The 50,345-nt window shown below is 72.3% G+C and carries 48 protein-coding genes and 1 riboswitch; of the genes, 18 read left to right on the top strand and 30 right to left on the bottom strand.

What is annotated here, in order from left to right; genetic code table 11:
• From ACIO92_RS31805 to ACIO92_RS31750, 12 genes are all read right to left on the bottom strand, one after another.
• Positions 1–1,559: homocysteine S-methyltransferase family protein (locus ACIO92_RS31805; protein ID WP_366445521.1), on the bottom strand; the 1,559-nt coding region annotated here is incomplete at its 3' end.
• A gap of 62 nt (positions 1,560–1,621) precedes the next feature.
• Positions 1,622–2,605: a carbohydrate kinase family protein gene (locus ACIO92_RS31800; protein WP_366445468.1), complete on the bottom strand. Its 984-nt coding sequence runs from the start codon at positions 2,603–2,605 to the stop codon at positions 1,622–1,624.
• A 3-nt stretch (positions 2,606–2,608) separates the two neighbouring features.
• Complete coding sequence (gene metK / locus ACIO92_RS31795) at positions 2,609–3,817, bottom strand: methionine adenosyltransferase (RefSeq protein ID WP_366445469.1); 1,209 nt, start codon at positions 3,815–3,817, stop codon at positions 2,609–2,611.
• Positions 3,814–4,065, bottom strand: a complete 252-nt coding sequence (locus ACIO92_RS31790; protein WP_366445470.1) for an acyl carrier protein — start codon at positions 4,063–4,065, stop codon at positions 3,814–3,816. Before ACIO92_RS31790 ends, metK begins: the two co-directional genes overlap by 4 nt.
• A gap of 12 nt (positions 4,066–4,077) precedes the next feature.
• Complete coding sequence (gene acpS, locus ACIO92_RS31785) at positions 4,078–4,470, bottom strand: holo-ACP synthase (protein WP_366445471.1); 393 nt, start codon at positions 4,468–4,470, stop codon at positions 4,078–4,080.
• A 58-nt stretch (positions 4,471–4,528) separates the two neighbouring features.
• Positions 4,529–5,470, bottom strand: a complete 942-nt coding sequence (locus ACIO92_RS31780; RefSeq protein ID WP_366445472.1) for a hypothetical protein — start codon at positions 5,468–5,470, stop codon at positions 4,529–4,531.
• A 39-nt stretch (positions 5,471–5,509) separates the two neighbouring features.
• Entirely contained in the window at positions 5,510–6,403 is an 894-nt protein-coding gene (locus ACIO92_RS31775) for a diiron oxygenase (protein WP_366445473.1), read from the bottom strand.
• Positions 6,404–6,424: 21 nt separating this feature from the next.
• Positions 6,425–7,468, bottom strand: coding sequence for a class I SAM-dependent methyltransferase (locus tag ACIO92_RS31770; RefSeq protein WP_366445474.1), 1,044 nt, complete (start codon positions 7,466–7,468; stop codon positions 6,425–6,427).
• Positions 7,465–8,307, bottom strand: coding sequence for an SAM-dependent methyltransferase (locus ACIO92_RS31765; protein WP_366445475.1), 843 nt, complete (start codon positions 8,305–8,307; stop codon positions 7,465–7,467). Before ACIO92_RS31765 ends, ACIO92_RS31770 begins: the two co-directional genes overlap by 4 nt.
• Before the next feature lie 132 nt (positions 8,308–8,439).
• Entirely contained in the window at positions 8,440–8,979 is a 540-nt protein-coding gene (locus ACIO92_RS31760) for a MaoC family dehydratase (protein ID WP_351794405.1), read from the bottom strand.
• Positions 8,980–9,100: 121 nt separating this feature from the next.
• On the bottom strand, positions 9,101–10,273 hold the full coding sequence (locus ACIO92_RS31755) for a trans-sulfuration enzyme family protein (protein ID WP_402283805.1): 1,173 nt from the start codon (positions 10,271–10,273) through the stop codon (positions 9,101–9,103).
• Between the two features lie 205 nt (positions 10,274–10,478).
• Positions 10,479–11,912, bottom strand: a complete 1,434-nt coding sequence (locus ACIO92_RS31750) for an MFS transporter (RefSeq protein WP_401240353.1) — start codon at positions 11,910–11,912, stop codon at positions 10,479–10,481.
• Between the two features lie 683 nt (positions 11,913–12,595).
• On the opposite strand from ACIO92_RS31750, the gene ACIO92_RS31745 reads away from it, so the two are divergent.
• Positions 12,596–13,276, top strand: a complete 681-nt coding sequence (locus ACIO92_RS31745; RefSeq protein ID WP_402283807.1) for a hypothetical protein — start codon at positions 12,596–12,598, stop codon at positions 13,274–13,276.
• A 46-nt stretch (positions 13,277–13,322) separates the two neighbouring features.
• Here the strand turns inward: ACIO92_RS31745 and ACIO92_RS31740 are convergent, their stop codons facing one another.
• Entirely contained in the window at positions 13,323–14,420 is a 1,098-nt protein-coding gene (locus ACIO92_RS31740; protein ID WP_402283809.1) for a hypothetical protein, read from the bottom strand.
• Between the two features lie 372 nt (positions 14,421–14,792).
• Positions 14,793–15,371 (bottom strand): HD domain-containing protein, encoded by a 579-nt coding sequence (locus ACIO92_RS31735; protein WP_366445480.1) that lies wholly within the window; start codon positions 15,369–15,371, stop codon positions 14,793–14,795.
• A gap of 241 nt (positions 15,372–15,612) precedes the next feature.
• On the opposite strand from ACIO92_RS31735, the gene ACIO92_RS31730 reads away from it, so the two are divergent.
• The gene (locus ACIO92_RS31730) at positions 15,613–16,824 is read left to right on the top strand and encodes a Cmx/CmrA family chloramphenicol efflux MFS transporter (RefSeq protein ID WP_402283874.1); all 1,212 of its coding nucleotides are present in this window, start codon (positions 15,613–15,615) and stop codon (positions 16,822–16,824) included.
• Positions 16,825–16,904: 80 nt separating this feature from the next.
• Positions 16,905–17,429: a chloramphenicol phosphotransferase CPT gene (gene cpt, locus ACIO92_RS31725; RefSeq protein ID WP_366445523.1), complete on the top strand. Its 525-nt coding sequence runs from the start codon at positions 16,905–16,907 to the stop codon at positions 17,427–17,429.
• Between the two features lie 258 nt (positions 17,430–17,687).
• Here cpt and ACIO92_RS31720 read toward each other — a convergent pair whose 3' ends face one another.
• Together ACIO92_RS31720 and ACIO92_RS31715 are read right to left on the bottom strand one after the other, a co-directional pair.
• On the bottom strand, positions 17,688–17,957 hold the full coding sequence (locus tag ACIO92_RS31720) for a DUF4031 domain-containing protein (RefSeq protein WP_366445482.1): 270 nt from the start codon (positions 17,955–17,957) through the stop codon (positions 17,688–17,690).
• A gap of 97 nt (positions 17,958–18,054) precedes the next feature.
• Positions 18,055–18,411: a hypothetical protein gene (locus tag ACIO92_RS31715; protein WP_366445483.1), complete on the bottom strand. Its 357-nt coding sequence runs from the start codon at positions 18,409–18,411 to the stop codon at positions 18,055–18,057.
• Positions 18,412–18,547: 136 nt separating this feature from the next.
• Here ACIO92_RS31715 and ACIO92_RS31710 point away from each other — a divergent pair, with 136 nt between their 5' ends.
• From ACIO92_RS31710 to ACIO92_RS31700, 3 genes are all read left to right on the top strand, one after another.
• Positions 18,548–19,465, top strand: a complete 918-nt coding sequence (locus ACIO92_RS31710) for a MurR/RpiR family transcriptional regulator (protein ID WP_366445484.1) — start codon at positions 18,548–18,550, stop codon at positions 19,463–19,465.
• A gap of 19 nt (positions 19,466–19,484) precedes the next feature.
• Positions 19,485–20,423, top strand: a complete 939-nt coding sequence (murQ, locus tag ACIO92_RS31705; RefSeq protein ID WP_402283812.1) for an N-acetylmuramic acid 6-phosphate etherase — start codon at positions 19,485–19,487, stop codon at positions 20,421–20,423.
• Positions 20,424–20,547: 124 nt separating this feature from the next.
• A complete protein-coding gene (locus tag ACIO92_RS31700; RefSeq protein ID WP_402283814.1) occupies positions 20,548–22,077 on the top strand; it encodes a PTS transporter subunit EIIC in 1,530 nt (509 codons plus the stop codon).
• Between the two features lie 204 nt (positions 22,078–22,281).
• Here ACIO92_RS31700 and ACIO92_RS31695 read toward each other — a convergent pair whose 3' ends face one another.
• The gene (locus tag ACIO92_RS31695) at positions 22,282–23,781 is read right to left on the bottom strand and encodes an alpha/beta hydrolase (protein ID WP_366445487.1); all 1,500 of its coding nucleotides are present in this window, start codon (positions 23,779–23,781) and stop codon (positions 22,282–22,284) included.
• A 187-nt stretch (positions 23,782–23,968) separates the two neighbouring features.
• Between ACIO92_RS31695 and ACIO92_RS31690 the strand changes: the two genes are divergently transcribed.
• The 4 genes from ACIO92_RS31690 (at position 23,969) to ACIO92_RS31675 (ending at position 28,730) form a co-directional block, all read left to right on the top strand.
• Positions 23,969–24,733: a transporter substrate-binding domain-containing protein gene (locus ACIO92_RS31690; RefSeq protein ID WP_366445488.1), complete on the top strand. Its 765-nt coding sequence runs from the start codon at positions 23,969–23,971 to the stop codon at positions 24,731–24,733.
• Between the two features lie 161 nt (positions 24,734–24,894).
• On the top strand, positions 24,895–25,218 hold the full coding sequence (locus tag ACIO92_RS31685) for a deoxyxylulose-5-phosphate synthase (RefSeq protein WP_401240335.1): 324 nt from the start codon (positions 24,895–24,897) through the stop codon (positions 25,216–25,218).
• Between the two features lie 193 nt (positions 25,219–25,411).
• Positions 25,412–27,064, top strand: a complete 1,653-nt coding sequence (locus tag ACIO92_RS31680; protein WP_402596814.1) for a hypothetical protein — start codon at positions 25,412–25,414, stop codon at positions 27,062–27,064.
• Positions 27,054–28,730, top strand: a complete 1,677-nt coding sequence (locus tag ACIO92_RS31675) for a hypothetical protein (protein ID WP_402060658.1) — start codon at positions 27,054–27,056, stop codon at positions 28,728–28,730. The genes ACIO92_RS31680 and ACIO92_RS31675 overlap by 11 nt, the downstream gene beginning before the upstream one ends.
• Positions 28,731–28,856: 126 nt before the next feature.
• Here the strand turns inward: ACIO92_RS31675 and groL are convergent, their stop codons facing one another.
• The 4 genes from groL to thrC form a co-directional block, all read right to left on the bottom strand.
• Positions 28,857–30,485, bottom strand: coding sequence for a chaperonin GroEL (gene groL / locus ACIO92_RS31670; protein ID WP_366445494.1), 1,629 nt, complete (start codon positions 30,483–30,485; stop codon positions 28,857–28,859).
• Between the two features lie 591 nt (positions 30,486–31,076).
• Positions 31,077–31,280 (bottom strand): cold-shock protein, encoded by a 204-nt coding sequence (locus ACIO92_RS31665; RefSeq protein WP_015035246.1) that lies wholly within the window; start codon positions 31,278–31,280, stop codon positions 31,077–31,079.
• A 385-nt stretch (positions 31,281–31,665) separates the two neighbouring features.
• A complete protein-coding gene (locus tag ACIO92_RS31660) occupies positions 31,666–31,944 on the bottom strand; it encodes a MoaD/ThiS family protein (protein ID WP_351794353.1) in 279 nt (92 codons plus the stop codon).
• A gap of 14 nt (positions 31,945–31,958) precedes the next feature.
• The gene (thrC, locus tag ACIO92_RS31655; RefSeq protein WP_366445495.1) at positions 31,959–33,269 is read right to left on the bottom strand and encodes a threonine synthase; all 1,311 of its coding nucleotides are present in this window, start codon (positions 33,267–33,269) and stop codon (positions 31,959–31,961) included.
• Positions 33,263–33,409: riboswitch (SAM riboswitch) on the bottom strand. (Overlaps the previous gene by 7 nt.)
• 149 nt (positions 33,410–33,558) lie before the next feature.
• On the opposite strand from thrC, the gene ACIO92_RS31650 reads away from it, so the two are divergent.
• The 3 genes from ACIO92_RS31650 (at position 33,559) to ACIO92_RS31640 (ending at position 38,115) form a co-directional block, all read left to right on the top strand.
• Positions 33,559–34,500, top strand: a complete 942-nt coding sequence (locus tag ACIO92_RS31650; RefSeq protein ID WP_402060661.1) for a glucosyl-3-phosphoglycerate synthase — start codon at positions 33,559–33,561, stop codon at positions 34,498–34,500.
• A gap of 506 nt (positions 34,501–35,006) precedes the next feature.
• Entirely contained in the window at positions 35,007–36,539 is a 1,533-nt protein-coding gene (locus tag ACIO92_RS31645; protein WP_402283820.1) for a hypothetical protein, read from the top strand.
• A gap of 136 nt (positions 36,540–36,675) precedes the next feature.
• Positions 36,676–38,115, top strand: a complete 1,440-nt coding sequence (locus tag ACIO92_RS31640; protein ID WP_401240323.1) for a trehalose-6-phosphate synthase — start codon at positions 36,676–36,678, stop codon at positions 38,113–38,115.
• Here ACIO92_RS31640 and ACIO92_RS31635 read toward each other — a convergent pair.
• From ACIO92_RS31635 to ACIO92_RS31610, 6 genes are all read right to left on the bottom strand, one after another.
• On the bottom strand, positions 38,102–38,668 hold the full coding sequence (locus ACIO92_RS31635; RefSeq protein WP_402283876.1) for a GNAT family N-acetyltransferase: 567 nt from the start codon (positions 38,666–38,668) through the stop codon (positions 38,102–38,104). The genes ACIO92_RS31640 and ACIO92_RS31635 overlap by 14 nt on opposite strands.
• 7 nt (positions 38,669–38,675) lie before the next feature.
• Positions 38,676–39,227, bottom strand: coding sequence for a lasso peptide biosynthesis B2 protein (locus ACIO92_RS31630; RefSeq protein ID WP_402283822.1), 552 nt, complete (start codon positions 39,225–39,227; stop codon positions 38,676–38,678).
• Positions 39,228–39,238: 11 nt separating this feature from the next.
• A complete protein-coding gene (locus ACIO92_RS31625) occupies positions 39,239–41,059 on the bottom strand; it encodes an albusnodin/ikarugamycin family macrolactam cyclase (protein ID WP_402596812.1) in 1,821 nt (606 codons plus the stop codon).
• A gap of 80 nt (positions 41,060–41,139) precedes the next feature.
• Positions 41,140–41,274 (bottom strand): albusnodin family lasso peptide, encoded by a 135-nt coding sequence (locus ACIO92_RS31620; protein WP_402283826.1) that lies wholly within the window; start codon positions 41,272–41,274, stop codon positions 41,140–41,142.
• 176 nt (positions 41,275–41,450) lie between these two features.
• Entirely contained in the window at positions 41,451–41,657 is a 207-nt protein-coding gene (locus ACIO92_RS31615) for a hypothetical protein (protein ID WP_402283828.1), read from the bottom strand.
• Positions 41,654–41,827 carry a hypothetical protein gene (locus ACIO92_RS31610; protein WP_402283830.1) on the bottom strand — a complete coding sequence of 58 codons (174 nt, stop codon included), beginning with the start codon at positions 41,825–41,827 and terminating at the stop codon, positions 41,654–41,656. The genes ACIO92_RS31615 and ACIO92_RS31610 overlap by 4 nt, the downstream gene beginning before the upstream one ends.
• 220 nt (positions 41,828–42,047) lie before the next feature.
• Here ACIO92_RS31610 and ACIO92_RS31605 point away from each other — a divergent pair, with 220 nt between their 5' ends.
• A complete protein-coding gene (locus ACIO92_RS31605) occupies positions 42,048–43,307 on the top strand; it encodes a helix-turn-helix domain-containing protein (RefSeq protein ID WP_402283832.1) in 1,260 nt (419 codons plus the stop codon).
• A complete protein-coding gene (locus tag ACIO92_RS31600; RefSeq protein ID WP_401240321.1) occupies positions 43,304–43,873 on the top strand; it encodes a GNAT family N-acetyltransferase in 570 nt (189 codons plus the stop codon). The genes ACIO92_RS31605 and ACIO92_RS31600 overlap by 4 nt, the downstream gene beginning before the upstream one ends.
• Positions 43,874–44,028: 155 nt before the next feature.
• On the opposite strand, the gene otsB is transcribed toward ACIO92_RS31600, so the two are convergent.
• The 3 genes from otsB to ACIO92_RS31585 form a co-directional block, all read right to left on the bottom strand.
• Positions 44,029–44,874 carry a trehalose-phosphatase gene (gene otsB, locus ACIO92_RS31595; protein ID WP_366445500.1) on the bottom strand — a complete coding sequence of 282 codons (846 nt, stop codon included), beginning with the start codon at positions 44,872–44,874 and terminating at the stop codon, positions 44,029–44,031.
• 73 nt (positions 44,875–44,947) lie between these two features.
• Entirely contained in the window at positions 44,948–45,349 is a 402-nt protein-coding gene (locus ACIO92_RS31590; protein ID WP_401240396.1) for a DUF3263 domain-containing protein, read from the bottom strand.
• A 213-nt stretch (positions 45,350–45,562) separates the two neighbouring features.
• A complete protein-coding gene (locus ACIO92_RS31585; RefSeq protein ID WP_366445501.1) occupies positions 45,563–46,870 on the bottom strand; it encodes an extracellular solute-binding protein in 1,308 nt (435 codons plus the stop codon).
• 195 nt (positions 46,871–47,065) lie between these two features.
• On the opposite strand from ACIO92_RS31585, the gene ACIO92_RS31580 reads away from it, so the two are divergent.
• From ACIO92_RS31580 to ACIO92_RS31570, 3 genes are all read left to right on the top strand, one after another.
• A complete protein-coding gene (locus ACIO92_RS31580) occupies positions 47,066–48,016 on the top strand; it encodes an ROK family protein (protein ID WP_366445502.1) in 951 nt (316 codons plus the stop codon).
• The gene (nagA, locus tag ACIO92_RS31575) at positions 48,016–49,170 is read left to right on the top strand and encodes an N-acetylglucosamine-6-phosphate deacetylase (RefSeq protein WP_401240315.1); all 1,155 of its coding nucleotides are present in this window, start codon (positions 48,016–48,018) and stop codon (positions 49,168–49,170) included. Before ACIO92_RS31580 ends, nagA begins: the two co-directional genes overlap by 1 nt.
• Before the next feature lie 123 nt (positions 49,171–49,293).
• Positions 49,294–50,220 carry a 1-phosphofructokinase family hexose kinase gene (locus ACIO92_RS31570; RefSeq protein WP_366445504.1) on the top strand — a complete coding sequence of 309 codons (927 nt, stop codon included), beginning with the start codon at positions 49,294–49,296 and terminating at the stop codon, positions 50,218–50,220.
• Positions 50,221–50,345: the final 125 nt, after the last annotated feature.

Genomic DNA, 50,345 nt, shown 5'->3' with positions numbered 1-50,345 from the left:
GTGGTCTGCACGTCCGGATGGCGCCGCTTCAGCTCGCGGATCGACTCGATCGTGGCGATGCCGTCCTTGCGGGACTCCTCCTGACCCGTGCAGATCGTGAACGTCAGGGTGTCGATGAGGATGTCCGACTCGCGGACGCCCCAGTTGCCCGTCAGGTCGTCGATCAGCCGCTCGGCGATGGCGACCTTGTGCTCGACGCTGCGGGCCTGGCCCTCCTCGTCGATCGTCAGGGCGATCAGGGCGGCGCCGTGCTCCCGCGCCAGCCGGGTGACCTGCGCGAACCGGGACTCCGGGCCGTCGCCGTCCTCGTAGTTCACCGAGTTGATGACCGCCCGGCCACCCAGCTTCTCCAGACCCGCCCGCAGCACCCCGATCTCCGTGGAGTCCAGGACGATCGGCAGCGTCGACGCCGTCGCGAACCGGCCGGCCAGCTCCGCCATGTCGGCCACGCCGTCCCGGCCGACGTAGTCCACGCACAGGTCCAGCATGTGCGCGCCCTCATGGATCTGGTCCCGTGCCATCTCGACGCAGTCGTCCCAGCGCCCGTCGAGCATCGCCTCACGGAACTTCTTCGAACCGTTCGCGTTCGTCCGCTCACCGATCGCCATGTACGCCGTGTCCTGCCGGAACGGCACATGGCTGTACAGCGACGACGCGCCCGGCTCCGACACCGGCCGCCGGTCCAGGACCGCCGCGCCCCGCACCCGGTCCACGATCTCCCGCAGGTGCTCCGGGGTCGTACCGCAGCAGCCGCCGACCAGCGCCGGACCGTACTCGCGGACGAACGCCTCCTGCGCGTCCGCCAGTTCGGCGGGCGACAGCGGATAGTGCGCGCCGTCGGAGGTCAGCACCGGCAGGCCCGCGTTCGGCATGACGGAGATCGGGACGCGGGCGTGCCGGGACAGGTGCCGCAGGTGCTCGGTCATCTCCGCCGGGCCCGTGGCGCAGTTCAGGCCGATCATGTCGATGCCCAGCGGCTCCAGGGCCGTCAGCGCGGCCCCGATCTCCGAGCCGAGCAGCATCGTGCCGGTGGTCTCCACCGTGACCTGCACGATGACCGGCAGGTCCACGCCCGCCCGGTCCAGGGCCCGGCGGGCGCCGATGACGGCCGCCTTCGTCTGGAGCAGGTCCTGCGAGGTCTCGATGAGCAGGGCGTCCGAGCCGCCCCGGATCAGGCCCTCCGCGTTCTGCTGGAAGGCGTCCCGCAGCGGCTCGTACGTGACGTGCCCGAGCGTCGGCAGCTTCGTGCCGGGGCCCATCGAGCCGAGGACCCAGCGGGGCCGCCCGTCGACCGCCGTGTGCGCGTCGGCCGTGGTGCGGGCGATCCGGGCGCCCGCCTCGGACAGCTCGTACACCTGGTGCTCGATGCCGTACTCGGCGAGCGCGGCCAGGTTCGCCCCGAAGGTGTTGGTCTCGACGCAGTCCACGCCCACCGAGAAGTAGGCGTCGTGGACGGAGGCCACGATGTCCGGGCGGGTCAGGTTGAGGATCTCGTTGCAGCCCTCCAGGTCCCGGAAGTCCTCCATCGTCGGGTCGGCTTCCTGGAGCATCGTGCCCATCGCCCCGTCGGCGACCACGACCCTGGTGGCGAACTCCTCCCGCAGCGAGCGTCGCGCGGTGCTCACGTCAGCCCCCTGAGATGTGTGACGAGGGTGGCCGTGCAGCCGGTCCCGTACGTCGTCCTGATCCGGTCGAGCAGCGGCTCCCGGTGCAGCCGGTACTCCTGCGTCCCCACGTAGTCGAGGACGGTCGCGGCCACCGCGCAGCCCAGCTGCGCCGCGCACCGCTCCGGCACGCCCCACAGCGTCCCGGCGAGGAACCCGGCGCGGAACGCGTCCCCGACCCCGGTCGGATCGACGACGCCGGAGACCTCCACCGCGGGCACCGCCAGCGGTTCCCGGCCGACGCCCCGGATGCGGACGCCCGCCTCGCCGTGGGTGGTCACCCAGGTGCCGACCCGGCGCAGCACCTCGTCCTCGGTCCAGCCCGACTTCTCCAGGAGGAGCGCCGTCTCGTACTCGTTGGTGAACAGGAACCGGGCTCCGTCCACCAGCTCCCGCACCTGCCCGCCGTCGAGCCTCGCCAGTTGCTGCGAGGGGTCGGCGGCGAAGGGGATCCCCAGGTCACGGCAGGTGCGGGTGTGCCGCAGCATGGCCTCGGGGTCGTCCGGTGAGACCAGGACCAGCTCCAGGCGGCCGGTGCGCGCCACGACCTCCCGCAGGTCGATCTCGCGTGCCTCGGACATCGCCCCCGCGTAGAAGGTGGCGATCTGGTTCTGCGCCCGGTCGGTCGTACAGACGAACCGGGCGGTGTGGAGCGACTCGCTGACGCGTACCGAGTCGGTGTCCACACCGTGGTCCTTCAGCCATACCCGGTAGGGCTCGAAGTCGGCTCCGACCGCGCCCACGAGGGTGGGGCGCAGGCCGAGCACGCCGAGTCCGAAGGAGATGTTCGCTGCCACTCCACCGCGCCTGACCTCCAGGTTGTCGGCGAGGAACGACAGGGAGACCCGGTCGAGCCGGTCGGCGAGCAGCTGCTCGCTGAACCAGCCGGGGAAGGTCATCAGATGGTCGGTCGCGATGGATCCCGTGACAGCGATGCGCATGGACTACTCCTCCGTCGCCTTCTTGAGGGCCGCCACGCGGTCCGTGCGCTCCCAGGTGAACTCGGGGAGCTCGCGGCCGAAGTGGCCGTACGCCGAGGTCTTGGCGTAGATGGGCCGCTTGAGGTCGAGGTCGCGGATGATGGCGGCCGGGCGCAGGTCGAAGACCTCGCTGACGGCTTCCTGGATCCGCTCGTCGGGCAGGGTGCCGGTGCCGAAGGTCTCGACGAAGAGACCGACGGGCTCGGCCTTGCCGATCGCGTACGCCACCTGCACCTCGCAGCGGCGGGCGAGTCCGGCGGCGACGACGTTCTTGGCGACCCAGCGCATGGCGTAGGCGGCGGAGCGGTCGACCTTCGAGGGGTCCTTGCCGGAGAAGGCGCCGCCGCCGTGCCGGGCCATGCCGCCGTACGTGTCGATGATGATCTTGCGGCCGGTGAGTCCGGCGTCGCCCATCGGGCCGCCGACCTCGAAGCGTCCGGTCGGGTTGACCAGGAGGCGGTAGCCGTCGGACTCCAGGCTGACGCCCTCCTCCACCAGCTCCTTCAGGACGTGCTCGACGACGTACTCGCGCACGTCCGGGGCGAGCAGGCCCTCGACGGAGATGTCGGCGGCGTGCTGCGAGGAGACGACGACGGTGTCCAGGCGCACCGGGCGGTCGCCGTCGTACTCGATGGTGACCTGGGTCTTGCCGTCGGGCCGCAGGTAGGGCACGGTCCCGTTCTTGCGGACCTCGGTGAGGCGGCGGGCGAGCCGGTGGGCGAGCGCGATCGGCAGCGGCATCAGTTCGGCCGTGTCGTCGCAGGCGTACCCGAACATCAGGCCCTGGTCGCCGGCGCCCTGCGCGGCCAGTTCGTCGCCGGTGCCCTCGACGCGGGACTCGTAGGCGGTGTCGACGCCCTGCGCGATGTCCGGGGACTGCGCGCCGATGGACACCGACACGCCGCAGGAGGCGCCGTCGAAGCCCTTCGCGGAGGAGTCGTAGCCGATGTCGAGGACGGCCTCGCGGACCAGCTTCGCTATCGGCGCGTACGCGGTGGTGGTGACCTCGCCCGCGATGTGCACGAGGCCCGTGGTGATGAGGGTCTCCACGGCGACGCGGGAGCCCGGGTCCTCGGAGAGGAGGGCGTCGAGGATGGTGTCGCTGATCCGGTCGGCGATCTTGTCGGGGTGTCCCTCGGTCACGGACTCCGAGGTGAACAGGCGGCGGCTCATGCCTGGACCTCCACCGGGGCCTTGAAGAAGTGCTGCGCGATGGCGCCGAGGGTGCGGATGGACTCGACCTCCAGGGTCTCCATCTGGATGGCGGTGCCGCTCTCCTGCTCCAGCAGGAAGACGAACTCGACGAAGGACAGGGAGTCGATGAGCCGGTTCTCGATCAGGTCCAGGTCGGACGCGATGTCGTCGCGCTCGGGGTGGCGCTCCAGGATCCAGTTCTTCACCGTCTGCAGGCCGTCGGCCATGGTTGCTCTCCTTTAGCTGCTGCTGCTGGACACGTAAGGGGTGGGGGCGATGATCGGAGCGGCCACCGCCACCGCGTAGTCCACGTCGTGGCTGATGGACACGGTGATCTCGGTGATGCCGGACTCGGCGGCCATCTCGGCCGCCGAGGCGTGCAGTTCCACGAGCGGCCAGCCGCCCTCGGAACGCCGCACGACGATTTCCGGCCAGGGCAGGAACCTGCCCCTGACCCGTAAGGTCTTGAAGGCCGCTTCCTTGGCCGCGATCCGCCCGCACAGGCTCAGTACGTCGAGCCCGGAGGAGGTGCGGCAGTCGGCGAGCTCGCCGGGGGTGAGCATCCGCTCGAAGAACTGCTCGCCGTACTGGGCGAGGAGCCTGCGGACACGGTTGACGGACACGATGTCCATGCCGAGGTTCGCCCACCCCAGGCCGCCCGCCGGCGGGGCGGCGGGACGGGCCGGCACGTCAGATCACCGGCCCGGCCGCGCCACTCGCACCGGCCCGCAGGCGGGCGTTCGCGTCGAGGACCGCCCCGCGGGCGGCCTCCCAGCTGCCGTGGCGCCGGGTGAGTGCGGACAGCCAGCGTTCCAGGCCGAAGGCGACACAGCTGGTGAAGGCCGGTCCGCCGGTGGACGCCAGGGTGATGTCGCACCGGTCTCCGAAGAAGTTCCGGTGCGTGTTGACCGAGGCGATGGCCAGGTCCTCGTACAGGAACTCGTACTTCACCGGGGTCAGCCGCTGGAGGAGCGCCTTCGAGCTGCCCTTGTCGAAGAAGGGGTCGCAGGCGGCCTCCTTGCGCAGCGGCAGGTCGAGCGCCGCGGCGAAGGCCTGTATGCGGGTGGTGAAGTCCGCGAGGTGGGACTCGGCGTGGTCGCGCGCGCCGATGGCGACGATCTCCCTCATGCGGAAGCCGAGCTGGCGCCGCATCCCCTCGTAGTGGGTCTCCTTGCGGAAGCACCAGGAGCAGATCGTGACGAGGGTGTCGTCGGCGACCCGGGCGCCCTGGTGGTCGAGGTAGACGGCGTAGCAGGACGCCGAGGGCAGTCCCAGCGAGGCCGGCTGGAGCGCCGCGCTGGGGAAGTGCCCGGTGTCGGCGGAGAAGGGTTCGGTGGCCCGCCGGTCCAGGTCGAGCGGGGTGGCGACGACGGCCTGGTGCGGGAAGTTGTCGTAGTAGTCGAGTCGGGCCAGGTCGGAGGCCGGGAGCAGCGGGGGCATGGTCATCGGGCGGGCGCCCGCGGTCACCCCCCAGCTCTCGAAGGTGTCGTCGAGGAGCCGCAGCAGGCGGGTCCCCTCCGGGCCGAGCGAGGGCAGGCCGCGGCTGGTGCCGGGCCGCTCACCCCTCGTCTCGGCCTTGGTCTCCCCGCCGGTCACGGGGGCCCCGACGGGTGCGGGGGTCGTCACGGTCATGATCTCTTCACCTCTCGGGTGGGAGGTCTCGCGGTTGCCTCAGACGACGGGCAGCGTGTCGTCGGAGAAGATCCCGGTCTTCAGGAAGAAGGCGAGCGGCTTGCGGATCGCCTTGCGCTCGTGGGGTCGGCGGTTCCCGTCGGCGACCAGCGCGTTGCGCAGGGCCAGCGGGTCGGAGATCCCGGCGTCGCGGTAGACGTGCGGGTTGTAGAGGGAGTTGATGCTGTAGACGACGTACCGCTTGAGGTACGCCTCCACCTCGCGGACCCGCTCGGCGCCGACGGACTGACACATCCGGCCGTACAGGAGGGAGACCAGCTCGCGCCCGAAGGCGATGTGGCGGGACTCGTCCTGGTGGTGGATGCGGTTGACCTCGCGGATGGTGTGGCAGAGCGAGGTGTCCTTCGCCATGCGGGAGTTGTAGTGGTCGACCAGCTCCTCGAAGAAGAGGATGCGGGTGAAGACCAGGAAGTTCTCGACCTCGGGCTCCCAGGCGGCGTCGGCGCGCATCCCGGTGGAACCGTAGATCTTGTGGCCGTAGCGGCGGCAGAACTCGGAGAAGAACCACATGTGTTCGTTCTCCTCACCGATGAAGTGGTGGAAGAAGTCCGAGGGGACCTCGAAGCCCGGCATGTGGATGCGGCCGACGACCTCGATGAGCAGCTCGCGGATGCCGTGCACGTTGAGGCTGTAGAAGTTGATGGACTCCCACTTCGACAGGCGCTGAAGCGTTTCCTCACCGAGGGTGTCGTAGTGCTCGGTGCCGTAGACGGTGAGCAGCTCCGGTGTCATCCAGAAACGGTTCTCCTCCAGCGTCTCGGGCCACTGGAAGGTCTGGTACGGGTTGTAGTAGTCCTCCACGGAGCGCTCGCTGAGCCGCTCCAGGACCTCCATGAACCGGTCGGTGACCGGCAGGGGGGCGGTGACGCCCATGACATCGCTCCTCGGGATCGGTTACGGCCGGACTTCGTAGACCGCGTTGACGGGGGTCTCCGTCGCGCGGCGCCAGCGGGTGAAGCCGGCCTCCTCCGCGATGCCCCGGAACGCCTTCTCCCCGGAGTGGTTGCCGAGCGCGTGCGGGCCGCGCTGGGCGACCGCGACGGGCAGGCACATGACGGCGGACAGGGCCATGAACATGCGGGCGGCGGGGGTCTGGGCGTCCACGTCCTGCGGGGACACGTTCGACTCGACGAGCATCCAGGTGCCGTCCGCGTCCAGGGACTTGTGGACGTGCTGGGCGGCGGCGACCGGGTCGCCCATGTCGTGCAGGGCGTTGAAGAAGCACACCAGGTCGTAGCCGGAGCCGGGGTAGTCGTCGGCGGAGGCCACCTCGAAGACGACCCGGTCGGAGAGCCCGGCCTCCTCGGCGAGCTCCCGCGCGATGGCGATGGCCTCCTCCGAGTAGTCGAAGCCGTGGACGGTGGCGTTGGGGAAGGCCCGTGCGATGAGGAGGGTGGTGTGTCCGACGCCGCAGCCGACGTCGACGACCGTGCCGCCCGCGTCGAGCTTGCCGGTGACCTCGTGCAGGGCGGGCAGCCACTCGGAGACGAGCTTGTGCTCGTACGTCGGCTGGAAGAAGGAGCCCATGCCGGTGTCGAGGGCCGCGTCGTGCTCGGCCCAGCCGACGCCGTCGCCGGTGCGGTACGCGTCGACGAGCAGGTCCTCGGTGGCGTACAGCGCCTTGAGGGCGGTGAAGAACCCGGCGGCGTAGGTGACGGCCTTCGGGTCGGCGAGGACCTCGACGTGGTCGGCGGGCAGGGTGTACGTGAGGGAGCTGGGGTGCCGTTCGACGTATCCGGCGGACAGCTGCGCGTGCAGCCACTCCTCGATGTACCGCCCGTCCGTGCCGGTGACCTCGGCGAGCCGGGGCGCGGTGAGCGGGCCCTGCTCGGCGAGCGCCCGGTAGAGCCCGAGGCGCTGGCCGAGGGAGACCGTCAGTCCGCGCACGGCGGCACCGGCGTCGCCGATGACCCTCTGGTGGAAGTCGTGGGCGCTCATGCGGCCTTCTCCTCCTCGTACGTGGGGAGATCGCAGGTGAACAGGAAGGAGCGGGGCACGCGGGGGACGGTGCGGGCCGGGACCGGGTAGGGCCAGCGGCCGAAGTCGGCGCCGTCCTCACCGGGCTGCCGGACCTCCCGCACGGCCCAGCCGCAGTCGTCGAGCAGCGCCTCGGGCTCCTCGGTGCCGAAGAGCCACGGGTTGCCGTCCTCCTCCAGCGCGTTCATGAAGGAGCGGGCCAGCGGATTGTCCAGGGCGGCCTTGGAGATGACGTCGCCGAGCAGCACGGAGCCGGGTGCGGCGTGCGCGGAGAGCGTGGAGATGAGAGTCCGTACGGCCTGCTCCGGCAGGAAGAACAGCAGCCCCTCGACCACCCACAGGACGGGCTCCTCGCTCTTCCAGCCCGCCTCCTTGAGGGGGCCGGTCCAGTCCTGGGTCAGGTCGACCGGGACGGTGATCCGGGTGCGTCCGGCGGGCTGCGGCTCGTCCTTGAGCATCTCCGCCTTGGCCTCCAGGAGGGCGGGGCGGTCGAGCTCGTAGACGGTGACGCCGTCGGGCCAGGGCAGCCGGAAGAAGCGGGTGTCCATGCCGGCGGCGAGGAACACCACCTGGCGGATGCCGCGCTCCCGCACGGTCCGGACGACGGCCCGGTCGAGGTAGGTGGTGCGGATGGCGAGGAACGGTACGGTGCCGCCGCCTGCGTAGCGATCGAGCAGTTCGAAGCCGATCCGGTCGGCGACGGTGCGCGCGTAGGGATCGGCGAACAGCCGGTCCTCGCGCTCGGTCTCCAGGGCGCGCGCGGCGGCGGTCCACTGGGCGGTGCGGGATACGGCCTCCACAGGAGGTCTCCCTTCACTTGGGCGGGTGTACGGGGAGGTGCGGAGCCACGCCGGGGCACGGGGGTGCCCCGGCGTGGTGCGGAGACGGGGATAACGGACGGCCGTGTTCAGGGGCCTGCCGGACGGGGTCCGTCAGGCACTCATGACCGGGACACAGGTCTTGGCCGGTCGCACGCAGCCGACGGGGTCCTGGGCCGAGGGCATCGACGACAGATGGTCGGCGTCGGACTCGGCGGGGCGCCGGCGGAAGATGCTGTGCAGGATCATGCTGAACACGGCCGTCCCGTCGGAGGCCACCAGGGTGCACCGCGGTTTGACGGTGCCGGTGGCGGGATTGAACGGCGACGGGGTGATGCCGAGGATCTCGACGCGCGCGGTGAGGGTGTCACCCGGGCGGACGGGCCGCAGGTAGCGGACCTCGTCGATGCCGGGCGAGCCCATACAGGCGCTGTAGGCGAGCATCCCGTCGACATAGCGGCGCATGAACATCGCCTGGGTGTGGAACCCGCTGGCGATCAGACCGCGGAACTGCGAGTCCGCGGCGCGCTCGGGGTCCGTGTGGAAGGGCTGCGGGTCGAAGCGCCTGCCGAACTCCAGCACCTCCTCCGCCGTGACGGTGACGGTGCCCAGCTCGTGGACATCGCCGGGCCGGAAGTCCTCGAAGTAGCGCATCTCGCGCCCCCCTTGACCTAGGAGTGGTATTTCCCTGGCACACCCCAATATACGAATCGACCATTTATTTTGTCAACCCAAAAGAAGGACTCCGGGGCGCGGAAACCCGCACGAAGATCCCTCATCCGAGGGCCTGTTCGATGTCCGCCCACAGGTCCTCGACGTCCTCGATGCCGACCGACATCCGGACGAGTCCGGGGCCGATTCCGGCCGCCGCGAGGGAGGCCGCGTCCAGCTCCCGGTGCGAGGTGGACGCCGGGTGCGTCACGAGGGTCTCCACCCCGCCGAGGGAGAGCGCCAGCTTCGCGAGCCGTACGCACTCGATGAACGCCCGGCCCGCCTCGCGGCCCCCCGCCAGCTCGAACGACAGCAGCCCGCCGCCGCCGCCGGACAGCAGCTTCCCGGCCCGCTCGTACGAGGGATGGCCGGGCAGCCCCGGATAGTGCACGGCGGTGACCCCGGGGCGCCCTTCGAGACGCTCCGCGAGGACCGCCGCCCCGGCGCAGTGGGCGCGCATCCGCAGCGGCAGGGTGGGTATCCCGCGCAGGGTCAGCCAGGCCGCGAACGGGTCGGCGCAGGCCCCGAGTTCGACCGTCCGGGGCCAGACCGCGCGGCGCAGGGCGTCGTCGGCGAAGACGGCGGCGCCGCCGAGGACGTCGGAATGGCCGGAGAGGTACTTGGTCGTGGAGTGCACGACGATGTCGGCGCCGTGCTCCAGGGGCCTGCACAGCACCGGTGAGGCCAGCGAGTTGTCGACGACGCTCGTCACCCCGAGCGCGCGGGCCGCCGTGAGCAGCCCCGGCAGGTCGGGCACCCGGCCCGTGGGGTTGGCGATCGTCTCCAGGACGAGCAGCCGGGTCGCGGGGTGCACGGCGGCGGCCTCCAGCTCGGCCGGGTCGTCGCCGGATATCCGTACGGTCTCGATGCCGTACCGCTCGGCGAGGTCGCCGAGGACGGCGTGCGTCCCGCCGTACAGGGTGCGCTGGGCGACCACCCGGTCGCCCGGCCGCAGCAGCGCGAGCAGCACCCCGCTGATCGCCCCCATCCCGGAGGCGAAGGCGAGGGCCCCGGCGCCGCCCTCCAGTCCGGCGAGGGTCTTCTCCAGGGACCGCACGGTCGGATTGCCCCGGCGGCCGTAGACGTACGGACCGTCCGGGCCGGCCATGGCCCCGGCCAGCTCGTCGGCCGACTCGAAGGCGAAGGCGGAGGACTGCACCAGCGGCACGGAGAGCGGCCGACTGCCCTCCGGGAAAGGCTCGTTGACGACGTGGACGGCCCGGGTGTTCAGCTCCATGACGTGCTCCTTCTCGCGAGGGACCGGATACGGGGTGGGGGTGTGCGGGAGGTGTACGGGAGGGGGTACGGGAGGCTTACGGGCGGGGGCGCCGAGCGCCGGGTGCGGGGAGCGGCGCGGGGTACGGGAAAGGGGCCGCCCGACGTCCTGGGGTGGACGTCGGGCGACCCCTGCGGGCGACACGCGGTCACGCGCGCCCGGTGTGTCAAGCGGAGACCTTCTCGCCCTCGGGAGCGGGGGCGGGAGCACCGGCGGCGGCCTTGTCGCTCTTCATCACGAGGAGGGTGATCACACCGCCGACGGCGGCGATGATCGCGGCTCCGATGAAGGCGGAGGAGAACCCGTCGGTGAGGGCGGGCAGGTCACCGAGCTTGTCGGCGCCCTGGGACATGGCGACGGCGGTCAGCGCGGCGAGACCGAGGGCGGAGCCCACGTTGTAGGTGGTGTTGACGATGCCGGAGGCGAGACCGGCCTGCTCCTGCGGGGCGCCGGACATCGCGGCGATCATCGCCGGGATGTAGGCGAGGGACATGCCGAGCGCGGCGACCAGCGAGGCGGGCAGGACGTCGACCAGGAAGGTGCCGGTGGGCGGGACGGCCGCGAGCCAGACCAGACCGGCGGCGAGGACCAGCAGACCGATGCCGATGAGCGGCTTGGCCCCGAACTTGCCCATGAGCCGGGCGGTGATGGCCGTCATGAAGATCATGAGGAGCACGGTCATCGGGAGCAGGGCGGCGCCGGACGCGAAGGCGCCGTAGCCCAGGACCTGCTGGAGGTAGAGGTTGAGGAAGTACCACATGGGGATCCAGGCGGCACCGAGCAGCGTCATCGCCAGGTTGGCGGAGCCGAGGCGCGGGACGCGCCAGACGCTGAGCGGCATGAGCGGCTCGCGGATGCTCTTCTGGATGAGGAAGAAGACGATCAGCAGGGCGACGGCACCGATGAGCTGCAGGACGGTGCCCGTGGAACCCCAGCCGACCTCGGGGGCGCGGACGACGGCGAAGACGGCCAGGGCGAGACCGGCGGTGACGGCGACGGCACCGAGGACGTCGACGGAGCCCCGGCGGGACGCGACGCTCGGGAGGATCTTGGTGGCGGCGAGGGTCGCGAGACCGATCGGGATGTAGATGATGAAGACCCACTGCCAGGCGGCCCACTCGGTGAAGACGCCGCCGAGGAAGACACCCGCGGTGCCACCGGCGGGGGCGGCGGCACCGTAGAGCGCCATCGCCTTGCCGAGCTCCTTCGGGTCGTGCATGAAGAGCATCATCAGCAGGGTCATCGCGGCGGGCGCGATGAGGGCGCCGCCGACGCCCTGGACGGCGCGGCCCGCGATCTCGACCCAGGCGGTCTGGGCGGCCGCGGCGAGGATCGAGCCCACGATCATGATCGCCCAGCCGGTGACGAAGATCTTGCGGGCTCCGATGAGGTCGGAGAGGCGTCCGCCGAGGAGCAGGAGGCCGCCGAAGACGATCACGTACGCGTTGAAGACCCACTGGAGCTCGCCCTGTGAGAAGCCCAGGTCCTTCTGCATCTCGGGGAGCGCGACCCCGATGATCGACGTGTCCATGATGACCATGAACTGTGCGGCGGCGAGCACGACAAGTGCCCACCAGCGCCGGGGATTGACGGTTGACATTGCCCTGACCCTTCACTCGCGACGACCCCCGGACACCGCCCGGGGCATACCCCTAGGGGGTACCTTCGCGGAGCACCGTAGCATACCCATGGGGGGTATGTAAGAGTGAGGTGAGGAGGTGCCAGGAGGCGTACGGGAGAGCACGACCGGGCCGCGCCGAAGGCGCGACGGCACCCCGGGGAACCACCCGCTCCGCCCGCCCCGACGGCCGACGGAGCCCCACCGGGAACACCCGCCCCAGGCCCCCCGACGGGCCCCTTGGGCGGGGGGCGGGCGGATGGGACCCCTCGGCTTGGGCGGGGGGCGGGCGGATGGGACCCCTCGGCGGGGCCAGGGCCGGTCGGGGAACGACCCTCCGCGGACACGGACCCGGGTGGGACCCTCGGCGGTCACAGGACCCGTCCGGGGAGCCCGCTCGGCGGGGACGGCGCCGGGCGGGGACCGGCGCCGGGCGGGGACGGCGCCGGGTGGGGACGCTTTCGCGCCAGGCCTCCCGGCGGGGCGCGGCGGCCCGGCGGGGGACACGCGGCGGCTCGGCGAAGCATCGCCCTCGGCGGGCGCGGCGCGCGAGCGGGGACCCGTCCGCCCCACACCCCCGGCGGGCACGGCGGTGGCCCGGTGCGGCGCCGCCCCCGGCGGGGACGGCGCGCGAGCGGGGACGGCCCGGCGGGCACAATGCCCCCATGACCGCAGACCAGGACCCCGCGCTCCTCCGGCGCTGGAACGCCACCCTGCTCGCCGCCCGCGCGGGGCGCGAGGGCCCCGACCCGACCCCGTACGGGCTCGACCTCCTCGCCCGCTGGGCCGAACCGCAGCGCCGCTACCACACGGCCGACCACCTCCGCGCGGTCCTCGACCGGGTGGACGAACTCGCCGACCAGGGCGGCGAGGGAGGCGAGTTGGAGCTGGTGCGGCTCGCCGCCTGGTTCCACGACGTGGTCTACCGCCCCGACCGTTCGGAGAACGAGGAGCGCTCGGCGGCGCTCGCCGAACGGGCCCTCGCCGAGGCGGGGCTCACCCCGCGCGAGGTGACGGAGGTCGCCCGTCTGGTCCGCCTGACGACCACCCACGACCCGGCCGAGGGCGATCTGAACGGCGAGACCCTGTGCGACGCGGACCTCGCGGTCCTCGCGGGCGACCCGGACGCGTACGGGGGGTACGCGGTGGCGATCCGCGAGGAGTACGCCTTCGTCCCCCCGGACGCCTACCGGGAGGGCCGCACGGCTGTCCTCCGCCAACTCCTGTCCCTCCCCCGCCTCTTCCGCACCCCGTACGGGGCGGCGGTGTGGGAGGCACGGGCACGGGAGAACGTGGCGCGGGAGATCGCGGAACTCTCCGGGCAAGCGGCGGGGACGGACGGCTGAGATCCATCGGCCCGACGGGACGCCGGGCGGGGTGGACCACCGCCCGTCAGGCGGCGCTCCAGTCGTCGGCGCCACCGCGCGCGGCACCTCCGGCGCTCCCGCCCCCGGCTCTTCGGCAGTCGGCGCAGACCGCTTCGGGATCGTGGCTCCGGAAGGCGCGTTCGCAGCCGTCGCAGGTGATCAGGGGCAGGAGCGCGGGGGATTCCCCGGGCCCCGCCACCTCCGGCAGGGGCGGCGGGAGGAAGACCCGGAGGCGGTACGCGAGGAACGCGGCGGGGTGGTGCACGGGCACGGAGGCGGGCGGCAGTCCGGCGGTGAGGGCCCGGGTGACCTGGGCGCCGGACAGCGCGCGATCCAGCCACACGTCCACCAGGGGCGCGAGGCGGTGGACGTCCCGCGCGGACAGCAGCAGCCGGGGATCGACGGCCCGCAGCCCGGCGAGCACCCCGAGCGCGACGACGGACGCCCTGACGGGGCCGGGTGGCGCGTCGGGGGCGGGCGGCGCGTCGGGGCCGGGCGGCGCATCGGGGGCGGGCGGCGCATCGGGGCCGGGCGGCGCATCGGAATCCGGCGCACCCCCGCCCACGAACCCCCGCGAGGCTCGGACCCGGGGCGCCGGTACGGGCCCGAGGACCGGTCCGGGCACAGGCGCCGACGCGGGCCCGAAGACCGGTTCAGACACAGCCACGGACGCGGTCACCGGCGCGGGCGACGACTCGGGTACGGGGGCTGGTTCGGGCTCCGGTTCGGGCTCGGGCACACCCTTGCCCTGGCGCTTCGCCCCTCGCCGGGGCTCGGGGCGGGCCTCGTGGAGGAAGTGCTCCCCGTCGGGCCCGAAGGTCACCGTGCCGCAGCCGGGCTTGCTGTACGAGATGATCCTCGTGGCGAACCGGCCACCCCCGAGCGGCACCCGCCTGCGCTCCAGGTACCCGGTGGCGACGAGCTCGTTGAGGGCCCGCCGGATGGTGATCTCACCTTCGCGGAACCGCCCGGCGAGCGCCTTGACGCTGACGTCGTCACCGGCCTTGAGCGACTGGATGTACACGCCGAGCCCGATGGCGGTGGCGGAGAGGTCGGGATGCTGGGCGAGGTGGTTGCCCACCACGGTGAAGCGTTCCTCGTGCCCGTACGACAGATTGATCACTCCTGAGCCTGACCTCGCGGCGGTAATCCCGGAGAGAAGGAAAGTGAGAGAAGAGGTCGCGTTAAGCTGCGGACAAGCCATTTGGGAAGCGCTGCGCTTTCTTCCTGAGCGGTAGCCGATCGGAAGCTTTTTCTTCCTGATCGGTCAGGCCCTCGTCGGGATGCCAGTCCCGACGGGGGCCGACTTGCATATGCCAGTCGGACGAGCCGACCGTACCCCACCCGTCCGCTGAGCGGACAATCTGTCACCCGTTCGTGTGAGTACGGCAGTTGGGGAGGGAGGGGTGGGCAGGAAGGGTTCTTTCCCAGGTCTTTTGAAGGGGGTCGTGCCCCACCGGAACGCGCCGGGCCGCGCCCCGGAGAGACCGATGGCTCAGCTCAGGAACGTCTTGCGCCACTGGAGCGGGGACATGGTCAGCGCGGCCTCGGCGAGCGCCCGCGCGGAGTCGGTCCTGAGACTGCTCAGGGAGGTGTCGATCCAGTCCTGGACGAGGGTGTTCCCCTGCGCCCGGTACTCCACCGCCTGGACGAGGCACTCCAGCTTGTCGGCGTCGCGGGCGACGACCGCCTCCGGCGTCTCCTTGGCCTCGTACTCCTCGACGACCCCCCGCACGCCGTCCCGCACGGCGGGGTGCGCGGCGGAGACCTGGTCCGCGGTGACCGTCTGGTTCGTGGCCGCGTCGAGGTACCGGCGGCCGATGTGGGGGATGTCCCCGATACGGGTCTCCTGGGTGTCGTGGAACAGACACATCAGCGCGACCCTGGCGGGGTCCACCCCCTCCATCATCGCCAGCACCGCGCCGATGACGCCCACCCGGAACGAGTGCTCCGCGATCGACTCGGGCTGGTTGTTCCCGGTGAACCACCACCCGGTGCGCCTGGCGTTCTTCAGCACCCCCATCTCGAAGATGAACCCGGCCGTACCCTCGGCCTCCGCCGTCCCGTCCGCCATACCGCGACCTTCCGTCATGCCGTGACCTCCGGTGTCAGATGCGATCACGCGCACCGTAGCGAACGGCGGGAGGCGCGGGCGGGTCCCTCCGCAGGGCCCTCGCCTCCTGGCGGGCCGAGCCTCCGTCTCGTATCCCGAGAAGTTCCGCGTTCGTGGAATGACAGGGACAAAACACAGGTTGACGCATGTCATGCCGTCAACCTCCGCCGGGTCCTCGACGTCCTCGTCGGCCGCTGCCCGTATGCCCCTCGCCGTCTACGTCCTCGGGCTGTCCGTCTTCGCGCTCGGGACGAGCGAGTTCATGCTCTCCGGGCTCCTCCCGCCCATCGCGGAGGACATGGACGTCTCCATCCCCCGCGCCGGACTCCTCATATCGGCCTTCGCGATCGGCATGGTCGTCGGCGCTCCGCTGCTCGCCGTCGCCACCCTCCGGCTCCCCCGCAAGGCCACCCTGATCGCCCTCATCGCGGTCTTCGGGCTCGGCCAGGTCGCGGGCGCGCTCGCCCCCAACTACGCCGTCCTCTTCGCCTCGCGGATCGTGAGCGCCCTCGCCTGCGCCGGATTCTGGGCGCTCGGCGCCGCCGTCGCCATCGCGATGGTGCCGGTCGGCTCCCGCGCCCGCGCCATGGCCGTCATGATCGGCGGACTCTCCATCGCGAACGTCCTCGGCGTCCCCGCCGGTGCCTTCCTCGGCGAGCACCTCGGCTGGCGCTCCGCCTTCTGGGCCGTCGGTCTGGCCTCCGCCGTCGCCCTCGTCGGCGTGGCCACCCGCATCCCGCACATCCCGCTCCCCGCGACCAGGCCCCGCCTCAAGCAGGAGGTCGCCATCTACCGCGACCGGCAGGTCCTGCTCTCGATCGTGATCACCGCACTCGCCGCGGGCGGCGTCTTCTGCGCCTTCTCCTACCTCGCCCCGCTGCTCACCGACGTCTCCGGGCTCGACGACGGCTGGGTCTCCGGGGTCCTCGGCCTCTTCGGCATCGGCGCCGTCATCGGCACCACGATCGGCGGCCGGGTCGCCGACGCCCATCTCTTCGGCGTCCTCCTCACCGGCATCACCGCCTCCACCGTCTTCCTGGCCGCGCTGGCCCTCCTCGCGTCCAGCCCGGTCGCCACCGTCGTGCTGACCTTCCTCCTCGGCGTCTCCGCCTTCTACACCGCGCCCGCCCTCAACGCCCGCATGTTCAACGTCGCCGGGGCCGCCCCCACCCTCGCGGGCGCCACCACCACCGCCGCCTTCAACCTCGGCAACACCGGCGGCCCCTGGCTCGGCGGCACGGTCATCGACGCGGACCTCGGCTACGCCTCCACCGCCTGGGCGGGCGCCGCGATGACCGCCGTGGGCCTGGGCGCCGTCATCCTCTCGCTGCGGCTGAACCGCCCGGCGGCCCCCGGCCGGGTGATCGCCCGGAGCGAGAGCCGCACCACCGACGAGACCTCCCCGGCCCACTGACCGCCCCGGCCCGCCGATCCTCCCGGAACCGGCTGTCCGCCCCCCGGCCGTACGTCTAAGGTGGCCCGGTGGCGACGCGGATGATCATCCTCAACGGCGGTTCCAGCTCCGGGAAGTCCGGGATCGCACGGTGCCTCCAGACCGTGCTCCCCGAGCCGTGGCTGGTGTTCGGGATCGACGCGTTCGTCGACTCCCTGCCCCCGTCGATACGGAACGCCGACGACTCCGGGATCGTCTTCGGCGCGGACGGCGGGATCGCGGTCGGGGCGGCCTTCCAGGAGCTCGAAGCCGCCTGGGCGCACGGGATCGCCTCGACCGTCCGCGCCGGAGCCCGGGTCGTCGTCGACGACGTGTTCCTCGGCGCCGCCGACTCCCAGAAGCGGTGGCGGGCCGTCCTCGGCGACCTGGACGTCCTCTGGGCCGGGGTCCGCTGCGACCCCGCCGTCGCCACCGGACGCGAGACCGCCCGGGGCGACCGGGTCCCGGGCATGGCCGCCCAGCAGGCCGATCTCGTCCACCGGGGCGTCCACTACGACGTCGAGGTCGACACCACCCGCACCGAAGCCCTCACCTGCGCCCGCGCCATCGCCGCCCGCCTCGGCTGACCCGTACGGGGCCGAAGCCGTCGGGCATCGGCCCCGTAAGGGACAGGAACCGCGAGAGGCCGGACCCGTAAGGGGCAGCGCGCTTACGGCCCTGACTCGTACGGCCCCGACCCGTACGGGCGGATCCCTACAGGTCGATCCCTACGGGTCGATCCCTACGGCATGACTCTTACGGGTGAACCTGTACGGGCCATGCCTCGGCCCGTCCCCCCACCGCCGGACCCTCACATCCCCGGCCCCCCGGCACCGGTCACGGGCTCAGCCCGCCGGGCGTCCCTTCGGCCGGCGCAGGCCCGCCGTCGTCAGGCGGTGGAGCAGTTCCTTGGAGCCGACCTCCACCGCGCCCGCCGTCACCGCGTCCGCGTACCGGTCGGACGGGATGTCGTAGTGGTCCCGCTCGAAGGCGCGGGGCGGGGCGCCGATCAGGGCGGCGAAGGCGTGCAGCTCCTCGAAGGAGACGTCGCTGACCAGGTGCGACCACATGCGTCCGTGGCCCGGCCAGGTCGGTGGGTCGATGTAGAGGGTCATACGGAGCCGCCTTCCGTGCCGCTCGTCGTTCCGGTCCGCCTCCGGCCCCGGCCGTCGCGCCGGACCGCCTTCGTCCCCGGTCCGGCCCCGCCCGCCGTCACCTCAGGCCGCCCACCGGGGCCACCACCACGCCCTGCTTCGCGCAGACCCAGTGCGGGTCCGGACCCAGTTCGGGTTCCACGTCCAGGGCGTGCGGGTCGCCGGAGGCGCAGACCGGGCAGAGCGGCCAGCGTCCGTACCGTTCGAGGAGGGCGTCCTGGACGTCCTGCGCGACCAGCCCGGCGACGTACTCGACCCCTTCCGGCCACTGCTCGACCCACCAGCGCCGATGGGTCACGGCGTCCTCCACCATCGACACCACCTCGGCCGCGGCGACGTCCCGGGCCGCCAGATCGGCCAGTACCAGTGCGCGGGCGGCGTGGAGCGCCTGCTCCACGGTGTCGATGTCGTCCATGGGTTCATTGTCACCCGCCGCCGGGAATCCGTACGGGGAAGGACCGGGGAGGGGCCGGGAAGGGACCTAGGTCCCCCCTTCATCCGGGACCGTCGGGGTCTTGTCCGCGCCACCCGGCCGAAAGTATCTTTCAGATGTGACCAATGACGTGAAGGAAAGTTTCACGAGCGACGCGCCGCCCGCTCCCGCCGCCCTCGCGGCCAAGGTGCGGACCCTCGCGCCCTCCATGACCCGCTCCATGCAGCGGGTGGCCGAGGCCGTCGCCGGAGACCCGGCGGGCTGCGCCGCGCTCACGGTCACCGGCCTCGCCGAACTGACCGGCACCAGCGAGGCGACCGTCGTCCGCACCGCCCGCCTCCTCGGCTACCCCGGCTACCGCGACCTGCGGCTCGCCCTCGCCGGACTCGCCGCCCAGCAGCAGTCCGGCCGCGCGCCCGCCGTCACCGCCGACATCGCCGTGGACGACCCGATCGCCGACGTCGTCGCCAAACTCGCCTACGACGAGCAGCAGACCCTCGCCGACACCGCCGCCGGACTCGACACCGTCCAGCTCGGCGCCGCCGTCACCGCCCTCGCCGCCGCCCGCCGCGTCGACATCTACGGCGTCGGCGCCTCCGGCCTCGTCGCCCAGGACCTCGCCCAGAAGCTCCTGCGCATCGGCCTCGTCGCCCACGCCCACAGCGACCCCCACCTCGCCGTCACCAACGCCGTGCAGCTGCGCTCCGGGGACGTCGCCATCGCCATCACCCACTCCGGCTCGACCGGCGACGTCATAGAACCGCTCCGGGTCGCCTTCGACCACGGCGCCACCACCGTCGCCGTCACCGGCCGCCCCGACGGCCCCGTCACCCAGTACGCCGACCACGTACTGACCACCTCGACCGCCCGCGAGAGCGAACTCCGCCCCGCGGCCATGTCGTCCCGCACCAGCCAACTCCTGGTCGTGGACTGCCTGTTCACCTGTGTCACCCAGCGTACGTACGAGACGGCGGCCCCTGCCCTCGCCGCCTCGTACGAAGCCCTCGCCCACCGGCACTCACCCCGCACCCGCTGAAACCCGAAAGAGCCGCCCCATGTCCACCACGTACTCCGAACTGCGCGCCCAGCTCGCCACCCTGACCACCGAGGCCTTCCGCCCCGAACTCGCCGAGATCGACCAGCTGCCCACCGCCGACATCGCCGCGATCATGAACGGCGAGGACGCCACCGTCCCCGCCGCCGTCGCCCGGCAGCTGCCCGCCATCGCCGCCGCGATCGACGCCACCGCCGAGCGCATGGCCCGGGGCGGCCGGCTCGTCTACATGGGCGCGGGCACCGCGGGCCGCCTCGGCGTCCTCGACGCCAGCGAATGCCCGCCCACCTTCAACACCGACCCCGCCCAGGTCGTCGGCCTCATCGCGGGCGGCCCGTCCGCCATGGTCAAGGCCGTCGAAGGCGCCGAGGACTCCAAGGAGCTCGCCGCCGCCGACCTCACCGCGCTCGGCATCACCCCCGACGACACCGTCGTCGGCATCTCCGCCTCCGGCCGCACCCCGTACGCCATCGGCGCCGTCGAGCACGCCCGCGCCGCCGGGGCGCTCACCATCGGCCTCTCCTGCAACGCGGACAGCGCGCTCGCCGCCGCCGCCGAGCACGGCATCGAGGTCGTCCCCGGTCCCGAGCTGCTCACCGGCTCCACCCGGCTGAAGGCGGGCACCGCCCAGAAGCTCGTCCTCAACATGATCTCGACGATCACCATGATCCGGCTCGGCAAGACCTACGGGAACCTCATGGTCGACGTCCGCGCCTCCAACGAGAAGCTCCGGGCCCGCTCGCGGCGGATCGTCGCCCTGGCCACCGGCGCGCCGGACGAGCAGATCGAGACCGCCCTCACCGCCGCCGACGGGGAGGTGAAGACCGCGATCCTGATGATCCTCGCCGATGTCGACGCCCCCACGGCCGCCGACCGGCTGACCGTCTCCCGGGGCCACCTGCGCGCAGCGCTGCACGCGACCGGCCCCGCCACCGTCTGACCGCCCGCCCGGCCGACCCCCACACCGGCCGACCGGTACCGGCCTCCCGTCGCCCGCCCCCACACCAGGCCCCCGCACCACCAGGACCAGCGAGACCCCCCTCACAGCAAGGCACCACCGCACCATGAGCAAAGACGACAAGAACCGCGCCACAGCCGCCGCGATCCTCCCCCTCGTCGGCGGCACCGGGAACATCACCTCCGTGGCCCACTGCATGACCCGCCTCCGGCTGGGCCTGCGGGACCGCTCCCTCGTCCAGGACGACGCCCTCAAGGCGCTGCCCGCCGTGATGGGCGTGGTGGAGGACGACACTTACCAGATCGTCCTGGGGCCGGGGACCGTCGCCCGGGTGACTCCGGAGTTCGAGGCCCTGATCGCCGCCGCCCCGGAGCCCGAGCCCTCGGGCTCCCCCGGCGCGGAGGAACTGGCGGCCCAGGGAGCGGCCCTGAAGGAGGCCAGGAAGCAGAAGAACGCGACCCCGTTCAAGCTGTTCCTGCGCCGGATCGCGAACATCTTCGTCCCGCTGATCCCCGCCCTCATCGGCTGCGGCATCATCGCCGGTCTCAACGGCCTGCTCGTCAACCTCGGCTGGCTGCCCGGCGTCACCCCCGCGCTCGCGGCGATGGCCAGCGGCTTCATGGCGCTCATCGCGGTCTTCGTCGGCTACAACACGGCCAAGGAGTTCGGCGGTACGGCGATCCTCGGCGGCGCGGTCGCCGCGATCATCGTCTTCCCCGGCGTCGCCAAGATCGACGCCTTCGGGCAGACGCTCTCGCCCGGCCAGGGCGGTGTCCTCGGCGCGCTCGGCGCCGCGGTCCTCGCCGTGTACGTGGAGAAGTGGTGCCGCCGCTGGGTGCCGGAGTCCCTGGACGTCCTGGTCACCCCGACCCTCACCGTGCTGATCTCCGGTCTCGTCACCATCTTCGGCCTGATGTTCGTGGCCGGTGAGATCTCCACCGCCATCGGCGAGGCCGCCGACTGGCTCCTCACGAACGCGGGCGCCGGAGCCGGACTCCTCCTCGGCGGGCTCTTCCTGCCGCTGGTGATGCTGGGCCTGCACCAGGCGCTCATCCCGATCCACACCACCCTCATCGAGCAGCAGGGCTACACGGTCCTCCTCCCCATCCTCGCGATGGCGGGCGCGGGCCAGGTCGGCGCGGCCATGGCCGTCTACCTCAAGCTCCCCCGCAACGGCTCCATCCGCCGCACCATCAAGTCCGCGCTCCCGGCCGGTTTCCTGGGCGTCGGCGAGCCCCTGATCTACGGTGTCTCGCTCCCGCTGGGCCGCCCGTTCATCACCGCCTGCGTCGGCGGCGCCTTCGGCGGCGGCTTCATCGGGCTGTTCAGCATGTTGGGCGACAAGGTCGGCTCGACCGCGATCGGCCCGTCCGGCTGGGCGCTCTTCCCGCTCCTCGACGGCAACAACGGCCTGGGCTCCACGATCGCTATCTACGGCGGCGGTCTGCTCGTCGGCTATCTGGCCGGATTCGTCGCCACCTACTTCTGGGGCTTCAGCAGGGAGCTCCTGGAGGAGTTCAACGTGGACACGGAGAAGGCCGCGGAGACGGCCGGGGCCACGGCTCCGGACGCCGTGACGGCGGCGGTGGGCGAGGACCCGTCGCCCACCGCGCGACCCGAACCCGCCAAGGTCTGAGCGGGCACAGCCCGCGACCTCCGCGGAGGGCCCGGCCGGAAGGCACTCCGGCCGGGCCCTCCGGCGTACGCCCGGCCCGTAGGGGGCCGATGCCTCGGCCCCACCCGTAGGGGCGATCCCTGGGGCCCGGCGTAAGGGCTGCCCCCTGGGGCCCACTCATCAAGGGCCAGCCCGTAAGGGCCCGTCACGGCCGCCCCTCCCCCGTCACCGGCAGAGGGTGTCCGTCCGGGGCCGTACGCCCTCGGTCAGGAAGCGGGTCACCGCACGGTCGCCGCACGCGTTGCCGTTGCCGAGGTAGGCCCCGTGCCCGCCCCGGTCGACGGAGACGAGCCGCGCCCGCTGCCCGAGGGCGGCCCGCATCCGCAGACCGGCGGCGTGCGGGGTGGCGGGGTCCCGCAGGTTCTGGATCATCAGAATGTTCGACGGCCCCCGGTCGGTGATCCGTACGGGCTCCTCCACGGCGCCGCCCTTCCAGTACGCGCACGGGGTGACGTTCACGGGCATCCCCGCCATCAGCGGGTGACGCAGCCGGTCGGCGGCGACGGCCCGCGCGTACGCCGCCGGGGACTCCCGGGGCCAGTCGACGTCGTTGCAGATCACGGCCATGGTGGTCGCGGCGGCCTCGTCGGGCAGCGGAGCGGCCAGTTCCTGGGGCAGCACCGGTACGCCCGCCGGGTCGAGCGCGTCCGCCACCAGCCGGGCGAAGGCGGGGAAAGCCGCATCGGAGTTGAGCGCCTGCTGGAGCGCCTGGCGCAGCACGGTACCCGTCAGCGGCACACCCGGGGTGGCCGAAGGGCGCGGCTCCCGGTCCAGCCGGGACGCCAGAGCGAGGACCAACGGCCTCACGTCCCCGGCCCGTTCGGCGAGCCGCAGGCGGTCGGCGGCACGGTCGGGGTGGGCGGCCCAGGCCGCGAAGTCAGGGAAACGGTCCTCGACGCCCGACGCCACGCCCTCCAGCCAGCCCCGGGCCACCCGGCTCGGATCGGGGTCCCCACTGCTGTCGAGGACCCAGCGGTCGGTGCGCCCGGGGTACTTCTCGGCGTACGACGCCGCCACGTACGCCCCGTACGAGGTGCTCCACGCCGACAGCTTCCGCTCGCCGAGCGCCTGCCGGAGCCGTTCCATGTCACGGACCTGGTTGGCGGTGGTCAGCCCGCGCAGCATCGCCCCGCCGTCACGGGCGCAGGCTCCGGCGATCCGCTTCGACCGGGCGGCGTTCTCGTCGACGCCCCCGTCGGCGGCGGGCCAGGGCCTCAGGGTCACCAGCCACCGGTCGTCCTCGGCGAGCCCGCAGGACGCCTTCGCGGAACCGCCGGTGCCGCGCGGGTCGAAGGCCACCAGGTCATAGGCACCGCCGGTCTCCGCCGCGAGGGCGGCGCCCTTCTGCGCGAGCCGCTGCACCCCGGAGCCGCCGGGCCCGCCGGGAATGGTCATCAGGGTTCCGCGCCGCGCCCGGGGCCCTTCGGCGGCCAGCCGGGACACGGCGAGCCGGATCTGCGGCCCGTCGGGGTCGGCGTGGTCGAGGGGGACGAGGAGCGACGCGCACCGCTGCCGGGGCAGGGGCTTCACGGCGGGGTCGCAGTCGCCCCAGTCGAGCGAGGCGGCGGAGGCGGGAGCGGCGCCCCCGCCCGCGAGGAGACCGCCGCCGAGGACGGCGAGGGAGAGACCGAGGAGAAGGGCACGACGCCCACGACGAATTGTCATGCCCCCACCCTCCCGAACGGACCGGCGCCACCCCATCCGGCAGCCGGGAGGACGGAAGGTGGGGACAACCCCCTTACGAGCGAGGCCCGTTGGAACGAAGCCCGGCGGCCCGGCGGGGCGTCGCCCCGGCGGACGGCGGAGCGTCGCCCCCGAGGGCCCGGCGGGGCCTTGCCTAGACTCCCTCCCCATGACGAACCCCGACCGCACCGCCGACCGCTCGACCGCCCGCTCGACCGACCGCACCACGGAGCTCGCCGCCGACCTCGCGCCCACCGGGACCCTCCGGGCCTCGGTCAACCTGGGGAACCCCGTACTGGCCCAGGGCACCCCCGAGGACCCGTCCGGGATCACCGTGGACCTGGCGCGGGAGATCGGGGCGCGGCTCGGAGTGCCGGTGGAGCTGCTGTGCTTCGACGCGGCGCGCAAGTCGTTCGAGGCGATGGCGGACGGCCGCGCGGACCTGTGCTTCCTCGCGGTGGACCCGGCGCGGGAGAAGGAGGTCGCGTTCACCGCCCCCTACGTGGTCATCGAGGGGGTGTACGTCGTGCCCGAGGACTCGGCCCTCGGCTCGGCGGCGGACGTGGACGCGGCGGGCGTGCGGATCGGGGTCAAGCGGGGCTCCGCGTACGACCTGTTCCTGTCCCGGTCGCTGGCGCACGCCACGGTGGTGCGCGGGGACGAGGGGGTGGACGTGTTCCGCTCCGAGGGCCTGGAGGCGGGCGCGGGCATCCGCCAGCCGGTCACCGCGTACGTACGGGAGAACCCCGACGTGCGGATGATCGAGGACCGGTTCATGGAGATCCGGCAGGCGGTCGGTACGACGACCGGCCGCGCGCCGGGGACGGTCGCGTTCCTCCGCGCCACCGTCGAGGAACTGAAGGCGAACGGCTTCGTGGCGGAAGCCCTCCGGCGCGCGGGCCAGGACCCGGCGCTGCTGGCACCCCCGGCGTGACCTCGGGGCGCTGGCACCCCGGCCCGACCGCGCCCGCCCCGGCCCGGGGCCCGACCCGGGGCCCGACCCGGGGCCCGGCCCGGGGCCCCGCACCCACCAGCCCCACCGCCCCCACCAGAAAATCGCGGGCCTCCCCCGGCCCGGCCTCCTACTCTGGCCCCATGGGCCACGCCAAGACCTCGTACGTCTGTCTGCCGTGCCGCGCCTCGTACAAGCAGACGTACGGTCCGGAGCGCGAGCGGCGGTGTCCGCGCTGCGCGCGTGCCCTCATCCACGCGGGCTCCGCCTTCGCGGCGCCCAGGCGCCGTGACGTCTCCGCCTGGCGGGCCCTCTCGGTCGTGCTCCACTCGGGCATCCGCTTCCACAAGTCCTGCTGCGGCGGGCCCGGTTACCGGCCCCGTACCCTCTCCGAGGTGAAGGCCGGCCTCGCGCGGGCCCGCCGCACCGGGGAACCGATCGCCAAGGCCCTGCTCAAGGGGGCGTGAACGGCCCGCGGCCCGGCCCTTCCCAAGGGGACGCTTCCGGCACTTCCGGCACTCGCGTCCACCAAGTGAACACGTTCAACACGTCAGCGCTACAGTTCTGCCACGCGGCCGCCGGGTTCACGGCGATGCCGCCATCACGACCTGTGGGGGGTCCCCTTTGCCGCGCTCCCAGCGCAGGCTTCCGCGCGCCTTCGTGCGTGCCGCAGCCGTCTTCGCACTCTCGGCGGGCGTCATCACGCCCGCCGTCGTCCACGCCCCGGCCGTCTACGCGGCCGACGTGTCCGGCACCTTCACCACCGACGACGCCAGGATCGGCGTCCGGATCAGCGGCCTCCCGCTGTGGATCAAGGCCAGCGTGCTGGCCTCCACCGCGCCCGGCGCCGCCGTCCTCGCCACGACCGACGACTTCGCCCACCGCGGGACCGACTCCGACGCGGGCCTGCCCTACGGACAGACCAGCGCCACCGCGCCACGGCTCCCCGAGGGCACCCCCTACGGGACGTACCCGGTGCTCGTCGAGTACCGGCAGTCCGGCGGCACCGTCCAGCGGTGGACCGGCGGCACGTACGAGCACAAGCGGCACAGCGGGGTCTCCCGGCTCTCCTTCGACCGCAGGACCACCAGCCTCACCGAGCGGAAGGTCGTCCTGTCCGGGACGGCCACCACCTGGGACCCGGTCAGCGGCGCGGTGACACCCGCCCCGGCCGGCACCACGGTCGAGGTCGCCCTCGACACCTACTCCGACAGCTGGAAGGTCCTGAAGGGCCGGGCCACCACCGGCGCCGACGGCACCTTCTCACTGCCCTTCACCCCGAACGCGGCGATCAGGCGCGGTACCGCGACCGTCGTCCCGGCCTCCGCGGACACGGTCGCCGCCCGGCCCTCGGCCGTCCCCGAGGTCGACGTGGAGAAGACCACCTACCGGCTCTACGCGAACCTCAACAAGTGGCGCGTCCCGGTGAACACGAACGTCACCGTCACCGGCCGCGTCGAACGGCTGACCGAGGACGGCTGGAAGCCGTACGCGGGCGCGCCCCTCGTCAGCGGCTCCTCCGAGCCGCCGTACCACTCCCTGACGACCCACGGGGTCATGGGCCGGGGCATCTCGGCGGCCAACGGCACCTTCTCCTTCCCGGCGCGCGCCACCTCGACCACCCAGGTCTACACGTACCTGGCGCCCTCGGTGTACTACGCGGCCACCGCCTTCGACCAGGGGGGCATCGCCGTCCCCCAGCCGGTCTCGTTCACCAACTGGCGCATCACCCTGGACGAGTACGGCAGGATCTCGGCCACCGGCCGGATGACGAACACGTACGGCTGCTGGGACGAGTCCGTCCACCTCCAGGCGTCCGTGGACAACGGCCGCACCTGGCGCAACCTGGCCAACACCAAGGCGCAGGGCGGCACCGACGGCTACTGCCCCTTCGAGATCACCTCGGGCGCCTACGTCAACGCCCTCTACCGGCTGCACCACTACGAGACGGACCGAGCCGTCGGCAAGACCACCGGCAGCGTCCGGCTGGGCCGCGTCCCGACCCGCTTCTCGGCCTTCTCCATCACCCCGGCCCGGCCCTCGGTGAACTCCAAGATGACCGTCTCGGGCACGCTCCAGCAGCAGACCGGCGGTGTCTGGAAGCCCCTCAAGGGCGCCAAGGTGACGCTCGTGTTCAAGCCCAAGGGCGAGTACGAGTGGTACTGGGTGACCCGGAACGTCACCACCGGCGCCAACGGCTCCTTCAGCTTCCGCGCCACCAACTACGGCGACGGCACCTGGGCCATGGTGAAGCAGTCCGCGAACGGCTGGTTCTACAGCGAGACGAAGGAGAAGTACATCGATGCGCGCTGACCGCCGCAGGGCCTTCGCCCCGCTCGCCGCGACCCTCACCACCACCCTCGCCGCGGGCCTCCTCCTCGGCGCCGCCGCCCCGGTGACGGCCGCCGCCGCCCCGTCCCCGATCGGCATCGGCCCCGCCGTCACCGAGGACGACCAGCGCGGCTCCTTCCGGGTGAACGCCTGGACCGACACCCCCGGCACCACCGTCACCGGGCTCTCCGCGACCCTGCGCAGGGGCGACACCGTCGTCGAGGTCCCCGTGGTCCCCGAGTTCTCGTGGGACAAGGGCCGGTTCGGGCTGTCGTACGCGCCGCTGAAGCTGACCGAGGACGGCGGCACGCTGCCCTCCCTCGGCCGGTACGCCATCGACGTCACCGCCGTCGACTCGCGGGGCAACCGCCACACCCGCACCGACGCGGGAGTCCTCGACTTCACGCTCAGGCCGCAGCTGGGGTTCAGCCTCTCCCCGCCCGGCTGGGACGACCGCAGCACCGTCCCCTCCGGGACCCTGACCGGCGTCCAGCCCGGCTCCGGCGACTCCGTGCCCCTCACCGGCCGCGCGGTCGACATCCGGCGGACCACCCCCGTGGAGACCCCGGCGCAGTCGCCCGTCACCTCGGAGACGGGCGCGTTCACCGGCGAGGCGTACGCCGACGTCCGGCCCGGCGACACGTTCCGGGTCTCCTTCTCCGAGAACAGCGACGAGGTGCACGGGAAGCTCTCGTTCGACCGCGGCGCCCACACCTGGCGCTCCCGCTCCGTGGACGTGACCGCGCGCGTCGACCGGACCAGGGTCCTCCCCGGCCAGGAAGCCGTCGTCACCGGCCGGATGACCGACCCCCAGAACGAGGGCGCGCCCCTCGCGGGCCAGCAGGTCCGGGTCGGCCCCAACTGGGGCAGCAGCGCCACCACGGCCTTCTCCAAGGTCGTGACCACCGACGCGGACGGACGCTTCACCGGGAGGATCCCCGCCCTTCCGGGGCAGCGCGCCGTGGGCTGGTCGGTCGAACCGGTCGACCCGTACCAGAGGTTCACCACCACCGTCGCCGGACCGCTCGCGCACCCCCAGGAGGCCAAGATCCTGGTGGGCTCGCGCGTCCTGACGAACGAGGGCAGGGTCACCGCGACGGGCACGCTCCGCGCCGTCTACGACCCCCAGGCCTTCTTCGACACCCAGGCGGTCTACCTGGAGGTCTCGCCCGACGGCCGGACCGGCTGGCGGAAGGTCGCCACCGCCTGGGCCGACAACCACAACGCCACGACCGTCAAGGCCACCAGCAGGAGCGGCTACTACCGGCTGCGGCACCCGCAGTCGGACGTCTTCACCGAGGCCGTCAGCGGAGTCTTCCGCCTCGCCCGGACCGAGGCCCGGATCATCGGCGCGGACGCCGGTCCCGAGCCGGTCCGCAAGGGCGCACTCGTCACCGCGACGGGCACGCTCCAGCACCATGTGAGCGGCGCCTGGCGGGCGTACGGGAACGGGACCGCGGTCCTGCAGTTCCAGGCGAAGGGCTCCACGGCCTGGCGTCAGGTCGCCACCGGCCGGTCCGCCGCCAACGGCAGGATCTCGCTCCGCGCCAAGGCGACCGTCGACGGCTCCTGGCGCCTGCGGTACTACGGGGACGCCACGCACTTCCACGCGCCGGTCCCGTGGGCCGACTACGTCGACGTGCGCTGACACCCGCTCACACGGACGCCCGCCGCTCCACGAGCGGCGGGCGGAACGCCCGAGGGCGGCACCCCCACTGGGGTGCCGCCCTCGTTCCGTTCTTCGCGTCAGCGACGAACCACCGATCCCGGAGGATCAGAAGTCCATGTCGCCGCCCGGCATACCGCCACCGGCGGGCGCGGACGCCTTCTCCGGCTTGTCGGCGATGACGGCCTCGGTGGTGAGGAACAGCGCGGCGATCGACGCGGCGTTCTGCAGCGCGGAGCGCGTCACCTTCGCCGGGTCGATGATGCCCGCGGCGATGAGGTCGACGTACTCGTTGGTCGCGGCGTTCAGACCGTGACCGACGGGCAGGTTGCGGACCTTCTCCGCCACGACGCCGCCCTCAAGACCGGCGTTGACCGCGATCTGCTTCAGCGGGGCCTCAAGGGCCAGCTTCACGATGTTCGCACCCGTGGCCTCGTCGCCCGCGAGGTCGGCCTCGAGCTTCTCGAAGACCGAGGAAGCCTGGAGCAGGGCCACACCGCCACCGGCGACGATGCCCTCCTCGACGGCCGCCTTCGCGTTGCGAACGGCGTCCTCGATGCGGTGCTTGCGCTCCTTGAGCTCGACCTCGGTCGCGGCACCGGCCTTGATGACGGCCACGCCGCCGGCCAGCTTCGCCAGGCGCTCCTGGAGCTTCTCGCGGTCGTAGTCCGAGTCGCTGTTCTCGATCTCGGCGCGGATCTGGTTCACCCGGCCGGCGACCTGGTCGCTGTCACCGGCACCGTCGACGATGGTGGTCTCGTCCTTGGTGATGACGACCTTGCGGGCGCGGCCCAGCAGGTCGAGGCCCGCGTTCTCCAGCTTGAGGCCGACCTCCTCGGAGATGACCGTGCCGCCGGTGAGGATGGCGATGTCGTTCAGCATCGCCTTGCGGCGGTCGCCGAAGCCCGGAGCCTTGACCGCGACGGACTTGAAGGTGCCGCGGATCTTGTTGACGACCAGGGTCGACAGGGCCTCGCCCTCGACGTCCTCGGCGATGATCAGCAGCGGCTTGCCCGACTGCATGACCTTCTCCAGGAGCGGGAGCAGGTCCTTCACGGAGGAGATCTTGGAGTTGACGATCAGGAGGTACGGGTCGTCGAGGGACGACTCCATGCGCTCCATGTCGGTGGCGAAGTACGCCGAGATGTAGCCCTTGTCGAAGCGCATACCCTCGGTGAGCTCCAGCTCCAGACCGAAGGTCTGGGACTCCTCGACGGTGATGACGCCTTCCTTGCCGACCTTGTCCATCGCCTCGGCGATGAGCTCGCCGATCTGGGTGTCGGCGGCGGAGATGGAGGCCGTGGAAGCGATCTGCTCCTTGGTCTCGACATCCTTCGCCTGCTCGAGCAGGGCGCCCGAGACGGCCTCGACGGCCTTCTCGATACCGCGCTTGAGGGCCATCGGGTTGGCACCGGCGGCCACGTTGCGCAGGCCCTCGCGGACGAGCGCCTGGGCGAGGACGGTGGCGGTGGTCGTACCGTCGCCGGCGACGTCGTCCGTCTTCTTGGCGACTTCCTTGACCAGCTCGGCGCCGATCTTCTCGTACGGGTCCTCGAGCTCGATCTCCTTGGCGATGGAGACACCATCGTTGGTGATCGTGGGGGCGCCCCACTTCTTCTCGAGGACGACGTTGCGGCCCTTGGGGCCGAGGGTGACCTTGACGGCGTCAGCGAGCTGGTTCATGCCGCGCTCGAGACCGCGCCGGGCCTCCTCGTCGAACGCGATGATCTTGGCCATGTGAAGTGGTCCTCCCGGACATGGGGTGGATAACGCTCCAGGACCGCGCCGACGCCCGCGACGGACGGCCTCCGCTGCTCCGCGTGGTTCCTTGCCCCACCCGGACGGCGACCTCGTCTGCCCGATCCTCGTAAGCACTCTCACCTACCGAGTGCTAACGCCAATGATTAGCACTCGACCTAGGAGAGTGCAAGCGACTCTCGATGATCGGGACATGGGGGAAGAGGCGCGGAAGGGGCGCGGAAGGGGTGCGCGAGGGGCCCCCGGAAGGGCGTGCGGGAGTACGCGAGGGGCGCGGGAAGAGGGGAAACGGGCGAGCGGCGAGCGGCGGGAGCCCCGAAGCGGAGGCGCGCGAGTCGTGAGGGGCGTACGGGGTGCACGGGCTGCGTGGCTGCCTGGCCGCCCGACCGCCTGACCGCCTGGCCGCCTGGCCGCCCGGCCGCGGGAACGCCCGGCGAGGGGGCGGGTTGCCCGGGGCGCCGGGCGGGAGCGCGGGCGGGCAGGTGTCCGGAGACGCCTGAGGGGGCCGCATCCCTTTTCAGGGATGCGGCCCCCTCGACGGCGTTGCGTCAGTGGCCGATCGCGCCGTGCTCAGACGGCGAGCTTGACCATGTCCGCCTGCGGACCCTTCTGGCCCTGCGAGATCTCGAACTCGACTCGCTGTCCTTCTTCGAGACTGCGGTAGCCATCCATCTGGATCGCGCTGTAGTGGACGAATACATCCGCACCACCGTCGACCGCGATGAAGCCGTAGCCCTTCTCCGCGTTGAACCACTTGACGGTGCCCTGAGCCATGCCTAACTCCCCTATTACTGGCCCTTGCGCGGGCCCGCACTTCACGGACCCGGGTCAGACCCTGCGCCGGAACGCGTCGACCGCGGCTGAATGTATCTGTCCAACTGCCCTCTGCAACAGGTCATTCGAGCGGGAATTCTGGGCGCGGCTGAAAGAAGAATTGGGGATATTCCCCTGACTTACGGGGCAACTCGGGCCCGGCAAAGCGCGCAGAAGGTACACAATGCGCACACACTTTGGCTGCTTCTTGTCGCGCAGGGACGCATTCTCATATGCGTCCGGCATGAGCAGCGGAGGGGACTTCCCCAACTCTACCGCGCTCAACCATATAGAATTGCCCCTTCCGCTTATTGTCGCGGAAGGGGCAATTCGAGAGAGATGGGGATCAGCAGCCGCCGGCGACGGCCGGGATGATCGAGACGCCCGCGCCCGCCGGGGTGGCGGTCTCCAGGCCCTGCTCGAAGCGCACGTCGTCGTCGTTCACGTAGACGTTGACGAAGCGGCGCAGCTTGCCCTGGTCGTCCAGGACGCGGGCGGCGATGCCCGTGTGGTTCTTCTCCAGGTCCGCGATGACCTCGGCGAGGGTCCCGCCCTCGGCCTGGACCTCGGAGAGCCCGCCCGTGTAGGTGCGGAGGATGGTGGGGATGCGGACGTTCACAGCCATGTCTTCGTGACCTTTCAGAGGGCCAGGCCGGCGTCGCGGAACGCGTCCAGGCTCGGGCGGATGGTGGTGGTCGCCTGGGAGGTGTCGGCCACCGCGTCCAGGGTCTTGAGCCCGTCACCGGTGTTGAGGACGACCGTGGTGAGGTTCGGGTCGATGAGCCCGTTCTCGACGAGCTTGCGCGTGACGCCGACGGTCACCCCGCCCGCGGTCTCGGCGAAGACGCCCTCGGTGCGGGCGAGGAGCCTGATCGCGTCCACCACCTGCTCGTCGTTCACGTCCTCCACGGCGCCGCCGGTGCGGCGGGCGATGTCGAGGACGTAGGGGCCGTCGGCCGGGTTGCCGATGGCGAGCGACTTGGCGATCGTGTTCGGCTTCTGCGGGCGGACCACGTCGTGACCGGCCTTGAAGGCGGCGGAGACCGGGGAGCAGCCCTCGGCCTGGGCGCCGAAGATCTTGTACGGCTTGTCCTCGACGAGGCCCAGCTTGATGAGCTCCTGGAGCCCCTTGTCGATCTTCGTGAGCTGGGAGCCGGAGGCGATCGGGATGACGAGCTGGTCGGGGATGACCCAGCCGAGCTGCTCGCAGATCTCGTACGCCAGCGTCTTGGAGCCCTCGCCGTAGTACGGGCGGAGGTTGACGTTGACGAAGCCCCAGCCCTCGCCGAGCGGGTCGCCGATGAGCTCCGAGCAGAAGCGGTTGACGTCGTCGTAGTTGCCCTCGATGGCGACGAGTTCACCGCCGTACACGGCGGCCATGACGACCTTGCCCTGCTCCAGGTCGTGCGGGATGAACACGCAGGAGCGGAAGCCCGCGCGGGCGGCGGCGGCGCCGACGGCCCCGGCCAGGTTGCCCGTGGAGGAGCAGGAGAGGGTGGTGAAGCCGAAGGCGCGGGCCGCTTCGATGGCCTGGGCGACGACCCGGTCCTTGAAGGAGTGGGTCGGGTTGCCCGAGTCGTCCTTGACGAAGAGCTTGCCGGGGGCGACGCCGATCTCGCGGGCGAGGTTGTCGGCCTGGACGAGCTTGGTCCAGCCGGGGTTCAGGTTGGGCTTGTCGGCGACGTCGGCGGGGACGGGCAGCAGAGGGGCGTAGCGCCAGATGTTGGCGGGGCCGGACTCGATCTGCTTGCGCAGTGCCTCGGGGTCACCGACGGGCAGGTCGTACGCCACTTCGAGCGGTCCGAAACACAGCTCGCAGGCGAAGATCGGGCCGAGTGCGAAGACTTCGCCGCATTCCCGACAGGAGAGCCCGGAAGCGGGACCGAGGTCGACGGTGGTGGCGGGGGTGACGGTCTGTACAGCCATGGAGGGGAGGCCCTTTCTCCTCATCTTTCCCATGACGAATTTTTCGCCATGAGACGGATTTGGCACCTTCCCGAGCCGGGGGCCTCGATGGAGGACGAGACGAACCGACTGGAGGGTTGCCGGGGCTTCAACGGGCCGTTTCCCTCTGCCCCTCTGGATGAGCGGTATTCGATTGTGAAGCGCGCTGGACTTTCGTTCCTGCGCTCCGACGCGGGCGGCACCCCGACGTGCATCGGGCATCCGCGTTGTTCAAGACTGTAACCGAAGGCCCGGACGCTTGGACCGGCCGTCCGTACCGCGAGATGGAGATCACGTGCTGGAAGAGGTGGAGCGTTGGCTGGACCGGCGGTCCTGGTCCCTGGCGGACCGGCCGCTGGATCAGGTCCTCGCCGCCAAGCGCTCGACACGGGTCAGCGTGGTGCTGCCCGCGCTGAACGAGGAGGCCACGGTCGGGGAGATCGTCTCCGTGATCCGGCGCGAGCTGATGTCGGAGGCGGTACCGCTGGTGGACGAACTGGTGGTGATCGACTCGGGTTCCACCGACCGCACGGCGGAGGTGGCGGCGGCGGCCGGGGCGCGGGTCGTCGCCCGGGACGCGGTGCTGCCCCGGATACCGGCCGTACCGGGCAAGGGCGAGGTCCTGTGGCGGTCACTGATGGTGACGAGCGGGGACGTGGTCTGCTTCGTGGACGCGGATCTGCGGGACTTCTCGGCGGACTTCGTGACGGGGATCGTGGGCCCGCTGCTCACCGATCCCGAGGTGTCCTTCGTGAAGGCGATGTACGACCGTCCGCTGGGTGACGCCCCCGGGCAGGGCGGCCGGGTGACGGAGCTGGTGGCGCGGCCGCTGCTGAACCTGCACTGGCCCGCGCTCGCCGGTTTCGTACAGCCGCTGGGCGGGGAGTACGCGGCCCGGCGCTCGCTCCTCGAACGGCTGCCCTTCCCGGTCGGTTACGGAGTGGAGCTGGGGCTGCTCGTGGACGCCCTGCACACGGTGGGCCTGGACGCGCTCGCGCAGGTGGACGTGGGGGTGCGCAAGCACCGGCACCAGGACGGGCAGGCGCTGGGCCGGATGGCGGCGGCGATCTACCGGACGGCGCAGCTGCGGCTCTCGCGGGGGCATCTGGTGCGGCCCCGGCTGACGCAGTTCGAGCGGGGAGCGGAGGGCTTCGAGCCCCGGACGTACGCGGTGGACACGGAGGAGCGACCGCCGATGGTGGAAATCACGGAGTACGCGAGCCGTCGCGTGGCGTAACGCCCCATGATGATGTGTTTTGCATACATTGCGCTTTCATGCGCTTCAGACACCACCACCTGGGCCGGGTGCTCGCGGTCATCGGGCTGACGGCGGGCTCGCTCGCCTCCACGGCGGCGGGACGGGCCGCCGCGGACGTGGTCGAGCCCTTCGGCAAGCGGTACGGGGCCTCGCTGTACGGCGACTTCACGACGCTCGGCAACACGGTCATGGACTGCCCGGCCGCGTCCGGGGCCCCGGCGGGCCCTGGAGGCCCCGGGGCCTCCGGCGGCCCGGGGGCATCGGCGACCCCTCACGGCCCTGCTTCCCCGGAAGGCCCTACCAGTCGCACTGGCCGCACTGATCACACAAGCCCCACTGCCACCACTGGCCACGCAAACCCCACTGCCACCACTGGTCGCACAAGCTCTACAAGCCCCATCAGCCCTGTCGGCCCCGAGGACCCCGCCGCCCGCTGTGCGACCGCCGCGCGCGGGCAGGGTCCCGACGGCGGCGACGCCTTCGTGATGCGGCGGACCGACGCGGCGGGCATCTCGCCCGGCTTCGGCTCCAGCTCCGGCCACGTGCGCATCCCGGCGGGCGCGGAGGTCGCGTACGCCGGGCTCTTCTGGGGCGGGAACGACGGCACGCACCGGGGCCCCGGCGGGGCCGACCTGAGGCGCTGCGACCTCGCGGGCGCGGACGTCACCCCCTCGCCCGGCACCCCGGCGACGACCGCCCCGGTGCTCCGGATCGGCTCGGGCCCGACGGTCCCGGTCTCGATCGACAGCATGACCGCGGACCCGGCGGACAGCGCGGGGGCGCACTTCTACACCGGCGGGTCGGACGTGACCGCCGCCTTCGCGGGCGTCTCCGGGACGGACGCGCGCGTGACGGTCGGGAACGTCTGGGCGGCGGACGGCAAGGGCTGCGCGGCGGGCTGGTCCCTGACCGTGGTCCACCGCTTCCCCGGCCCGGTCCCGGAACTCGCCCCGGTACGGCGGACGGTCTCCGTGTACGGCGGGCACGTCGTCCAGCGGCCCGACTCCCCCGCCACCACGGTCACCGTGGACGGCTTCCGGCGGGCGGCGGGACCGGTGCGGGCGGGCGTCGTCGCCTTCGACGGCGACCGGAACGCCCCCGGGGACGTCTTCCGCGTCGACGGCAGGACCGTCCCCGAGGGCCGTACCGGGGAGACCGACAACTTCTTCGTCGGCGGGAGCGACGGCGCCCTCGACCCCCGCCCGGCCGACAGCCTCGGGGTCGAGGCCAAGGAGTTCGTGCTGCCCGACGGGGCCGTCCCGCAGGGCGCGACCTCCGCCGAGCTGTCCTTCGCCACCCGGGGCGACACCTTCGTACCGGCCGGGCTCGCGTTCTCCGTACCGGTGCCGGACCTGGAGATCACCAGGACGGCGAGCCCGCGCGCGGTACGGCCGGGGGAGGTCCTCACGTACACCGTCACCGCGCGGAACACCGGCCCGGCCGACCTCCCGGCCGTCCGGTTCTCCGACGACCTGACGGGCGTCCTCGACGACGCCGACCACCGCCGGGACGCCCGTACGGACCTGGGCACGGTGACGTACACGGAGCGCGGCACCGCCTTCTCCGGCGCCCTTCCCGCCGGAAGGACCGCGACCGTCACATACTCGGTGCGGATCAAGGACCGGCCGGAGGGGGACGGGCGGCTGCGCTCCGCCGTCACGTCGGGAACGCCCCGCTCGAACTGCGGACCGGGCAGCGGGGACCCGGCGTGCGCGACGGCCCCGGCGCTGACGCGCCCGGCCCCGACCAGGGCGGCCCCGCCACGGGCGCTCCCCACCCGGACGGCCCCGGCCCGGCCGGACACCGGGGACGCCAAGAACGCCACCCCGGCGCCCCCGGCGGCGGCGGGACCCGCCTCCCCCGCTCCCCCGGCCCCCGGACCGCGCGGGAACGCGGGTTCGATGGCCGCGACCGGCGGCCACGGCGAGCGGCTGTGGCTGCTCGGCGCCCTCGGCCTGGCCCTCGCGGCGACGGGCCTGGTGGCGAAGGCGGCCCTGCGCGGCCGACGCGACAGCTGAGGAGGCCCGGGGGGGCCTCGGTGACGAAGGAGGAAGCCGGGTCCCGCCGCCTCATCGGCGAGAACCCTCCGTGGCCGGATCACCCCGTCTGGTATCCGTACGTTTGAGCGTTTACGGGACGGGCTAGGTTCGCCCCATGGCTACTGTGCTTGTGGCATCCAACCGGGGCCCCGTCTCGTACGCGCTCGGCGAGGACGGCGGACTCGACGCCCGCAGGGGCGGCGGCGGCCTGGTCTCCGGTCTGAGCGCCGTGTCCGCCCAGGACAGTCTGTGGGTGTGCGCGGCGCTCGGCGAGGGCGACCGGGAGGCCGTCCGGCGAGGGGTCGGGGAGCCGGGCGTACGGATGCTGGACATCGATCCGTCCGTCTACACCGACGCGTACAACGGCATCGCGAACTCGGTGCTGTGGTTCGTCCACCACCATCTGTACGACGTCCCGCGCGAGCCCGTCTTCGACGCCGGGTTCCGCCGCCGCTGGGAGTCCTACCGCGCCTACAACCGTGCCTTCGCGGAGGCCCTCGCGGCCGGTGCCGACGAGGGCGCGGCCGTCCTCGTCCAGGACTACCACCTGGCGCTCGTCCCGGGACTGCTCCGGGAACTCCGCCCCGACCTGCGGATCTCCCACTTCACCCACACGCCGTGGGCCGATCCCTCGTACTTCGCGATGCTGCCCTCGGACATCCGCGCCGAGCTGCTGTGGGGAATGCTCGGCGCCGACGAACTCGGCTTCCACACCTGGGCCTGGGCGCAGAACTTCATGGGATGCGCCTCCCTGGACGACGAGACCGGGCTGGCCGACGCCTTCTTCCCGAGCGGCGACCCCCGCCGCTGGGTGGACCACCGCAGGATCGGCGGCCCGAAGCGCACCACCTGGATCAAGACGTACCCCCTGGGCGTGGACGGCGAGGACCTGCTGGCCCTGGCCCACCGGCCCGAGGTCGACGAACGGCTGGCCGCGCTGCGGGCCGAGGTCGGCGACCGCAGGACCATCGTCCGGGTCGACCGCACGGAGCTGTCCAAGAACATCCTGCGCGGGCTGCTCGCCTACCGGGAACTGCTCACCGTCCACCCCGAGTGGCGCGGCCGGGTCGTCCACCTGGCCTCCGCGTACCCCTCCCGGCAGGACCTGGAGGTCTACCGCGCGTACACCGCCTCGGTCACCGAACTGGCGGCGGAGATCGACGCGGAGTTCGGCACGGCGGACTGGCGGCCGGTCCTGGTCTCCGTCGAGGACGACTTCACCCGCTCCCTGGCCGCGTACCGCCTGGCGGACGTGGCCCTGGTGAACCCGGTGCGCGACGGCATGAACCTGGTGGCCAAGGAGATACCGCTCGTCGCGGAGGAGGGCTGCGCCCTGGTCCTGTCGACGGGAGCGGGCGCCCACCAGGAACTACGGGACCACGCCCTGACGGTGAACCCCTACGACGTCACGGAAACCGCCGAGGCCCTCCACCGGGCCCTGACGATGCCCCCCGAGGAACGCGCCACCCGCACGAAACACCTCAGAGCGGCGGCCACGGCCCTCCCCCCACAACAGTGGTTCCTCTCCCAACTGACGTCTCTCACGGAACGCTGACCCCCTCGACAAGCCCCCGCACACCGGAGACCCCGGCGAAGTCCCGTGCCAGGGTGTCCATGACCAGCTCGTCACAGATCTGGCCGAGCCAGTACCCCGCTTCCCGCAGGGTCCCGGCGAGCCGGAACCCTGCCCGCTCGTACGCCTTGACGGCCCCCGCGTGGGGGGCCAGCACCTTCAGCCAGACCATGCGCAGATTGACGACGTGGAACGCGTAGTCGAGCACGAGCAGGGTGGCCGCGCTCCCCAGACCCCGCCCGCGCGCCTCCGGGGCGAGCATGACGACGTACTCGGCGGTGCGCACCTGGTGATCGGGGAGGAGCGTGGCGACCCCGACGGGAACGGGCCGGCCGTCACCGAGGTCGTAGACGGTGAAGCGGATGTTCTCACCCCTGAGTTGGTGGGCCATTCCCTCGGTACGGCTCGCCAGCGATTCGGGTGCCTGCCGCCCGTAGCCCACGAGCAGGGCCGGATCCTGTTCCCACCGCCAGTAGGTCTCGACGAGGTCTGGCCGGAAGGGTCCCAGTCCGCAGCTGCCGTCCTTGAGCCACAGGATCGGGTCAGTGGTCACGATGGTCTCCGATCATGAGAACGGGGGTGTAGGCGCGGGTCGAATCGGGTTCGGCCACGAGGTCGCCGCCCTCAGTCTGGACCCATGCGTGCAGCCGGACAGGGTCCGGCGCGACACCGTGGCACCACGTGACCGACAAGCCCCGGGAGGCGAGCAACAGCACGGCCGTGGCGGACTCTTCCAGGCAGGCTGCCCGGCCGGGCGACAGCCAGGCCGCACGGCGCGCGGCAGCCACGGCCGCTCTGGCCTGGCCCGGCGTGGCGGGGCGGCGGCCTGCCGCCGTCGCGGCCCGGATCAAGGTCGTCACCCGGTGCATCGCGGTCGCCCCGCTTCCCGCCCTCTCGACCGCGAAGACCCCCGCGAGGGCGACGGCGGCAGAGAGTCGCCAGGGCCCACAGGGGCGTTCGATTCCGGCGGGATGCTCAGCGCTGCCCCAGCTGGCGGCGGGTACGACGACGGGGTGCGGACTCCGCCCCGGCACCTCGCAGCGGACACGACCGGTGCCGTAGTCGATGGTCACCAGGACGTGCCCGAAGTCCACGGCCCCCTCCCTCACGTGGACCTCCCGGGCAGGTCGACGCCCCAGGCCGGAGCCGGGTCACGATGGTGGGCGTGCAGCCACGCCTCCGCCATGAGCGCCTGTTCGAGGGTGGCGAGCGGCATCGGGACACCGGCTGCGGCATACCGGAGGTGCCGGCGGAAGCGGGTGGGGTCGAGGAGGCCCAGGGACGCCAGGTAGCCGTCACCGAGCCCCTGAAGGTCGTCCAGATGAGTCCGCATCCCGGTGAAGTGGTCGGCCTCGAAGCTCCCCTTCGTGGTGCGCGAGGCCACAGCGGGTGGCAGCAGGTCGCCGACGGCCCGTACGAGGAGCGGTTTGTATCCGTGGACGGGAGGTCGGTGCTCCAAGGGGTCACGCAGCACCGCGTCGGCCACGGACGGATCCAGGAAGGGATTGTGGAGGTCGATGCCACAGGACTTCGCGAGTTCCGCATCGGCCCTCGCGGTTCGTGCGACTTCCCGGATCTCGTCCACAAGGGTGTGGACGGAGGCGTCGAGCCCCGGCAAAGGGTCGAAGGCGGCGGCCTGCGCGGCTGCTCCGGCGACATGGCCGAGGGCGACGGGTTCCGCCCATGAAGGAATCGGCGGCGCCGTGAACCAGCGGACGTTCTCCCGGTCGTGACTCGCTGTTCTCCCCCGCGAGAAGCACCGGGCGAGGTCGGCCAGAGCGTCCGGTCGGCCGGTACGGGTCATCGCGACGGCGCCACGCAGCAGGGGTACGACCGGGGTGCGGCGCAGGCGAGCCCAACCGTGCGCCTCGCGCAGGGCCCGACCCCACCGCCCGGCACGCATGAGGTCACACAGTTGTGCCGGAGGAAGGAACAGCACGCTGTCCCCGCCGTCGCCGGTCAGATGCGTCCTGGTCCCGAGTTCGCGCGTCATCCAGCGGAACTGACCCAGGAGCCGGGCCTGGGTGAGGGTCGACGGGGCGGGCTCGTCGGTGGCGGAGACCGAGGTGATCCCGCCGTACGGCAGATGCGACGCGCCCAGCGGAAGCAGGTGGTGAGAGATCCGGCCCGACGACGCGGCGGCTGCCATCCTCGCGTAGCGCAGATCGGCTCCGTCGAGGCGCCCTTCGGGATGGATCGTCACGGCGTCGAGGACGTGTGAGCCGTCGAGGGAGCGCGCGGCGAGGACGGCCACGGTGGTGGAGTCCAGACCACCGGACAGGTCCGAGGACAGGGTGGGGTCCGCCCGCGTCCGCAGTGCCACGGCGTCCGCGAGGGCGCGGCGCAATCGCCGGTGCGCCATGTGGTGCCTCTCCGGCTCCGGGCACCACGTCGTGGCACGGCGGGGCTGATCCCCGTTCCTGGGCAACTCGATCCGGCTGCCGGGCGGAAGCTGCTCGACCCCCGAGAAGAAGGTCCTGTCGCCTGCCAGCGCGGGAACCGAAGGGGCCAGGATCGCGCACGCGACGCGGCCCACATCGACGTCGGCCCCCGTCAGGGAGGCGAGAGCACGGGCGGAGGTCGACCATGCCCAGCCGTCGTCCCACCTCGTGGCGTACAGCGGGAAGGCGGCGACCGGGTCCGTGTGCACCACCACGCACTCCGCGCGCTCCTCGACCACGGCGTACGAGCCGGACCAGCGCCACGTCACGTCGGCGGGCACCGGCCTGCCGGAGAGTCCGCGCAGCTGTCCGGCTGTCGCGCCGCACCATCCGACCACCAGGACGCGGGGACGCCCATCGTCAGCGGGCACGGTGCGCACCGGTGTCTCCCCGAGGCACCACAGCGTGTTCGGTGGGGCCGGGTTCCGAGCGCCGAGCGGCCGGGGTGCGTCGTCCGATGTCGTACTGAATCCGCCGAGGGTCACGAGGTCCTCCAGGTGTCGGGGCCGGGCTCTCGGTGTGCGGCACCGGTCGAGCCGGTGCCGCACACCGCACGGACGAGCGGTCAGCAGTTGTACGCCCGCCTCTTGTCCTCGGACTGACCGCCGCCCTGGCCCTCGGTCAGAGCCATCGCGTCGCCGATGTCGACCGAGTCCGGCCCGGGTGCCGGGACGTCTTCCTCTCGGAGCAGTTCGTTCATGACAGTGCCTTTCTCCTGGTGGATGCGGTACTTGTGCGACCCGCCCCGTACCGACCGCACAGACGGAAGACGGAGCGGGAGAACGGGAAGTCATCCGCCGAGCAGCTCCGCGAAGGACAGGACGATCACCAGGCCGCAGGTGACGACGGCGTGGAGCAGAACGACGGACCTCTGCCTCATCCGGCGACCTGGACATTGGCCACGGCCGTCGACCACTCCACTCCGGAGAGGGGCCGGATGTGGGCGACCCGCACGACGCGGCCGTCGGTGTGGACCTCGTGCGTGACCGCCATGAGCTCCCCCTCGCCCCGGGAGGCGATGTCCCGCACCTGACGTCCGAGCAGTTCATACCGCTCGTATCCGGCGTGGTCGACGGCGTTCACCGCTCGTGCTCCCGGTCCGGCGACTCGTCGGTGAACCGCCGCAGAGAGTGCTCCCAGCCCCTGGCCGCCCGTTCCCGCAGCTCACGGCTCGGAGCGCCGTGCTCAGGCTTCGGTATGCCGTGCTCGTGCCCGCTGGCTCCGGGCGTGCGATGAGGGAGAGAGCCGTCCATCGTCTGCTCCTGCCGTCGAGGTGTTCGGCGGCCGTCCGGACCGATGGCGGCACATGTGCGCATCGGACCCACAGCTGGACGGGTGTGATCAGTCAAAAGCCCTGGGACTCTCCGGAACAGGAAATGTCGAAGGCGGGGGCCTGCCATGTGACCGGAAGACTTTGCGAGCGCTTTGCGATGCCACTGGCCCAGCGGGAAAGCCGGGTCTACGTTTTATGTCGTGGCAGTCAACGCCGTGTTGAAGCAGCGGATGGCCGACCTGGGTCTTACACAGGAGGAGTTGGCGGAGCGGATGAACACCGCTCTGCTGGAGATCACCGGCAGGCACGGCGAAGTGTCGGACCGGACCGTACGGAACCTGATCAGCGGAGCCACCCGGCGCCCGATCGGTCGCACCCGCAGGGCTCTGGAAGCAGTCTTCCGTTGCCCGTTGAAAGATCTGGGGTTCGAGTCACCCAGTACCGCAGCGCCGCAGGAGGGCCCCGTGGAACGCCGCCGGTTCATCGCTGCCGGGCCTGTCCTGACGCTTGCCTCGGCCACGCTGGCTTTCGGCGCCCCTCGCCGCATCGGCGCGAGCGACATCGAGCGGCTCCATCGCAGATTCACCGACGTCGTCGCCAAGGACCACCGTCACGGCGGCCAGCGTGCCATCGAACACACAGCCGCTGCCATGGCGGACGAAGCGCTCCACCTCCAAAGCTCGGGCAGCGCCAGTCAGCGCGTCAGGAAGCAGGTCTACGCATCGGCCGCCGCGTTCCGGTCCTCCGCAATGTGGGCTGCCATCGACGGACGCCGGTTCAAGGACGCCATCAAGCACATGCATGTCGCCCAACAGCTCGCCGAGATGGCCGGTGATCCGTACATCAAGTTCCGCATCTGGTCCCACGCGGGCACGATGTACCGGCACATGGGCCGCCCTGTGGATGCCGCAGCGGCCAACGACGTGGCCCGTAAACTCGGTATCACCCGCCAGGACCCCATGTTCGCCTCCCTCGGCCTGGCCAGGCAGGGTGCGATCCACGGGGCAACCGGGGACAGCACGGCCATCCGCCGCGCGTTCGACCATGCGCAGGACGCCCTGCTGCGCGCCGACCCGGAGGCTCGGCGCCCCGTCTGGATGAACGCCTTCTACGACCAGGCCGAGCTCGACAGTCTCGCCCTGACCGCATTCCTCGCGCTGGGCGACTTCGAACGGGCGGAAGCCCACGGCCACCGTTGCCTCGCGGCCCTACGTCCCCACATGCACCGCTCCAAAGCGATCGCCACGACCCGCGTCGCACGGGCCCAGCTCGAACAGGGCGACGTGGAACCCGCCGTTGAGAGCGCCATGTCCGTCCCGGTCGACGCCGCGATCCGCCACCCACGCGTCGTGGGAATGCTCCGCGCCTTCGGCAGCCGCCTGAACACGATCGCCCCCGGCACCACCCTCGCCCACGCCTGGTCGCAGTACGCCCACGACACCTGGAGGAATCCCGCATGACCCCACGGCTCCGTCGCTACGACGGTTCGTCCGAGGACGTCCGGCAGGTCGTCGGTCCGCTGGTCGCGGTGTACGCGCGGGTGCGCGAGCCGCTGCTCCATCTGCCGAACTACGCGGTGGCCACCTTCGCCGAGCGGCTGGAGCGGCACAGCCGGGAGGCGGGGTTCGGGGCGGTGCTGGCCTTCGACGCCGAGGACCGGCCGGTGGGCTACGCGTACGGCAACACCGTGGAGGAGGGTGACCGGTGGTGGACCAGGACGGACGGGGTCGACGCCCGGTTCACCGGCTCCCCCGTCCTGGCCCTCAAGGAGATCGGCGTGACGGTTCCCCACCGGGGCACCGGACTCGCCCGGCGCGTCCACGACGCACTGCTCGCCGGTCGCGGTGAGGCGTACGTGTCCCTCATGGTCAACGCGGCGGCGGGCGACGGGAAGGTCCGGCGGGTCTACGAGTCCTGGGGATACACGGCGATCGGCACCAGCCGTCCCTCCCCCGGCGCCCCCGTCCTCACCTCGATGATCAGGCCGATGAGCGTCGGCGGGGAGCCCGTCCGCCAGGAGCCCTGAACCGGACGGAGGCCCCCGTCCGCCAGGGCGTGGTCGACCTGCTCCTACGGGATGTCCCGCAGGGGGTGTCCCGTACGGGAGCCGTTCGTAGGGGGTCGCCCGTACGGGAGCCGTCCCGGGACTCCGCGTACGGGGAAGTCCCGTACGGGATGGCCTCAGGCCGTGGTCCCCATCGCCTCCGCCAGGGACGCCAGCAGGGCCACCACCCCCTGCGGGCCGTCGACCGCGAGGTCCGCGCGGTCGGTGAGTTCCGTGACCTCCGTGGAGCCGCTGCACACCAGGAGGCCCGGGACGCCGTCGGAGCGGAGCTTGTCCACGGCGGCGAAGGCGGGCAGGTCCCCCAGGTCGTCACCCGCGTAGAGCACCGACTCGGCGCCGGTCTCCCGTACGTACTCCAGGAGCGCGACCCCCTTGTCCATGCCCGGCGGTCGCAGCTCCAGGACCATCCTGCCCGGTTCCAGGACCAGCCCGTGGTGGGTGGCGAGGTCCCCCAGGGGTCCCTTCAGGGCCTCGAAGGCGTTCTCGGGGTCGAGGGCGCGGCGCGTGTGCACCGCGACCGCCCGGCCCTTCTCCTCGATCCAGACCCCCGGCCAGGCACCGGCCCGGTCCAGGAAGCCGGGGAGTTCGGCGCGGACCGAGGCGACCCCCGGGTGCGGGGCGGGGGCGTGGACGGTGCCGGTGACCGCGTCCCAGCGTTCGGCCCCGTAGTGGCCGAGGACGACGAGGTGTTCCAGACCGGGGACCCCGGCGAAGCCGCCGTGGCGGACGGCGACCCCGGCGGGGCGGCCGGTCACGACGGCGACCGAGGCGACCCGGGGCGCGAGCGCGGCGAGCGCGGCGACGGCGCCGGGGTGGGCGCGGGCCCGCTCCGGGTCGGGGACGATCTCGGCGAGGGTGCCGTCGAAGTCGAGGGCGACGACGGCGTGCGCGGGCCGCGCGAGGAGCGCGGCCAGACCGTCGCGGCCGGCGGAGGTGGTCGGGTGCGGGAGGCTGCTGACCATGTCCCGACCCTACCGACGCGGGGCCTCCGCGTCAGCGGGACGGACGACCGGACCCGAGCACGGGGGCGCCCGGTCAGCGCCGCTGCTGCCGTTCCGTCCTGATCCTGCGCAGCCGGTTGACCGTCACCGGGTCGTGGGCGAGGGCGCGGGGGTCGTCGAGGAGGGCGTTGAGGAGCTGGTAGTAGCGGGTCGGGGAGAGTCCGAGGCGCTCGCGGACGGCCCGCTCCTTGGCTCCGGGGCCGGGCCAGGAGCGGCGCTCGACGGCGAGCAGGGCCCGCTCGCGCGCCCCGAGCCCGGAGGCGTCGACCGCGGAGGGCGGCGGGACCGGACCTCCAGCGGCGGCGGGCGGCCGGACCGCGCTTCTCCCGTGGCCGGGCGCCGGGACCGTACCTCCGGTGGCGGCGGGCGGGAGTGCCGTGTCGCCGTCCGCGAGGGCGGGCGACGGAGCCGTAGCGCCGTGGTCGGCGGCTGACAAGCCCGTACCGCCGTCGGTGGCGGGCGACGGGGCCGTACCGTCGTCGTCGGCGGGCGACGGGGCCGTGCCGCTGTCGGCAGCGGCGGCGGGCGAACCGGCCCCGGCCCCGGCAGTGCCCCCGGTCCCGGCGGTGTCCCCGGTCCCGGCGGTGTCTCCGGTCCCGGCGGTGTCCGTCCTCGCGTCCCGTTCCTCCTCGGTCATACGACCAACCTATTACTCCGCGTTCTCCGCCGCCGTCGCCACCCGGCCGATCGAGTTCAGGACCTGGGAGGGGTTCCCGGAGGGGGTCACCGCCTTGCCGATGTTCTGCTTGACGGTCTCGCTGACCTTCGCCCAGGAGGTCTTGCCGACCGGGGGGAGCTGGCTGCCCGGGAGCGTCTTGAGGAAGACGCGGAGGTTGGCGTGCTCGGCGTCGGTCTCCATGCGGGTGGAGGCGGTGACGGTGACGGGCAGGAGGTCGTTGTCCCCGGCGAACTTCAGCACGTTCTCGTCGCTGAAGGCGAAGTTGAGGAAGTCGCCGATCTCCTTGCGGTTCCCGTTCTGCTTGAAGCCCATGATCCAGTCGGCGACGCCCATCGCGGTCTTCGCCGGGCCGTCGTTGCCGGGCAGCGCGATCTGGCCGACCTCGACGCCCTTCTTGGCCGCTTCCTTCAGGAGCGAGGGGTGGCCGTTGAGCATCCCGACCTCACCGTTCGCGAAGGAGGCGAACGCGGCCTTGCGGTTGAGCTTGCCGGGTGCGACGGGGCCGGTCAGACCCTTGCCGACGAGGTCCTTCTTGAGCCATTCGAAGGTCTTGACGTTGGCGTCGGAGTCCACGGTGTAGTGGTCGGTGCCGTCGGTCCAGCCACCACCGCCGCTGAGCATCCACATCAGCGCCTCGGCCTGCGCCTCCTCCGGTCCGAGGGGCAGCGCGAAGGGGGTGCGGACGCCGTTCTCCTTGAGCTTCCCGGCGGCCTCGGCCAGCTCGTCCCAGGTGGTGGGCGGCTTCGCCCCGGCCTCCTCGAAGAGCGCCTTGTTGTAGAAGAGGGGGCGGGTGGAGGCGACGAACGGCAGCCCGTACTGGGTGCGCTTGTGCTCCCCCGCGGAGACCAGCGGGGCGAGGAAGTTGGCCTGGACGGGGATGGAGAGGAGCTCGTCGGCGGAGTACAGCTCCCCGGCGGCGGCGTAGTCGGCGTAGGCGCCGATCTGCGCGATGTCGGGGGCCTTGTCCGCCTTGACCATCTCGGCGACCTTGCGGTCGACGTCGTCCCAGGACTCGACCTGCACCTCGACCTTGACGCCGGGGTTCTTGGCCTCGAAGGCGGCGACCAGGCCGTTCCAGTACTTCTTGGTGGTGTCGCCACCGTTGAGGTCGTAGTCGGCGGCGACCAGGCGGAGGGTCACGTCGCCGGATTCACCCCCGAGGGTGCCGCAGCCGGCGACCGTGGCGGTCAGCCCGAGGGCGGCGGCGGCCGCGGTCAGTCCAAGGAATCGTCGCCGCTGCACGGATTCGTCCACCTTTTGCTCGTCGTTGAGCTGCATCGAGCCGCACGTTCGCCCTGAGCAGGGCAGTAAGTCTCCCCCTCGGGTGGGTATGAGGTCTACACCACCCGGGTATCACTTCCGCAACACAGTCGGGACCATGGGCCCATGGCCGGTCCCGAATTTGTATCCGTACGCAACAATCCTCCGCAGTGGACTAGACCTTTTGGGTCTTCGCGCGCCAAACTGTCCTCCGTGAGACATGTCATCGCCCTGGATGTGGGCGGCACCGGTATGAAAGCCGCCCTCGTCGGGGCGGACGGCACCCTGCTCCACGAAGCCCGCCGCGCCACCGGCCGCCGCCGTGGCCCCGAGGCCGTCGTGGAGACGATCCTCGGCTTCGCCGAGGAGCTCCGCGCCCTCGGTACCGAGCGCTACGGACAGCCCGCCGCGGCCGCCGGAGTAGCCGTCCCCGGAATCGTCGACGCGGAGAACGGCATCGCCGTCTACGCCGCCAACCTCGGCTGGCGCGACGTCCCCATGCGCGAACTCCTCAGCCGCAGGCTCGACGGCATCCCCGTCGCCCTCGGCCACGACGTACGCACCGGTGGCCTCGCCGAGGGCCGGATCGGCGCGGGCAACGGCGCCGACCGCTTCCTCTTCGTCCCCCTCGGCACCGGCATCGCCGGAGCCATCGGCATCGGCGACCGCATCGAGGCGGGCGCCCACGGCTACGCGGGCGAGATCGGCCACATCGTCGTCCGCCCCGGCGGCACCGACTGCGGCTGCGGCCAGCGCGGCTGTCTGGAGCGGTACGCCTCCGCCTCCGCCGTCTCCCAGGCGTGGGCCAAGGCCAGCGGCGACCCCGAGGCCGACGCGGCCGACTGCGCCAAGGCCGTCGAGTCCGGCGACGCCAAGGCCCTCAAGGTCTGGCAGGACGCCGTCGACGCCCTCGCCGACGGTCTGGTCACCGCGCTCACCCTGCTGGACCCCCGCACGCTCATCATCGGTGGCGGACTCGCCGAGGCCGGGGAAACCTTGTTCACACCACTTCGGGCCGCGGTGGAGGAGCGAGTCACGTTCCAGAAGCTGCCCGCGATCGTCCCGGCGGCCCTCGGGGACACCGCCGGATGCCTGGGCGCGGGCCTCCTCGCCTGGGACCTTCTCGCCGCACAGCGCCCCACCGACTCGGAGGTTTCCGCCTGATGGCCGATCACAAGGTTCTCGCCGGCGCACATGTCGTGCTGCCCACCGGGATCGTCGAGAACGGACGCGTGATCGTCGACGGCGACCGCATCGCGGGCAGCTCCCCCGAGGGCACCCCGACCGTCGACCTGACCGGCCACTGGCTCGTCCCCGGCTTCGTGGACATGCACAACCACGGCGGCGGCGGCGCCTCCTTCACCTCCGGCACCGTCGACGAGGTGCTCAAGGGCATCCACACCCACCGGCTGCACGGCACCACCACCGTCGTCGCCTCCTTCGTCACCGGCGAGATGGACTTCCTCACCCAGCGGGCCGGACTGCTCTCCGAGCTGGCCGAGCAGGGCGAGCTGGCCGGTCTGCACTTCGAGGGCCCGTTCATCTCCCCGTGCCGCAAGGGCGCCCACGACGAGACGCTGCTGCGCGACCCGGACCCGGCCGAGGTCCGCAAGCTGATCGACGCCGCCCGGGGCCAGGCCAAGATGGTCACCCTCGCCACCGAGCTGCCCGGCGGCCTGGACTCCGTACGGCTGCTCGCCGAGCACGGGGTGATCGCCGCGATCGGCCACACCGACGCCAGCTACGAGCAGACCGTCGCCGCGATCGACGCGGGCGCCACCGTCGCCACCCACCTCTACAACGCGATGCCCGCCCTCGGCCACCGCGCGCCCGGCCCGATCGCCGCCCTCCTGGAGGACGAGCGGATCACCGTCGAGCTCATCAACGACGGCACCCATCTGCACCCGGCCGCCCTGGAGCTGGCCTTCCACCACGCGGGCCCCGGGCGGGTCGCCTTCATCACCGACGCCATGGACGCCGCCGGGTTCGGCGACGGCCGCTACATGCTCGGCCCGCTGGAGGTCGAGGTCAAGGACAGCGTCGCCCGGCTCGTCGAGGGCGGCTCCATCGCCGGGTCCACCCTCACCCTGGACCGCGCGTTCAAGCGCGCCGCCACCATCGACGGGCTCCCCGTCGAGGCGGTCGTCCGGGCCATCTCCGCCAACCCGGCGCGACTGCTCGGCGTGTACGACCGGGTCGGCTCCCTGGAGCCCGGCAAGGACGCCGACATCGTCGTCCTCGACGCGGAGTTCGAGCTCAAGGGCGTCATGCGCAAGGGCGAGTGGATCGTCGACCCGACGGCGGCCACGGCCGTCTGATCAGGAGTCATGCCGAAGGGCGGTGGGCCGGGGGTCTGGGCCTGCCGCCTTTCGTTTGGCATGATCGGTGCCCGTCGGAGCGCGCGTTCCACAGGACCTCACACGGAGTACGGGGTCGGTCAGATGATTCTCACGGTCACCCTCAACACGGCACTGGACCTGACGTACCGGGTCCCCGCACTCACCCCGCACACCTCCCACCGCGTCACCCAGGTCATCGAACGCCCCGGCGGCAAGGGCCTCAACGTGGCCCGGGTGCTCGCCGCCCTCGGCCACGAGACGGTCGCCACCGGTTTCGCGGGCGGCCCCACCGGCGCCGACCTGCGGGCCCGGCTCGCCGCGACCCCGGTCCTGGACGAACTCGTCGAGACCGGCGGCCCCACCCGGCGCACCGTCGCCGTCGTCGACGCGGCCTCCGGGGACACCACCCAGCTCAACGAACCCGGGCCGACCGTCACCCCCGCCGAATGGACCGCCTTCCGGACCCGCTTCACCGCGCTCCTCGACGGGGCGGCGGCGGTCGCCCTCTGCGGCAGCCTCCCGCCGGGCATCCATGTGGGGGCGTACGCGGAACTCGTCCGGCTGGCCCGTGCCGCCGAGGTGCCCGTCCTCCTGGACACCAGCGGCGAACCCCTGCGGCGGGGCATCGCGGCCCGCCCCGACCTGGTCAAACCGAACGCGGACGAGCTGGCGCAGCTCACCGGCTCCCGCGATCCGCTGCGCGCGACCCACGAGGCCCGGGGCCGGGGCGCCCGCGCGGTCGTCGCCTCGCTCGGCCCCGAGGGCCTGCTCGCGGCGACCCCGGAGGGCCTGTGGCGGGCGATCCCGCCGGCGGCGGTGAAGGGCAACCCGACGGGCGCGGGCGACTCGGCGGTGGCGGGCCTGCTCTCGGGCCTGGCCGACGACGCCCCCTGGCCGGAACGCCTGACCCGGGCGGTCGCCCTCTCGGCGGCGACGGTGCTCTCCCCGGTGGCCGGGGAGTTCGACCGCGCGGCGTACGAGGCACTGCTGCCCCGGGTGAAGGTGGCCGAGCACTCGGTTGTCCCGTGACCGTGCTGTCAGCCGCGCTCGTCAGGACGGGGCTTCAGGCGATGCGGCCGAGCGTCACGCACCTGTCGGCGACCCACCGCTTCGTCCCTCCATGGTCGAGGGGGGCCGCTCCCTGATGGTCCGGC

Origin of the sequence: Streptomyces sp. NPDC087215 (assembly GCF_044744885.1) — a bacterium.
GTDB lineage: Bacteria > Actinomycetota > Actinomycetes > Streptomycetales > Streptomycetaceae > Streptomyces.
This window is presented reverse-complemented; position numbering and strand designations above follow the sequence as displayed.

Excerpts from the sequence above, each read along its gene's own strand:
- ACIO92_RS31715 (WP_366445483.1), bottom strand. The coding sequence starts at position 18,411 with ATGGACGACATCGACACCGTGGAGCAGGCGCTCCACGCCGCCCGCGCA.
- ACIO92_RS31780 (WP_366445472.1), bottom strand. The coding sequence starts at position 5,470 with ATGACCGTGACGACCCCCGCACCCGTCGGGGCCCCCGTGACCGGCGGG.
- ACIO92_RS31620 (WP_402283826.1), bottom strand. The coding sequence starts at position 41,274 with ATGAACGAACTGCTCCGAGAGGAAGACGTCCCGGCACCCGGGCCGGAC.
- ACIO92_RS31600 (WP_401240321.1), top strand. The coding sequence starts at position 43,304 with ATGACCCCACGGCTCCGTCGCTACGACGGTTCGTCCGAGGACGTCCGG.
- metK (WP_366445469.1), bottom strand. The coding sequence starts at position 3,817 with ATGAGCCGCCGCCTGTTCACCTCGGAGTCCGTGACCGAGGGACACCCC.
- ACIO92_RS31585 (WP_366445501.1), bottom strand. The coding sequence starts at position 46,870 with ATGCAGCTCAACGACGAGCAAAAGGTGGACGAATCCGTGCAGCGGCGA.
- murQ (WP_402283812.1), top strand. The coding sequence starts at position 19,485 with ATGTCCACCACGTACTCCGAACTGCGCGCCCAGCTCGCCACCCTGACC.
- ACIO92_RS31695 (WP_366445487.1), bottom strand. The coding sequence starts at position 23,781 with ATGACAATTCGTCGTGGGCGTCGTGCCCTTCTCCTCGGTCTCTCCCTC.
- ACIO92_RS31720 (WP_366445482.1), bottom strand. The coding sequence starts at position 17,957 with ATGACCCTCTACATCGACCCACCGACCTGGCCGGGCCACGGACGCATG.
- ACIO92_RS31690 (WP_366445488.1), top strand. The coding sequence starts at position 23,969 with ATGACGAACCCCGACCGCACCGCCGACCGCTCGACCGCCCGCTCGACC.
- ACIO92_RS31790 (WP_366445470.1), bottom strand. The coding sequence starts at position 4,065 with ATGGCCGACGGCCTGCAGACGGTGAAGAACTGGATCCTGGAGCGCCAC.
- ACIO92_RS31800 (WP_366445468.1), bottom strand. The coding sequence starts at position 2,605 with ATGCGCATCGCTGTCACGGGATCCATCGCGACCGACCATCTGATGACC.
- ACIO92_RS31640 (WP_401240323.1), top strand. The coding sequence starts at position 36,676 with ATGGCTACTGTGCTTGTGGCATCCAACCGGGGCCCCGTCTCGTACGCG.
- ACIO92_RS31770 (WP_366445474.1), bottom strand. The coding sequence starts at position 7,468 with ATGAGCGCCCACGACTTCCACCAGAGGGTCATCGGCGACGCCGGTGCC.
- ACIO92_RS31685 (WP_401240335.1), top strand. The coding sequence starts at position 24,895 with ATGGGCCACGCCAAGACCTCGTACGTCTGTCTGCCGTGCCGCGCCTCG.
- ACIO92_RS31570 (WP_366445504.1), top strand. The coding sequence starts at position 49,294 with ATGATTCTCACGGTCACCCTCAACACGGCACTGGACCTGACGTACCGG.
- cpt (WP_366445523.1), top strand. The coding sequence starts at position 16,905 with ATGATCATCCTCAACGGCGGTTCCAGCTCCGGGAAGTCCGGGATCGCA.
- ACIO92_RS31675 (WP_402060658.1), top strand. The coding sequence starts at position 27,054 with ATGCGCGCTGACCGCCGCAGGGCCTTCGCCCCGCTCGCCGCGACCCTC.
- ACIO92_RS31735 (WP_366445480.1), bottom strand. The coding sequence starts at position 15,371 with ATGGCGGACGGGACGGCGGAGGCCGAGGGTACGGCCGGGTTCATCTTC.
- nagA (WP_401240315.1), top strand. The coding sequence starts at position 48,016 with ATGGCCGATCACAAGGTTCTCGCCGGCGCACATGTCGTGCTGCCCACC.
- thrC (WP_366445495.1), bottom strand. The coding sequence starts at position 33,269 with ATGAGGAGAAAGGGCCTCCCCTCCATGGCTGTACAGACCGTCACCCCC.
- ACIO92_RS31700 (WP_402283814.1), top strand. The coding sequence starts at position 20,548 with ATGAGCAAAGACGACAAGAACCGCGCCACAGCCGCCGCGATCCTCCCC.
- ACIO92_RS31755 (WP_402283805.1), bottom strand. The coding sequence starts at position 10,273 with ATGGAGCTGAACACCCGGGCCGTCCACGTCGTCAACGAGCCTTTCCCG.
- ACIO92_RS31645 (WP_402283820.1), top strand. The coding sequence starts at position 35,007 with ATGCGGCGGACCGACGCGGCGGGCATCTCGCCCGGCTTCGGCTCCAGC.
- ACIO92_RS31665 (WP_015035246.1), bottom strand. The coding sequence starts at position 31,280 with ATGGCTCAGGGCACCGTCAAGTGGTTCAACGCGGAGAAGGGCTACGGC.
- acpS (WP_366445471.1), bottom strand. The coding sequence starts at position 4,470 with ATGGACATCGTGTCCGTCAACCGTGTCCGCAGGCTCCTCGCCCAGTAC.
- ACIO92_RS31610 (WP_402283830.1), bottom strand. The coding sequence starts at position 41,827 with ATGGACGGCTCTCTCCCTCATCGCACGCCCGGAGCCAGCGGGCACGAG.
- ACIO92_RS31760 (WP_351794405.1), bottom strand. The coding sequence starts at position 8,979 with ATGCGCTACTTCGAGGACTTCCGGCCCGGCGATGTCCACGAGCTGGGC.
- ACIO92_RS31730 (WP_402283874.1), top strand. The coding sequence starts at position 15,613 with ATGCCCCTCGCCGTCTACGTCCTCGGGCTGTCCGTCTTCGCGCTCGGG.
- ACIO92_RS31775 (WP_366445473.1), bottom strand. The coding sequence starts at position 6,403 with ATGGGCGTCACCGCCCCCCTGCCGGTCACCGACCGGTTCATGGAGGTC.
- ACIO92_RS31745 (WP_402283807.1), top strand. The coding sequence starts at position 12,596 with ATGACCGCAGACCAGGACCCCGCGCTCCTCCGGCGCTGGAACGCCACC.
- ACIO92_RS31660 (WP_351794353.1), bottom strand. The coding sequence starts at position 31,944 with ATGGCTGTGAACGTCCGCATCCCCACCATCCTCCGCACCTACACGGGC.
- ACIO92_RS31750 (WP_401240353.1), bottom strand. The coding sequence starts at position 11,912 with ATGTCAACCGTCAATCCCCGGCGCTGGTGGGCACTTGTCGTGCTCGCC.
- otsB (WP_366445500.1), bottom strand. The coding sequence starts at position 44,874 with ATGGTCAGCAGCCTCCCGCACCCGACCACCTCCGCCGGCCGCGACGGT.
- groL (WP_366445494.1), bottom strand. The coding sequence starts at position 30,485 with ATGGCCAAGATCATCGCGTTCGACGAGGAGGCCCGGCGCGGTCTCGAG.